The 57,671-nt window shown below is 35.1% G+C and carries 43 protein-coding genes and 2 tRNA genes (1 of these 45 running past the window's edge); 27 read left to right on the forward strand and 18 right to left on the reverse strand.

The genetic code is table 11. The annotated features are described in order from the left end of the window. Positions 1–340 precede the first annotated feature (340 nt). The 5 genes from CG11_RS00925 to CG11_RS00945 form a co-directional block, all read right to left on the reverse strand. Positions 341–1,327 carry a hypothetical protein gene (locus tag CG11_RS00925; RefSeq protein ID WP_052592191.1) on the reverse strand — a complete coding sequence of 329 codons (987 nt, stop codon included), beginning with the start codon at positions 1,325–1,327 and terminating at the stop codon, positions 341–343. Positions 1,328–1,330: 3 nt separating this feature from the next. Next, on the reverse strand, positions 1,331–1,828 hold the full coding sequence (locus CG11_RS00930; protein WP_052592193.1) for a dihydrofolate reductase: 498 nt from the start codon (positions 1,826–1,828) through the stop codon (positions 1,331–1,333). Positions 1,829–2,877: 1,049 nt separating this feature from the next. Beyond that, positions 2,878–4,515 (reverse strand): sodium:alanine symporter family protein, encoded by a 1,638-nt coding sequence (locus CG11_RS00935; protein WP_052592357.1) that lies wholly within the window; start codon positions 4,513–4,515, stop codon positions 2,878–2,880. A 203-nt stretch (positions 4,516–4,718) separates the two neighbouring features. Continuing rightward, positions 4,719–6,032, reverse strand: a complete 1,314-nt coding sequence (locus CG11_RS00940; protein WP_052592196.1) for a cellulase family glycosylhydrolase — start codon at positions 6,030–6,032, stop codon at positions 4,719–4,721. A 445-nt stretch (positions 6,033–6,477) separates the two neighbouring features. Then, positions 6,478–7,413 (reverse strand): T9SS type A sorting domain-containing protein, encoded by a 936-nt coding sequence (locus CG11_RS00945; protein ID WP_052592197.1) that lies wholly within the window; start codon positions 7,411–7,413, stop codon positions 6,478–6,480. 363 nt (positions 7,414–7,776) lie between these two features. Between CG11_RS00945 and hemW the strand changes: the two genes are divergently transcribed. The 3 genes from hemW (at position 7,777) to CG11_RS00960 (ending at position 13,016) form a co-directional block, all read left to right on the forward strand. Next, complete coding sequence (gene hemW, locus CG11_RS00950; protein ID WP_052592199.1) at positions 7,777–8,901, forward strand: radical SAM family heme chaperone HemW; 1,125 nt, start codon at positions 7,777–7,779, stop codon at positions 8,899–8,901. A gap of 964 nt (positions 8,902–9,865) precedes the next feature. Further along, a complete protein-coding gene (locus tag CG11_RS00955) occupies positions 9,866–11,380 on the forward strand; it encodes a hypothetical protein (protein ID WP_052592201.1) in 1,515 nt (504 codons plus the stop codon). Further along, entirely contained in the window at positions 11,361–13,016 is a 1,656-nt protein-coding gene (locus CG11_RS00960; protein ID WP_052592203.1) for a WG repeat-containing protein, read from the forward strand. Before CG11_RS00955 ends, CG11_RS00960 begins: the two co-directional genes overlap by 20 nt. A gap of 15 nt (positions 13,017–13,031) precedes the next feature. On the opposite strand, the gene CG11_RS00965 is transcribed toward CG11_RS00960, so the two are convergent. The 5 genes from CG11_RS00965 to CG11_RS00985 all read right to left on the reverse strand — a co-directional run bounded on the left by CG11_RS00965 (position 13,032) and on the right by CG11_RS00985 (position 18,387). Beyond that, the gene (locus tag CG11_RS00965) at positions 13,032–14,432 is read right to left on the reverse strand and encodes an RtcB family protein (RefSeq protein WP_052592206.1); all 1,401 of its coding nucleotides are present in this window, start codon (positions 14,430–14,432) and stop codon (positions 13,032–13,034) included. A gap of 167 nt (positions 14,433–14,599) precedes the next feature. After that, entirely contained in the window at positions 14,600–15,124 is a 525-nt protein-coding gene (locus tag CG11_RS00970) for a hypothetical protein (protein WP_052592208.1), read from the reverse strand. After that, on the reverse strand, positions 15,114–15,650 hold the full coding sequence (locus tag CG11_RS00975) for a hypothetical protein (protein ID WP_052592210.1): 537 nt from the start codon (positions 15,648–15,650) through the stop codon (positions 15,114–15,116). The genes CG11_RS00970 and CG11_RS00975 overlap by 11 nt, the downstream gene beginning before the upstream one ends. Before the next feature lie 8 nt (positions 15,651–15,658). Continuing rightward, the gene (locus CG11_RS00980) at positions 15,659–17,416 is read right to left on the reverse strand and encodes a hypothetical protein (protein ID WP_052592212.1); all 1,758 of its coding nucleotides are present in this window, start codon (positions 17,414–17,416) and stop codon (positions 15,659–15,661) included. A gap of 53 nt (positions 17,417–17,469) precedes the next feature. Then, positions 17,470–18,387, reverse strand: coding sequence for a hypothetical protein (locus CG11_RS00985; RefSeq protein WP_052592213.1), 918 nt, complete (start codon positions 18,385–18,387; stop codon positions 17,470–17,472). Between the two features lie 341 nt (positions 18,388–18,728). Between CG11_RS00985 and CG11_RS00990 the strand changes: the two genes are divergently transcribed. From CG11_RS00990 to CG11_RS01000, 3 genes are all read left to right on the forward strand, one after another. Continuing rightward, positions 18,729–19,256: a DUF4258 domain-containing protein gene (locus CG11_RS00990; RefSeq protein WP_052592215.1), complete on the forward strand. Its 528-nt coding sequence runs from the start codon at positions 18,729–18,731 to the stop codon at positions 19,254–19,256. A gap of 9 nt (positions 19,257–19,265) precedes the next feature. Continuing rightward, complete coding sequence (locus CG11_RS00995; RefSeq protein ID WP_052592217.1) at positions 19,266–20,186, forward strand: mechanosensitive ion channel family protein; 921 nt, start codon at positions 19,266–19,268, stop codon at positions 20,184–20,186. Positions 20,187–20,813: 627 nt separating this feature from the next. Beyond that, the gene (locus CG11_RS01000; protein ID WP_052592219.1) at positions 20,814–21,875 is read left to right on the forward strand and encodes a M42 family metallopeptidase; all 1,062 of its coding nucleotides are present in this window, start codon (positions 20,814–20,816) and stop codon (positions 21,873–21,875) included. Between the two features lie 178 nt (positions 21,876–22,053). On the opposite strand, the gene CG11_RS01005 is transcribed toward CG11_RS01000, so the two are convergent. After that, positions 22,054–22,698 (reverse strand): alpha/beta hydrolase, encoded by a 645-nt coding sequence (locus CG11_RS01005; protein ID WP_052592221.1) that lies wholly within the window; start codon positions 22,696–22,698, stop codon positions 22,054–22,056. Between the two features lie 403 nt (positions 22,699–23,101). Here CG11_RS01005 and CG11_RS01010 point away from each other — a divergent pair, with 403 nt between their 5' ends. The 14 genes from CG11_RS01010 to CG11_RS01080 all read left to right on the forward strand — a co-directional run bounded on the left by CG11_RS01010 (position 23,102) and on the right by CG11_RS01080 (position 40,522). Continuing rightward, positions 23,102–25,762, forward strand: coding sequence for a hypothetical protein (locus CG11_RS01010; RefSeq protein ID WP_052592223.1), 2,661 nt, complete (start codon positions 23,102–23,104; stop codon positions 25,760–25,762). A 322-nt stretch (positions 25,763–26,084) separates the two neighbouring features. Continuing rightward, positions 26,085–27,515 (forward strand): MBOAT family protein, encoded by a 1,431-nt coding sequence (locus CG11_RS01020; protein ID WP_052592227.1) that lies wholly within the window; start codon positions 26,085–26,087, stop codon positions 27,513–27,515. Between the two features lie 6 nt (positions 27,516–27,521). After that, a complete protein-coding gene (locus tag CG11_RS01025) occupies positions 27,522–28,427 on the forward strand; it encodes a hypothetical protein (protein ID WP_052592229.1) in 906 nt (301 codons plus the stop codon). 323 nt (positions 28,428–28,750) lie between these two features. Next, complete coding sequence (locus CG11_RS01030; RefSeq protein WP_197043752.1) at positions 28,751–29,659, forward strand: bifunctional 2-polyprenyl-6-hydroxyphenol methylase/3-demethylubiquinol 3-O-methyltransferase UbiG; 909 nt, start codon at positions 28,751–28,753, stop codon at positions 29,657–29,659. Between the two features lie 231 nt (positions 29,660–29,890). Beyond that, positions 29,891–31,003, forward strand: coding sequence for a GDP-mannose 4,6-dehydratase (gmd, locus tag CG11_RS01035; RefSeq protein ID WP_052592233.1), 1,113 nt, complete (start codon positions 29,891–29,893; stop codon positions 31,001–31,003). Between the two features lie 97 nt (positions 31,004–31,100). Beyond that, positions 31,101–32,129 carry an N-acetylneuraminate synthase gene (gene neuB, locus CG11_RS01040; protein WP_052592235.1) on the forward strand — a complete coding sequence of 343 codons (1,029 nt, stop codon included), beginning with the start codon at positions 31,101–31,103 and terminating at the stop codon, positions 32,127–32,129. Further along, a complete protein-coding gene (locus CG11_RS01045; RefSeq protein ID WP_052592237.1) occupies positions 32,123–32,557 on the forward strand; it encodes a GNAT family N-acetyltransferase in 435 nt (144 codons plus the stop codon). Before neuB ends, CG11_RS01045 begins: the two co-directional genes overlap by 7 nt. Next, the gene (locus tag CG11_RS01050) at positions 32,558–33,409 is read left to right on the forward strand and encodes a sugar phosphate isomerase/epimerase (protein ID WP_052592238.1); all 852 of its coding nucleotides are present in this window, start codon (positions 32,558–32,560) and stop codon (positions 33,407–33,409) included. Next, a complete protein-coding gene (locus tag CG11_RS01055; RefSeq protein ID WP_052592240.1) occupies positions 33,399–34,847 on the forward strand; it encodes an aminotransferase class I/II-fold pyridoxal phosphate-dependent enzyme in 1,449 nt (482 codons plus the stop codon). The genes CG11_RS01050 and CG11_RS01055 overlap by 11 nt, the downstream gene beginning before the upstream one ends. 57 nt (positions 34,848–34,904) lie before the next feature. Further along, positions 34,905–35,588: an acylneuraminate cytidylyltransferase family protein gene (locus CG11_RS01060; RefSeq protein ID WP_052592242.1), complete on the forward strand. Its 684-nt coding sequence runs from the start codon at positions 34,905–34,907 to the stop codon at positions 35,586–35,588. 70 nt (positions 35,589–35,658) lie between these two features. Beyond that, positions 35,659–36,948 carry a hypothetical protein gene (locus CG11_RS01065; RefSeq protein WP_052592244.1) on the forward strand — a complete coding sequence of 430 codons (1,290 nt, stop codon included), beginning with the start codon at positions 35,659–35,661 and terminating at the stop codon, positions 36,946–36,948. A gap of 261 nt (positions 36,949–37,209) precedes the next feature. Next, positions 37,210–38,358, forward strand: coding sequence for a glycosyltransferase family 4 protein (locus CG11_RS01070; RefSeq protein WP_197043753.1), 1,149 nt, complete (start codon positions 37,210–37,212; stop codon positions 38,356–38,358). 93 nt (positions 38,359–38,451) lie between these two features. After that, positions 38,452–39,762 carry a DUF2851 family protein gene (locus tag CG11_RS01075; RefSeq protein WP_052592247.1) on the forward strand — a complete coding sequence of 437 codons (1,311 nt, stop codon included), beginning with the start codon at positions 38,452–38,454 and terminating at the stop codon, positions 39,760–39,762. 319 nt (positions 39,763–40,081) lie between these two features. After that, a complete protein-coding gene (locus CG11_RS01080) occupies positions 40,082–40,522 on the forward strand; it encodes a hypothetical protein (protein ID WP_156039615.1) in 441 nt (146 codons plus the stop codon). Between the two features lie 141 nt (positions 40,523–40,663). Here the strand turns inward: CG11_RS01080 and CG11_RS01085 are convergent. The 3 genes from CG11_RS01085 to CG11_RS01095 all read right to left on the reverse strand — a co-directional run bounded on the left by CG11_RS01085 (position 40,664) and on the right by CG11_RS01095 (position 41,495). Further along, a tRNA-Met gene (locus CG11_RS01085) sits at positions 40,664–40,735 on the reverse strand. A gap of 135 nt (positions 40,736–40,870) precedes the next feature. Further along, a tRNA-Met gene (locus CG11_RS01090) sits at positions 40,871–40,942 on the reverse strand. 112 nt (positions 40,943–41,054) lie between these two features. After that, positions 41,055–41,495, reverse strand: coding sequence for a hypothetical protein (locus tag CG11_RS01095; RefSeq protein WP_052592250.1), 441 nt, complete (start codon positions 41,493–41,495; stop codon positions 41,055–41,057). A 468-nt stretch (positions 41,496–41,963) separates the two neighbouring features. Here CG11_RS01095 and CG11_RS29030 point away from each other — a divergent pair, with 468 nt between their 5' ends. The 5 genes from CG11_RS29030 (at position 41,964) to CG11_RS01120 (ending at position 49,696) form a co-directional block, all read left to right on the forward strand. Beyond that, a complete protein-coding gene (locus tag CG11_RS29030) occupies positions 41,964–45,578 on the forward strand; it encodes a DUF4157 domain-containing protein (protein WP_063832980.1) in 3,615 nt (1,204 codons plus the stop codon). Positions 45,579–45,583: 5 nt separating this feature from the next. Then, the gene (locus tag CG11_RS01105; protein ID WP_052592253.1) at positions 45,584–46,432 is read left to right on the forward strand and encodes a hypothetical protein; all 849 of its coding nucleotides are present in this window, start codon (positions 45,584–45,586) and stop codon (positions 46,430–46,432) included. A gap of 77 nt (positions 46,433–46,509) precedes the next feature. Further along, positions 46,510–46,998 carry a hypothetical protein gene (locus CG11_RS01110; RefSeq protein ID WP_052592255.1) on the forward strand — a complete coding sequence of 163 codons (489 nt, stop codon included), beginning with the start codon at positions 46,510–46,512 and terminating at the stop codon, positions 46,996–46,998. Positions 46,999–47,079: 81 nt separating this feature from the next. Then, positions 47,080–47,802, forward strand: a complete 723-nt coding sequence (locus CG11_RS01115; protein ID WP_052592257.1) for a protein phosphatase 2C domain-containing protein — start codon at positions 47,080–47,082, stop codon at positions 47,800–47,802. Between the two features lie 40 nt (positions 47,803–47,842). Then, a complete protein-coding gene (locus tag CG11_RS01120; protein WP_052592259.1) occupies positions 47,843–49,696 on the forward strand; it encodes a hypothetical protein in 1,854 nt (617 codons plus the stop codon). 84 nt (positions 49,697–49,780) lie between these two features. Here the strand turns inward: CG11_RS01120 and mnmE are convergent, their stop codons facing one another. The 4 genes from mnmE to galE form a co-directional block, all read right to left on the reverse strand. Further along, positions 49,781–51,202: a tRNA uridine-5-carboxymethylaminomethyl(34) synthesis GTPase MnmE gene (mnmE, locus tag CG11_RS01125; protein WP_052592261.1), complete on the reverse strand. Its 1,422-nt coding sequence runs from the start codon at positions 51,200–51,202 to the stop codon at positions 49,781–49,783. A 169-nt stretch (positions 51,203–51,371) separates the two neighbouring features. Next, entirely contained in the window at positions 51,372–51,716 is a 345-nt protein-coding gene (locus CG11_RS01130; RefSeq protein ID WP_052592263.1) for a hypothetical protein, read from the reverse strand. A 6-nt stretch (positions 51,717–51,722) separates the two neighbouring features. Continuing rightward, a complete protein-coding gene (locus CG11_RS01135; protein ID WP_052592265.1) occupies positions 51,723–52,214 on the reverse strand; it encodes a hypothetical protein in 492 nt (163 codons plus the stop codon). Positions 52,215–52,630: 416 nt separating this feature from the next. Beyond that, on the reverse strand, positions 52,631–53,662 hold the full coding sequence (gene galE / locus CG11_RS01140; protein ID WP_052592267.1) for a UDP-glucose 4-epimerase GalE: 1,032 nt from the start codon (positions 53,660–53,662) through the stop codon (positions 52,631–52,633). Between the two features lie 843 nt (positions 53,663–54,505). On the opposite strand from galE, the gene CG11_RS01145 reads away from it, so the two are divergent. Continuing rightward, positions 54,506–55,573, forward strand: a complete 1,068-nt coding sequence (locus CG11_RS01145) for a glycosyltransferase (protein WP_052592269.1) — start codon at positions 54,506–54,508, stop codon at positions 55,571–55,573. A 283-nt stretch (positions 55,574–55,856) separates the two neighbouring features. After that, positions 55,857–57,671: the 5' end (the start) of a T9SS type A sorting domain-containing protein gene (locus CG11_RS01150; RefSeq protein WP_052592271.1), read on the forward strand. The gene runs 3,408 nt beyond the window's last position; 1,815 of the gene's 5,223 nt are visible here — the first part of the coding sequence; its start codon is at positions 55,857–55,859; its stop codon lies off the right edge, out of view.

The following is a 57,671-nucleotide window of genomic DNA, read 5'->3' on the forward strand; positions in this document are numbered from 1 at the left end:
TACCTTTTTCACACTACTTTCTTGTATTTATACTTTTTTTTCACTTTTTTGTTTACAGTTTTAATGTACGATAATGTCTAATAGCTAGGAACTTAAAGAAGCTGTTTGGACAACCGTTCAAGCAGCTTTTTTATAAGATCGTACCGACTTCTACCAGCCCTTTGAGCAATTGCCCTTTTTGCCTTTTCCAAAAACGAATATCTGCAACAATAGAGCGAATACCAATGCGTTGCAGACCTGTGTTATTCTTATCCCAATAATCGTAATATACTTGCGTGCTATTGATACAAAGTGCTCGTATGTCTTTTGTCTTTATAGCTAGTTGGTCACAAACAATGAATTACAAGGCTTTCCACTGTTTTACTTTTACTCGTTTGACAATTAAATCAATCACTTCCAAAATAAGCTCGTTGGTCAATTCGGTACTTTTATTAGCTTGCGGTTGTAAAAAAACTTCTAAGATACTTTCTGTTACCAAAGTAATCATAGGCTGGTTATCAGCAGCACTTAGGTCCGTAATTAATTGATCAACAACACCAAAAACAATTTGGCTGGTTGCTGTATTTAACGTTTCTTGTATTTGAGCACCAACGATGGGTATTCGTTTGATTTGTTGTACTTCGGGATTGTTGATAACCGTATTTTCAACCGTCTTGACCACATATTTTTCTAATAGTTTTTGATATTGAGGATACTTTGCACGAATTCCTTCTTGTAGTGTTTGCCCAATGAGTTCCGCAATTTCTTTTTGGCGGGGTTGCAGTACTTGGCTCAAAATAGCTTCATTGAGCGGTTGTCCTCGATTGATTTCGCTTTTCGTTTGACTAAGTACCTTAATAACGACTCGATCTGATATTTCTTCAATAGCAATATTATAATAATAGGTCAATGTTGTAAACAGCGCATAATTATTCAAGTCGATGACTTGCCAACGATGTAGACGATATGTCAAGCCAATAATTCTAAATAAACGCAAAATACGGAAGGAACTGGTCGGGAAACAACCTAAGACATCATACCAATGAATGAATGGATAAAAGAACCACTTAGCATAGACTTTTTGTTGTATGGCTATTAGCCAACGAACAGAAAATTCGACAATAAAAATGCTGACAATGATACCATCATAAAAGTAAAAATCTTCATGAATAGATTCATAAAAAGGTAGAATAGGGTCTACTATTTTTTTGACCATATTGGTATTATACAAAGCGTCAAACATCAACCACGCTAAATCAAATACAGTTAGACCCAACATCAGCAAGTCGGTCATAACTGACAGCCAATTTAAAGGACTTTTGATATTTTGAAAGCGTGGCAACATCATTTTTTATTCTTTGCGTTCTAATACACGGAAGGTGTAATCATAGGGATTTTTAGCATCTTTAGGATGGCTTATGCTACTGATTTCTTTCCAATGTTGGTCATTGATTTCAGGGAAAAAAACATCGGCATCTTCTACTTCAATGTCAATTTCCGTTAAATAAAGTTTTGTTGATAAAGGCAGACCTCTACGGTAAATTTCTCCTCCACCAATGATAAAAGCTTCCTCTGCTTCCCGTTCTTGTGCTACCGCCAAAGCAGCACCAATGGAATGCACTAGAATACAACCCTCGATATAAAATTCAGGATTGCGACTGACAATAATATTGGTTCTATTGGGGAGTGGCTTCCCGATTGATTCAAAGCACTTTCGTCCCATAATAATAGGATGCCCTGTCGTTACTTTTTTAAAGTATTTAAGGTCGGCAGGAAGGTACCAAGGAATATCATTTCCTCGACCGATTTCTCGATTGTTGCCCATTCCTACAATAGTTGATACTCTCATAGATTTAATCCCTTTTGTTGTAGAACGTTTTGTAAACTACTGCTTAAATACATAACCACGTACTATAAATGATATTTTCTTTTGTTTGATGCAATAGCTTTGTGGTAAACAGTATTTTATAAACGGTTTTTTTTTGTTTTTGTTGGTAACAATAAAAAATATATAAGCTTGTTTGTCAATAATAAGGAAACTTTGCTTGTTAGCCAACTCTCCTTTGAAGTAAATTAATTCTATAAATAAGGACTTTTAAAATAGTGGCTTGCTAATTGGTTATTCTATAGTAAAAGCCAATACATTCTATTAGAATTAATTAGCACTTATATTTAATCAGTAGATGACGATTAAGATTTTTTGAAACTGATAACTTTTTTTGATAAACAGTATTAACTAATAAGAGCAACACTCATCTCACTTTTGGGTGAACGTTGCTTGCTTCTAGTAAATGGTAGTTAACTACCCCAAATTATGCTTATTTATACAATAAAAAACACCTTTAATATATTGAAGTAAAAGCCAATTTAAAAAATTGTTGTAACACAAAAAAGAAATGAAATTGAATTATGGTTGTCAATAATGCTTAGAAGTATAAACAAGTTTTTCTGTACTTTTACTTAGTTAACATAGCGTACGGATGTTAAAGGCAAAGCTGAGTGAAAAAGCTATAGAAAGCAGGATAGAAAATAAGTACTTGGATACAGCAATAAAGAAAAAGAGTTTCTTAGAAGAATAAAAAAGGCTAACGTGTTTCTACAAACTCGATTCTAAAAAAGGACTTATTGAGCAGATACTTTTTTACAAGAGTGAAGTTGCTTACCAAAACTCATTAAGTAAAATTTGGAAGAGGGGACAAAATTTAGAGAGGAATATTACGACTCTATGGTGATGGATGTTGTTAAGGTAAAGTGTCTTTAAGAAGTAATCCACTTTTTGTAGATCCTAAATTTTAGCAACAACTTTTCAAGGGGGTGTTGGTGTAAGTGAGAAGCAAAAAATTAGGCGACCTGATATTATCAGGTCGCCTTTTTATAGTTTCTATCTAATTTATAGTATTAATCTGGTTTTTGGTAGGTTTTGGTGTATGCTATATATTTAGCAACTTCTTCTTTTACAACAGGAGCCAAAATTAATAGTCCAATAACATTAGGGAATACCATAGCAAAAATCATGGCATCTGAAAAACCAATAACAGAGTCTAAACTAGCAGCGGCACCAATAACAACAAAAGTACAGAATAGTAATTTATAAATAATATCTGCTCTTTTGCTTTTCCCAAATAAAAACTTCCATGCTTGTAGTCCGTAATAAGACCAAGATAGCATCGTTGAAAATGCAAATAATACAACCGCAACGGTTAGTATGTACTCGGCACCAGGCAATGAAGATGAGAACGCAGCAGAAGTGGCACTAACGCCATCCGCTTTTTGACCATAAACCATAAACTGCCCCTCAATATTGGTAATAATTAATACTAAAGCAGTCATTGTACAAATAATAACAGTATCAATAAACGGCTCTAATAGAGCAACCATGCCTTCTGATGCTGGATGAGATGTACGAACAGCAGAGTGAGCAATAGCGGCAGAACCAACTCCTGCTTCGTTAGAGAATGCTGCACGTTGAAAGCCTTGAATCAAAACTCCAATAATACCTCCGGCAATAGCAGTGGGAGCAAAAGCACCTTCTAAGATCAATCCAAAAGCAGTAGGAATTAAGCCAATATTCATAAATAGCACAATAAGAGCTGCGCCAACATACAATACAGCCATAAAAGGAACGACCTTTTCGGTTACTTGACCTATTCTTTTGATTCCTCCAATAATTACAATACCCACCAAAAAGGCGACAATCAATCCAAAAATTGTTTTAGCACTCATAGGAATAGCCGAAGCATCTCCATAAATAACATTTAAAAACTGAATAGCAGCTTGATTGGCTTGGAACATATTTCCACCACCAAAAGAACCACCAATACACATAATGGCAAAGAAAACAGCAAATACTTTACCCAAAGCACCTAGACCTTTTTCTTCTAAACCTTTCTTCAAGTAATACATTGGTCCCCCATGTACCGTTCCGTCTTGATCAATTTCTCTGTATTTGACCCCTAATGTACATTCTGCAAATTTAGAAGACATCCCTAAGATACCTGCCAAGATCATCCAAAAGGTAGCTCCAGGTCCGCCAACACTCAATGCAACAGCTACACTAGCAATATTACCTAGTCCTACGGTTGCCGAAAGTGCTGCTGTTAAAGCTTGAAAAGGCGTTACTTCACCATCTGCACTTTCATCTCGAATGGTATCGGGCATATCATCAATAATATCTTGTCGAACATTATCATTAGGGACAATTACTTCTGTAGTAGCATCAGGGTTATAATAATCACCACGAACTGTTCGAATGGCTAGAGGCAAATGTTTGATATTAGGAAAACCAAAGTAGATTGTAAAAAACAAAGCACCAAGGATTAGAACGATTAAAACGATTGGAATTCCTACGTTATTGCCTAGAGGAATAGAGAAGAAAATGATACTCTGTACAAGGTTAGAGAAAGGCGTAAATGCCTCATCGATTTGTTGGTCAATGCCTTTAGCGGCGGGTTCTTGGCAAAATGCAAGGATAGGAGTTAGGATAGCAAGAAGGGATAGAATGAATCGTTGTTTTATGAAGCTAATCTTTGATTTCATTGGTATGATGTCTGTTTTTTTTAGCATTATTAATTTAGTATTATTGTAATGTTATTGCACAATATACTAAAAATGTCAGGGAATCTCCAAAAGAGACTGTAGGTATGTACATTGCCCTTAAGGTTTTAGAACGCTTAAAGGTACTCTATAGGCACCTAAAACAACAAACGCTTTCTTGGATTAAGAAAGCGTTTGTCTAATAATTATAGTTGAAACTTATCGTTAAAACTCTTGATTAGTTCGTGGGTCGTTGTATCCGTATTGTAAACAGAATACCAACCTTGATATTCATGAGGTGGGTCCCCAATTAAATCGTCTCCAGCTTCATAAACAGACCTAGGCACACGAGGGCGACCTTCTCCTCCCCAAGCCCAGAAATTAATTCCTTGATAAGGACTACCTTCATTGATGTTTTTTTCTAAATACTCAAACATAAACTTAAAATAAGAATCTCGTTGTTGAACCGTAGAACTAGCATCATAACTCTCTGCATCTCTAGCAATTCCAAATTCTTCCAAAACCACAGGCATATTCATTTCTTTGGCAATTTCTATATGCTTATCTAAATAAGCAATGGCTTTCTTTTGAGCAGTTTCTAAAGTAGGAACCTTGTGAGGATCATACCACCCCCAGTTTTGTATCCAAATATGCGCTGTTAAATAATCAATTCCCATAGAATGGTTTTTGATGAAGTTTTTGCGACGGTTTCCAAATAAAGATTCTGACATGATGCCTTCGCTTCCTGTCGAAATCAAATGATTGGGATCCATTTTGCGAATGAACTTTGTCGTTTGACGAATCCAGTTTCTATAAGCACTAATTTTGACACCACATTTAGGTTCATTGGCCAATTGCCAAGCCATTATTGTTGGGTCATCCTTATAAGGTTTGCCCGTCACGGTGTTGGTACGTTCTACGATTTTTTTGACGTGAGCCTTAAACCAATTTTTAGCACGTGTATTGGAATAAAAACGGAAAGTATAATCCATATAAATACCCCAAGAAACGCCTCCGTCTAAAGAAGGATATGGAATGGGGGAATTGTCTAACCATGATAAATACTGTGCAAATCCACCCGACCAATGCCAGAAATTGCCCAAGACGAGAACACCATAAATATTACGTTTTTCCATTTCTGCTAACAGAAAATCCAAGCCTTCAAGAATATCTTCGTTGTATTCAAAAGGTTTGATCATCAAAGGAGGTTGAACACGATATTTTTCTTCTCCAGGACCTTCCGAACCAACCATAATACGCAGATTATTGCAACCAATTTCTTGCAATTTATCCAATTCTTTGATCAAGCGTTCTCTTTTGGAAGGAACACCTAAGTGCATCCCGTACCAAAAATTAGTTCCAATAAAACGATAAGGCTTACCATCTATTTTGAATTCTGTTCCATCTACAGATACAAACCCTTTAGGAGGGGTGGGATTGGCAAGAGGGATATTCGCTTCTGATTTTGGAAAGAACGATGAAAAAAAAGCAGCCATTAGAATAATTGATAATTGTTTCATATAGTTATTTGATATTTTTAATCCTAGTCGATAATTCAGCCAATTGATCACTAAAGACCAGCCAAAATTAGAGGATGAATTTTATAATAACAATTTAAGAAGTTTATTTTGTAATTTATAAGATTAGATGGTGTAGCGAATGAAAGGCATATAAATAAGCATCCTTTGTAGCTTGCAAAGCTATTTATAGATAGTTGTACCCTCCGATTCATTCGTGAACCTGTTTGTTACCAAAACAGCAATTATACCAAAAAAAAGAGCAATAGGGGAATTTAACAGTTGTTAAGATAGAGAGGGAGAAAAAGAGCGGCATAAAAAAAGCCCATTTAGCATAGCTAAATAGGCTTATCATAGGTTAAGAGTGGGTTGAAAAATGAGGGTATGGGAGGTTTAGTAGGGTAGAATATTTTTTATAATAGTCAGCAGTTGCCTAAATTAGGTGAACTTATTTGATCAATACTTTTTGAGCTGTGGTTGTGCCAGCAACAGTGTGCTGTAAAAAATAAGCACCTGTACTCAATTCGCTAACATCAATGGTTTTGGAAGTACCTTGCATACGTCCAGTCCAAATTACTTGTCCATTTATATTAAATAGAGTCAACTGTGCTTCTTGCGCTTCTGTTTGTTGAATGTTTAAGATATCGGTTGCAGGGGTAGGAAAAACAGACCAATCAAAACTTTCAACAACTTCTACTAATGTTTTGGTCGCCTTTTTTGCTGGTTTTTCTGTTGTTTCGTTTTGGGTAGCAACAATTGCTGGTTCTATTTTTTCGATAGCATCAGAAATAGCTTCAACGGGTAAAGAAAGTTCTGTAACCAATAGAGGTGCAACAACAGGTGCTTCTTTTTGTTCTTTTAAAGGATTGATTTGAATGTCAAAACAATTGAAATGATTCCAAGCGGTTTCCATACCTCTACCTTCAATTAAATCGACCTCAGAAACACTTTCAGGCAAACGCTCAAAATGTACTTCACACTCAAAGTAAGTAGTTTCTTTTTTAGAATCAGCATTCATATATACAGTTTCGGCAACCTCTTTATATTTTAATCGATTGTTTCGGCGAACGTTATAGACACCAATAAGGTCATATTCTTTGTCATTGATTTTGTCTTTTAAAAACCATGGATGAGCGCCCTCGGGAGAATATAGCCAAATAGAAGTATAAGAACTTGCTTTGTAACGGAAGTGAAAAATGGTACGATCTTTTTGATATTCTACTTTATCAAGTATGCATTGGTCATTGAACTGTTCGTAAGTAGGCTTGTTGTCTGTTCGGTTAGCTTCTAGAGTTGGAGCTTGTGAAACGTGTTGAGCATTCGTGTTGAGGGCAAGTAATAAAAATAAAAAACTGCTCAGAGAAAAAAGTAAATGCTTTTTCATAATAATGGTGGTTTAGATGGATCAATAGTTAGCAGCGTAGCTAACTACTAATGAATAGGATATATTATATTCTAATATCGAAGAAAAGAAGGGTAGGGTTCGTTTTCAATGATTTTAGGGTTGGGTATTAAGGTTACTATATGGTTAGATGCAAATGCTATGTATTTTGGTGTGTTTAATAATTGCAATCTTATTTAAAGTTCTGATAGACAGTTGTAAATTCGATTGTTTGTATTGATTAATACGAGAATTCTAAAAAAGTTACACCTAGTGGAGAAGTTTTTGAAAAAAAATTAACCAAAAGACGCTTTGCACAAAAAAAGCTATCTTTGCAATTAATTTTTAACTAGAACAGCAACACTCTTGGCAGGTATTTATATTCATATTCCATTTTGCAAGCAAGCATGTCACTATTGCAATTTTCACTTCTCGACTTCTTTAAAGCAAAAAGATATCTTGTTAGAAGCTATTCATAAAGAATTAAAAGCGCGAAAAGAAGAATTGGCAGGTCAAACGGTCGAAACAGTTTACTGGGGAGGGGGGACCCCTTCTCTGTTATCGACCGCCGAAATTTCTGAAATGTGGGATGTTATTACCAAAAACTACACCCTAAAGGATGATTTAGAGCTTACTTTGGAAGCCAATCCAGATGACTTGACACCTGCTTATCTGAATGCATTAATCAAAACCCCGATTAATCGTTTTAGCATTGGCATACAATCTTTTTTTGACGAAGATTTGGCGTTTATGAATCGGGCGCACAATGCAAGCCATGCCTATACTTGTATTCAGGCAGCTCAAGATGCAGGTTTTGATAACTTGACAATCGATCTAATTTATGGCACTCCAACGACTAGTCATGAGCGATGGAAAGCAAATCTAAACAAGGCTTTTGAGCTATCAATCCCTCATATTTCTTGTTATGCATTGACGGTAGAACCTAAAACTGCCTTAGCACATTTTGTAAAAACAGGAAAGGCTGCCAATATAGATGACGATCATACGGCAGAACAATTTGAAATTTTACTAAGTGAAATGGAAAGGAATGGATATGAACAATACGAAATTTCTAACTTCTGCTTGCCCAATAAATATGCAAAACATAATTCAAATTATTGGACAGGAAAACATTACTTAGGCATTGGTCCTGCCGCTCATTCATTTAATGGCAGGACTCGACGTTGGAATATTGCTAATAATGCACAATATATTAATGCATTAAAAAATGATACCACTTACTGGGAAACCGAAGTATTGACAGCAGAAAATCAGTTCAATGAGTATATTATGACGGCTCTAAGAACAAAATGGGGGGTGTCTGCTCGTCATTTGGAGGGATGGGGAGGCAATACAAGAACTTGGTTTGAGAAAGAAGCAATGATTTTTGTGCGCCAAGGATTAATGACAAAACGAGGTGAGGTTTATACCTTAACCGCCAAAGGAAAGATTGTCTCAGATTCGATTATTGCTGACTTGTTTTTGGATTAAGTATGTGATGCTGTCCTTGTTTTGATGCCAAGAGTGGGAGAGATCTTTTTTTGTTAAAATAGACAATAATAAGTAATCGTTCATAAAAATTTATAGGCAAAAAGAATTACATTTTTGACTATATTTTTTTCTGCCCACTTACTTAGCAACCAAAACTTTTATATAGATAAAAGTATACATTTTGTGTCTGCTGCTCCAAACAAGTTTCAAACTATTTATTAGATGTTTTATAATATGCGAATATTCATTGGATAATACTCCGATGATACTACGTAGTAATGCATTGAATTAACAGAAATATGGAAAAAATACTTTTATTTCTAATGTTTTTTTTGTTTATTTACTAGAACGTCTAACTCAATGTAATAAATTGGGGGTATTCCAAAACCATTTTGTTGAGAAGGATTTCTATTAACCCTTTAGTAATTTACTTCGTCAAAATTTAAAACTCACTAAAAATGGCTTGATTACATCCATAGATGGATAGAACAAGTTACAAGTAAAGTGCTCATGAACCTAAGATGCCTTAATCTAAATATTCCCCTATTTAAGATTGGTCTTACAAGCAGTGCAGCTCATTAAGCAAATGATATTTTAAAATAAGTAAACAGAAAAAGCATAGCTAAAGAATAGCCTTATTTTTTAGCGTTAATCAGCTGATCGAAGAGAAAAAAGGACAAGCTCTGTAGCTGATATAATTTTTTCTGAAGGATTACTTACTACCAACTCTGATAAATGCAATGGTTGGTGGAATGAATAGATAAAGCTGCCTGTTCATGATTACTGTATTAATAATAGTAGTAGTTCGTTGACTACTTTGCGAGCGCTTTGTTACTCCCTATAGTCGTGAGTTCGCTGCGCTCGGTTCGCTTTTAGTTCGCTGCGCTGCGACTGCGTGGTTTCAACGAACTATTGTAATAGAGTATTAGAAGATAAACCACGAAGTACTAAAACAACGTAATACATGAAAAAAGAATTAGAAGCTTTTGTAGTAGAATGCCAAACCTACATCAAAGAATTTCAGAAAAAAGCAAATTACACCCAACAGCAGAAAGATTATTTTGATGTCATTCAGAGCTTGATAAAAACATTGACCAAACATCAAAAAAAGCAAAAATTTGATCGGCAATTTGTAGAAGTTACAATTCCAGCTTATGAAGAAGGATTAACATTTTCTATTTCAGGACCAGAATCGACAGGTTATCATCAGCATCCCTGTGATGAAGTAGAATTTAAAAAAGGCATATATTCAAGAATATTATTACTAAACAATGCCTCCTCAGGGGAATATAGCGTTACAATTCACAACAATCATTTTAAAATGCTTGGGAAAAAGTCTTTTGTGAAAAAAGCAGGAACGCAAGTAGTTTTGAGAATTAGAGCCGAAAACTTATCTAAAAAATACGAAGAAGTTCATTTGGATATGAATGTGTATATGAAAGAAGTACATTCTTTGACCATTATTTCTTCTTCTAATAAAGAGGTGAAACGGATGGATAACCTCAACTTGTTAAAGGGAAAGTCTGTCAATTTTAAATTGGATCGATCAAATCCATCGGATACCTATAAGGTCGTTGTGAAAGGGCTTTCTTATGATGATAAGTTGTTGACTAAGGTTGATTTTGGACAAATTACAGAAGGCAAGTTCTTAACTATTACGGTTGCCAATCTTAATGCTCCCGCTCCCTCATCCAAAAATCATTACGATTTTAAAGTCAATGCAGAATTTGAGGTCAAAACAATTAGTATTGTCGAAAAGGGAAATTCTAAAAATGAAATTGCTTCAGCTTCTTATTTGGCATTAAAAAGCGACACAAATCTCTTGAATCATTCTACCGAGGGACCAATAGAAGGCGTCTTTTATTTATTGGAAGTGCAAGGAGTTGATGATAAGGATGTCATCTATTTTGACATTCCTTCCTTGACCTCTTCTAGTAAGGTAAATGTAAATGTGGCTATTGTAGCTGATCTCGTAAAAAAGTTGGATTGGGATAAAGATGTGAAAGAAGTAATTGAAAAGTTATACAATGATGAATGGATTTCACATGGGAGAAAGTACTTTAATAGAAAAGCTAAAGCTTATTTAAACAGCAATGGTAGTTCTAGCTTTGGTGATATGCTTAATTTAGGTTTGGCTGGAACGCTATTATATAGCGGAATGGCTCCATTTTCTGCCTTTACATTGATTTCTTTAAACATTCTTAAAAAGGCGCTGAATGATGCAGTCCGAGCAGAGAAAGAAATGCAATTAAATAGAATAGAAGATTCTGTTGACAAAATATTTGATGCTCAGATGAGAGATTTTAGAGAAGGTAAATCTATAAAAGTTGTTAGCGAAATTAAGAAAGGTTTGTACAAAAAGTATGGCGGTATTTTTATGACAACGGCTGAAATTAGGGATTGTATTAAATCAAATAATACACAAATTATACATTCTAGTAAAATCGAAAAGACAATAGATGACTGTTTTAAAAAGTAATCAAAAAATAGGGCGTTTGGGGCTTTTACTTTTTTGTTGTATTCTATTGGGGTGCAAAAATAAAAAAGAGAAGGTCTCAATGCCAATCTATACTGGTTTTGAATCAATCAAACAGGTACAAGATATTTTCATTTTTAAAAAAGATGATAAGTATGGTTTGGCAAACGCTTCTTCTAAAGTGGTCGTTCTTGAACCAGTGTATAGTGCCATGGAGGTTTTGATTACAGAAGAAAAACACCCGACTCAAGGTTTGGAGTTGCCAATTACCTTAGTTAAGTGCCAAAAAGAGGGGAAGTGGGCAGTAGGCACTTTGGGAGGGGATTTATTGTTTGACTATGATGCTATTTTGTTAGAAAAGAAAAATACAATCCCTTGTCAAAAAGGGGGCAAATGGGGAACATTGTCTTTTTGGGGGGCGACAATGCTTCCTTGTATTTATGACAGTTTAGATGTTTTGGAAAATGGAGTGGGGGTGCAATCCAATGGAAAATGGGGCGTTGTCAACTTTCAAAATGAACAAGTACTGCCAACAAAGTATGATAAGGTTTGGACATTAGATACAGCTACTTACATGGTACTTCATGGAGGTCGTTATCAGTTGATGAAAAAAGACAGTGTTTTTTCTGAATTCAAAGGGAGAGATTTATTGATTTTGAACGAAAATTTATTTGTTTTTGAGACAGAAGGAGGAGTAACTAAATTAATGAATCGTGAGGGAGATACTATTTTGACCAATAAAGGAGATTTGGACTTTAAACAACTGGCAGATAATAATACCTTAATAAAGATCAATAACAAGTGGGGAGGGCTATCTGCTAACGGGACAAAATGGATTCTGCCAATCTATGATTCTATTCAAACTATAAATAATACTTACTTTGGATTGAAAGATGGGGAATGGGGATTTATTATCAACGATTCTTTTGTTGTTGATCATTATGGTTTTATGGAAAATGAAATGAAAGCCGCTAAGATTCCTGATAGTCTATTCGTGGTGCCAAATGGTTTACTGTCCGTTAATGCCAATAGTGATAATAGATGGGGAGGATATCGTTCAAAGGTTGGTTTACTAGATTTAGTTTCGTATGATTGGGCGTTTCCTCCCTTATTGGAAGCAGTTCAAGCATTCCAAGAAGAAAAAGTCTATGCATTGGTTTATAACTATACCGCTAAGATTGACAACCAAGAGGGAATTTTAAGACCTGCTTTAAGTTCTGCTCCTTATTATTATCATTTTATCCCTAAAGAGTATCACGTTTCTAACCCCATACTGGCATCAACGAGTTGTTTGGGACTTCAAGAGAATGCTAAGTTCTTTTTGCTTGATAAGCATGGGAAAAAACTATCCGAACCGATATACAATGGGGTTGGGTTTAGTATAAACGATAAAGGGTATATGGCTTTGCTGAAGGGCGATAAGTGGGGATGTATGGATGCTAAAGGAAATGAGATTTTAGGTTTTGAATATGAAAAGATACAGATCCTACCAAATGGTATAATCGAATGTATAACAGCAAATAATCAGGTGAAATATTGGTACGAAGGCAAAGAGTTGCCTTCTTTGGTTGGAGATTATTTTGCAACAATAGGAATAGAAAAAACTAGAACAGCGCAAAGACATGTATCAAAATTCTAAAAATGATGTTATGTTTTATTTTCCTGAATCCATGCGAACGATTTTAGGATAAAATGGAGCAACAATATCTACTAGTTCTTGTTGTGCTTGCATGACTGTATGAATGTCTTTGTAAGCGAAAGGGGCTTCATCTAATCTCGCACCAATTAATTCTACTTGGTTGCTTTTTAAAACTTCTCGGAGCATTTTTTTAGTGAAGGACTCTTTGGCTTTTCGTCTAGAAAAAGCGCGACCAGCACCATGAGAAGCCGAGTTGATGGATTGCGGATTGCCTAACCCTCGAACAATAAAAGCAGGAGCAGTCATAGAGCCAGGAATAATACCCCAAGCGCCTTTGTGTGCGGGGGTAGCTCCTTTCCGATGTACAAAAACCGCAGAGCCATCTGCTAGTTGTTCCTTCCAGGCAAAGTTATGATGGTTTTCAATTTGATGCAATTGTTTGATACCTAATGCTTTTTGAATGCGACGATGAATATGATGGTGGCATGCAGAAGCATAGTCACCAGCCAGATTCATGGCAATCCAATACTCTTGTCCTTCTTGTTCATTCATATGCAACCATGATAAATGAGCCGTAGACTTAGGCAAATTGCGTTTTTTCATAGCAATATTGGTATAAGTATTGGCTATTTTAGCACCCAAACCTCTTGAACCTGAATGGCTCAACAAGGCTAGATAGTTGCCAATTGGCAAATTCAAGTCATTATTCGCTTCCTTAATTTCAACCCAACCAAATTCCACAAAATGATTGCCCCCACCAGAAGAACCAATTTGTTGATAAGCTTTGTCAATTAAAGAACGCAACAAACCGATTTCTTTAAATTCAGATCGATCAAAAATAGCATCGTTTCTCTTGTTGTCATCAAACGTAGTTTTACCAAATCTAGAATTGTCTTGAATAATTCTTTTTAACTGAGAGGTATTGTCCTTGATATAACTCCCTTGAGCATCAAAGATACTCAAACACATTCGACAACCAATATCAACCCCAACTCCGTAAGGAATAATAGCATCTTTAGTAGCCAAAACGCCACCAATAGGCAATCCATAACCATAATGCGCATCTGGCATTAAAGCACCATCGGCTGTAATAGGAAGGCTCATGGCTTGTTTCATTTGCTCTTTGGCACTCTCGTCGATTCCATTAGCACCATAAATAGTAAAAGGCTTATCAGAAAAAGCATAGTTTTCGACTTTTGCTTGTTCGTCCAATAGCTTGATGGCTACAGGTCCTAAGACAGTATGTTGCGTATAATCCTTGGGTTGCTGTGCGACTTGTTGAAGCAACTCCAATTTTTCTTTTTTGGAAGTATGCTTATAACCTTTGCCAACAAGTAACATTGCCAAACTTCTAATAGCAGTATCTTGGTAACCTATAGCTACTAAATCTTTTCCTCTAAGTTTTTCTTTTTTCATAACCTGTAATTCCTTGACAATATCGTGTTGGTTAAAACAACTACCACACTATAAATGCCATAACTATCTTTATATAAGATAGAATGGTTTTAAAATAGAAGTGTACGTTTTGCATTGATTATCTAAACTCTATCTTGCTGTACTAAGTTCCAAAAAGTCAATTTATTTTAAGGATTGGCAATAGGCGGAGGGAGATGCACACCTTGTTGTTCTAGAAAAGTGTGGACTTCTACTAATATTCGAGCAGCTTCTTTGGGGAATTCAATAGTAATTGGGACAGGTTCAGTTACTCGATTATTGTACAGATGAAAGACCAAAAAATCATTGTTAGTAGATAAATGAACTTTATTAATGGCCCTTATGGGATGTGTAATTTGGGTATAACCTAGATGATAAAATTTATAAGTAAGTTCTTGGTCGGTTAGAGATAAAAAACAGTCTGTTCCGATGGGGACACTAAGTATTGTTTTGTATAGAAGATAACAGAAGGGAAGATTAGCATAGAAAGCACCATGAAGAAAATATTTCAATGAAATCAATTTAAGACTAAAATAGAGTGCAATCCAAATTACAGTTAATAAAAAAAAGCCCAATGTCAGAAGCCAACCTGTACGCTTATTGGTACAGACGATACTAAAAGAACTATCGTCCTGATATGTTTCGATGTCTGAATTCCAGTGTCTAGTCTTCATGCTTGAGTTTGGATGCGTTGGTTGTTTGTTTCTTATTATAAGGAATATTATAAAATTGGGGGATGGAGCCAGTATACATATAGGCAGGGAGTATTAATACTTGGTTGATCTTGTCTAAATGAGGTACCTTATGTTCTTCAGAAAAAAAGATTTTTTGTATAGGAGATTCCCATCTTATTACGTTGAGCGGTTTGCGTTTCTGCTTGGGATAAAAAGTAATTTGACGAAGTTCCAATTTAATTTGTCGATACCCTATGATATACTCTTTAATAAAAAGACCGATAAAAAGAAAAAATCCACAGGTTAGCCAAAAGTGCAAAACATAGGGTGTGATGTAAATGTTTATCCAAATTAGTTTATCTAGAAATGCTACAGAGGAATATATTTCTTTTATTAAGAGTATTGATATACATGATGTTATGTACATTCCGAATCCTAGAGCTCCCATATAAAATGGAAATGCATCCCAGATTGGGCGATACGATAGAGTAATAATAGTATGTGGTTGCCAATTCTCTGTGCTCATAAATACACTTAGCTTTTCATATACCGATCAAATCGCTTGAACCACTGCCCAAACGTACTTTTCTCCATACTACTTCCAAAGGCAATAAAATAATCTTCCCAAGTATTGGCATCAATGCTGTTGAACCAAACTACAAAGTCATAAATAAAAGTTCCAACTTCAATAACCGTCAAGATCGCATTGACACCAGGCATTAACCGAGCCAAAGGCTTCGCATATTTTAGTGCTTTGGTCAACTTGCTAACTGGACCGGCTACTTTTTTATAGACCTTTTCGGCTGTTTCATTCAATAAATCAGCGGCCTTATTTTTAATAGATTTATCCTTCCAATTATGATCTTCTAGTAGTTCATACGCCTCTTGCGCCGTATTTTGGAATTCACCAGCTGCTTTTTTTAGTCGGTCTAAATCCTTTTTGTCAACCGCATCTGCTAATTGATCTGCCTTTTTTACTAAATCTTTATTTTTTTCTTGAATTTGACGAAGTCTCTTATTGTCTTTTTCCAAGGAAGGCTTGTCCACATCATCAGGTGTGGGGGACGTTTTTTTACCATCTACTTTAGGCTTAGCTTTAGGAGGATTGATGGTAACATTAAAGCCAATGCTAATACTAATATTACAGGCTGCAAAATCAACACCAGGGAAATTAAAGTCACTACCAAGACTATCCATTAATTTGACACAATTGATAGCTCCTTGAAAGCGGATCGAAATAGGATTAAATTTGGAACGATTTTTTATTTTTTGAACCGTACCAGTTTTCTTTTCATTTCCATTTTCATCTATTGTTACATCACTCTCTGATAGACCTGGGGTAAAGCTATATTTGGCAACATCTGTTTTTAACGTTAATAATACAAACCCCAAATCCAAGGTAAGCCCTTTGCTAAATAATGTAGTAGAACCAGCGCCCATAGATGGCATTTTGGAGCGAAGCATTTTGAGGTTGATACTGCTTTTTAGAACCTGTTCAAAATCAACAATAAAACCATTTAGAAATTTTTCTTGATTGGTAATTGTAATAGGATCAATTAAGGCAAGTTTGCCACTAATCTGACCTTTTCCTCCAGTAAAATTAACGTATTTTCCATTAAAATGATCTGGAATTAAGGGAAATTCATAAACATCTATTTTGAGTTGGCTAGGAGCTGTTTTGATATCATTAGCTGAATCAAGCCATGATTTTTTGCCTTTGAAAATTTTATCAAAAGAAACGTGTAAATTATTGGCCTTAGTACTCCAACCATTAGCAGAAAGGACTTTTATTTCTTTTAACAAAGCCTCTTTCGCAGAATTTTGATAAGCGGTTGCTAAAAGGTTGAGATCATATTTTCCCTTTCCAAATATTTTTTCCCATTCCCCCTGCATTCTACTATTAACAGTAACAGCAGAAACATTATCTACATTCGCCACATAGTATTTGTCAAAAACTTGAAGGACGTCCCATAACTTTTTACGGCTTAACCCATCGGCTACATAATTCTTAGCAACAACATCTGTCAATGCTTGACGAATATCAGCACTACAAGCAGAAGTATCAATAAGTTGGAATAAATCATCGGCAGAATTAACAGGAACCGTATAGTCAGCCACCATTTCTTCTCCAAAACCAGCAGCATCTGCTTTTTGTTTGAGTTGAGTCGTGATGGTTTCTAATTGAGCCAGTTGAATTGCTTCTCCTTCCGATAAGGTATGGCCACTATTTTTGATTTTATGAATGCTGGCAAGCATTTCTTGATAAATAGCAATAATTTTATACTTATTCATGGTAACCTAATTTAGGGATTACTTTTGACAATTTATGTTACAATAGACTTAGATTACAACAAAGAATCTAAATATTTTAATGCTTTTTCTGCTTGTATTTTTAGCGAATTTAATTTCTCAAACTCTTTATCTAGTACGTGCAGTGATTTTTTGAGATCATCTGTTTGTTCTTGAGACGAGTCAGTATTATCTATCTCAATATCTACAACATTACTAGCCATCAAAGCTTGTTTGATTTTAGCTGCAATGCGTTTGAGTTTTGGATATTCTGAACGAACGGTTTGAATATCTTTTTGATACAGTGTTTGCGTTTTTTCATTTACTTCATCAAACTTATTCAAAAAACTTGCGGCACTTTTTAGGCAAACTTTGGCAATTTTAAAATGTTGATTGGTGTAAGCACTATCCAAGGTTTCTTTATGACTAACCAAGGGCAAAACACGATCTTGCAAAACTTTTCTGGATTTAAGATAATTGTTTTTTACCAACTTGATGGCTTGCGTATTATTTTCTGTATCGGCTAATTTTAACAACTCCGTTTCACCAACATTAACCTGATCTAAAGCGGCATCTAAAAAAGGAAGCTTTTTGTCGTGAAAATGTGGTGTTATAGCTGCTTTTGCCCACAACTTTTTACCTGCTTTAGAGATTCGGTCAGGCTTCCCTTTTCCTGCATTAATTGCAATGTGCATTTTGGTACCACTGTCCGTTGTTTCAAAAAAACATTTCCCTTTGGCAAAGCCAACTTGAGCTTTATTCTTTTTAAAAAAGTTTGCCAAATCTCCCACAAAAGCTCCCATTAAAATAAGAGCCGATTCTTTGCCATCAGCAAATTTGTGGTTGCCACAAATAACAGCGTCCAATTCACCGAGTTTTGCAGCCCGCAAAATTTCTTTTTTTAGAAACTTAGCATAAGTTTCAAAATCCATCTCTAGAATTTCATGAATTTTCTTTTTGTGTTTGAATGGCATGGTTACTGTTTCAGAATTTTAAATTAATTTTAGCTAGAAAAACAAACAGCAATAATACAAAAAAATACCCAAAAAAGCAAGGGTTTTTCTTAATAGCCTTATTTAATTTATAGAGAATTGTATTATTCTATAGCGAGATAGTAGTTCCATAAAAAACAAAAGGATTAGGGATTTTTGGTTGGAAAAACAAAAAATCAAGGAAGTACTTGTTATCTTTGATAAGTAATACCTTGGGAGATGCTTGGGCAAAAATAATTGGCGTTTTTTATAACATTGTTTTGTAGCACGTAGTAGCAGCGCCATTAACTACAAACGAAACATACTAATTATCAATAATGACAATGAAAAAATATCTGTTGCATCCTTATTTTAGAATAATATTGGTGGCAACTATCGTACTACTTTTGTTGAACAGTTGTGAATATGGACTGGAGCAAGGTAATGTGGCTCAAAATCCTACGGTCACAGCGAACAAAAATACTGCACCTGAAACAGCTGATGATCATGGAACCAATGGCGCATCAAGAAATGAGTCGATCGAAGAACCTTCCGTTCCTGTTGCGCCCAAAGAATTTACCGAAAGAGATTTGAAGTTTAAAGGAAAGCCAATTGTTATTACACGACACGCTCGTTGCCGAATGGGATGCCGAGAAATTGATGCTTTTGAAATTCAAGAAGTGATTGATCAAGATCATATTAATTATAAAAAGACAAGACCAGCGCAGCCTGGAAAATGCCCATCTATTGCTTATGAGGGGACAACTAGAGATCAGCAACATGTGCGTGTTATTGTTGGGGATTGTGAGCGTGATCCTATTATTATCACTGTAATTGACTTGGGAAATAAATACAATTGTACTTGTGATTAAGCTTAAAAAATGGATACGATAATAGAATGGTTTCATCGATTTTCTGATGGACTAACAGAAACAGAAAGCAAAGCTTTAACAACTTTTGTGTTGGTGATTCTTTTGTGGGTAATACAACGAATTGTGACACGCTCTATTATGAAACTACAGAGCGATTTAGCGGTTCGTTATACTTGGCGAAAGAGTGCAACGTATGGTATTTATGTAATTGGAATTATTGGTATTGCCTTAGTTTGGGCGAATCACTTTGGTGATTTTGCTACTTATTTGGGGTTGCTATCCGCAGGTCTAGCAATTGCTTTTCAAGACCCTATTGTCAACATGGCAGGATGGTATTTTATCTTGGTACAAAAGCCATTTAAGGTAGGAGATCGGATTCAAGTCGAGAATCAAATTGGTGATGTTGTAGACATCAACTTGTTTCAGTTTTCGATTGTAGAAGTTGGCAATTGGGTAGGAGACGAGCAAAGTACAGGTCGGATTATACACATTCCTAATTCTAAAATTTTTAAAGCTCCTTTGGCAAATTACAATGAGGGGTTGGATTACATTTGGAATGAAATTCAGGTTTTGGTGACATTCGAAAGCAATTGGAGAAAGTGCAAAGAGGTATTGCAGGAAACATTGAACGAACACGCACCTAAGGTCAGTGAGCATGCTAGAAAAGAACTACAGTCAGCTTCTGGACAGTATTTGATTTATTATCATAAGGTAACACCAATTGTTTATACAAGTGTCGAAGCTAGTGGTGTTTTGTTAACAATGCGTTATTTGTGCGAGCCCAAACGACGACGAAATACGACAAGCTATTTGTGGGAAAAAATCTTAGATCAATTTAACGATCCAGCCAATGTTGATATGGATTTCGCTTATCCTACTCGACGAGCAGTTACGACTGGAGATGGTGTAAAAGCAGCTACAGGCGATTGATGTTACTAAAATGATTGAAAATTGAAACAGAAACCTGTGATTTTTGAAACGTTTAGAATCGTTAGTTTTAACAAAATAAAAACAAAAGAGATGAATTATAATTCTTTGGAGCGTCGTTTTTTTGTTTAATTTGTTTTTCTTAAAAAGAATCTTTTTGTTTGAATAATAAACCTACTTTTATTCTTCTCGACTCTTAAATGATTGCCCAACAGTTCTTGTATTAAAAATGACTATTTTGCTCGCTCTCAATCTTATAAAACAATAGATAATCATTATTGGTAATCATAGGTTTTTCATTTCTTATATCGTGTGCCTTTGATACACTGCGATAGCCAACAAAATTAGGATGTTTTTATACGTAATAATGCTTTTGTGTTTTTTATTTAGAAACTAAAAAGACCTTCTTTGATGTTGACTAATTAGTGTTATTGCTATTGGGATTAGCTGTATAGAACCTAATAATAACCTAGCTGGAATGTACGTTAAACTAGGTGTAAAATTATTTTGTGATACAGTTGTTTTGTGTTGATTTAGATTTGTAAAATATCAAAAAAACAATGCTATAGGATAGTGAGAGAAGTAAACGTAGACTACAATCTACAAATTACCAAATAAATATAAAATAAAATGATTGATATTGCTTTATTAAGCGAATTTTGTAAAATCCCTGCTGCACCTGGCTTTGAGCAGCGATTGCGAGCTGTAATAATGGAAATGATTGCTCCTTTAGTGGATGAGGTGTCTACCGACGCAATGGGAAATGTATATGCAGTGAAAAAGGGAACGAAGAAGGGGAAAGATGCCAAAAAGGTAATGATTGGAGCGCATATGGATGAAATTGGCTTCATTGTAACGCATATAGAAGAAGGTGGGTTCATTCGTTTTCACACCTTAGGAGGGTTTGATCCCAAAACTTTGACCGCTCAACGTGTTATTATCCACGGAAAGAAAGACATTGTAGGTTGTATGGGGTGTAAACCTATTCACTTGTTAAGTGCTGCTGAACGAGGTAAGCCATTGGGAATTAAAGATTATTTCATTGATACAGGAATGACACAAGAAGAAGTGGAGTTGTTGGTTAGTGTTGGTGATCCAATTACTAGAGAGCGAGAGTTGATAGAAATGGGAAATTGTGTTAATTCAAAATCTTTGGACAATCGTTTGGCTGTTTATATGCTTTACGAAACTTTGAGAGAATTAAAAGATACTCCTGTCCCATACGATGTATACGGCGTATTTACGGTACAAGAAGAAGTAGGAATTAGGGGGGCTAATGTTGCTGCTCAACAGGTTAATCCTGATTTTGGATTTGGAATTGATGTAACGATTGCTTTTGATGTGCCTGGTTCACAAGCACATGAACGCATTACTTCTTTGGGTAAGGGCTGTGCTATTAAAATCATGGATAGCTCGACAATTTGCGACTATAGAATGGTTAATTTTATGAAGCAAACGGCTGATAATTACAAAATTCAATGGCAACCTGAAGTGTTAACAGGAGGAGGAACCGATACGGCTGGTATTCAACGTAGAGGAATTAATGGCGCCATCGCAGGATGTGTTTCTATTCCTTGTCGGAATGTGCATCAAGTTATTGAAATGGCGGATAAAAGCGATATTCGAAATGGTATTGATTTGCTTAAAAAATGCCTCCTAGAAATGGATCAATACGATTGGAGTTTTAGATAAACTATTTCCGTCATTGTTTAGGCGCTAAAAATAATGTAGCAGTATTTTGCTGCCTTTTTGAAAATATAAGATATTAGGTTGGTTGTTAGTTGTTCTATGTTTGTAAATTACAAATAAAGATACTAATAACCAACCTACTGTTTTTTTAGAGGGTGATTTGACTTGAATGGCTGCGACTTTACAATTTTGCTACCAACTCATGTAAGACAGTTCGATCTATGACGTGTTTGCCTTCGAACCAAATCATTTCAAATTGAATGCCTTGTTGTTGAGTAAACATATCATGCATCTGAATTTTTTCGGCACTTAAATACTCGTCTTCCTTTCCATAGACAACATACAGCTTCTTTTGCGCCAAGTAATCTTTCATAGGCAAATAGCTTAAATCCGTAGGAAAGGCAGCACCCCACAAAATAAGATTATGAAAGAAAGGTCGATTGCGTTCTATCCAACGCACGACAGTTGCCCCTCCTTGCGAAAAGCCCAGAATGTTAATCTCTACGTTTTCAGGAAGTTGGTTTTTGTATTTGTAATAAAGATGTTCTATATAATTACAATAATCCTCAATTTCAGACAAACGATCTGCTTTGGTCATCCAAGAAGCTCCTACGCTGCCCTTCTTTTCGTTCCAATAAAAGCGAGAAAATCCTTCGGGGGCAACGATAAAACAATCGTCTCCTAATTGATTGAATTTATGAATGATTTGGCTGGCCAACTGACCATAACCATGACAGACAATAAAAAACTTCTTCGTAGAGGAAGAAGGAGTTCCTAAGGTGTAATAATGAGCGGTTTTAGGAAATTTGATTTGGTGTGATTGCATAACAAAAGAGTTTTTTGACTTTTACACGAAAAAACTATATTTTGGGTGGAATTAGAAATAATTATAAAATTATTTTTTTGAACAATAGTTCGTTGAAAAACTTTATTAGTTTGATAATCAATTAGTCGTGAATTTGTTGCGTTTTGTGTTAAAGGCTTAATTATCAAACTAATATAAACGTGTTTTTTTATCTTTTTGGTGAAAAAGTAAAAAATCAACGAACTACTATTTGAATACATTGCTTTAAAAAATTATTGCTTTGTAAGTCATGGAATTATGCTTGTTTCGTTTTTGTGCTTTATTGGACAAAAGAACCAATACAACTAATTTTAGAGCTTACAACTTGTGATGGAAGGAGAGCAATAAAAATCAACAGTACACTTTCAATATTACAACCTATCTAATGGCTAAAAATAACAATACTAAAAAAGCAAAGGAATCCAATGGAGGTTCTTCAACAAATACAAATAGCTTGTTAGCTCGATTTGGAAAGCATCTTATAGCCTATTTTGTTTTGATTGCAGCAACAATGTTGTATTTAAAACCAGTGGCTTTTGATGGTATGTCTTTGCAACAACATGATAACGTTCAGGCAGTGTATCAACAGAAAGAAATTAACGATTATCAAGAAACGCAAGGCTCTGTTATTCGGTGGACGAACCATATGTTTGGTGGGATGCCAACGGCTATGATGAAAAGCAATAATTATAATTATGCTGGAACTTATGTGGGCAAAGTGATTACTGTGTTTACGCAAAAAAGCGAACTTAGGACGCTTTTTCTAATTATGATTTGCGGATACATAGGTCTTGTGCTAGTGGGCGTCAATTGGGTCTTGAGTCTGTGTTTGTCTATTATGCTAGGCTTTTTTACAGCCAATACGTTATATATTGCCGCAGGACATACTGGAAAAATGGATGTTTTGGCCATTACCCCAGTTATTGTAGGAGCATTTATTTGTGCTTACCGTAAAAATATGTTGTTAGGAACAACCTTTTTTACAATAGGCATCAGTTATAGCATTATGAGAAATCACGTGCAAATGACTTACTACACCTATTTCGCACTAGGAATTATAGGGCTTTTGTTTTTAATTGACGCTATCAAAAAACAACAAATTCCTCATTTTGGTAAGTTTGCTTTAAGTATGCTTGTGGGAACTTTGTTGGGAGTCGCCTCCAACTTAGGAAGCTTATGGGCTATTTATGAATATGGTCAAGCTTCTACACGAGGAAAGTCAGAGCTGACTGTAAAGAAAGAGGCACCTGTTGCTGATCCAAGAAATAAAGCAGAAAAACCAAATGCATCGAGCGGTTTGCCTTACGATTATGTCTTTGGATTGAGTATGGAAAAAATGGAAGTTGCTAGTTTGATGTTTCCAAATTTCCACGGTGGAACACAAGGAAAATCATTTTATTCTGACCCAAAATCAGAGACTTATGCTGCCTTTAACAATCCTGCCATACAACAAGAGTTAATAGCTGCTGCTAGAAAGAATGGCATCAAGGATCCCAATCAATTTATGAATCAATTGATCAATCAGTATACTCGACAATATCGAGGAAGTCAAACTATGAGTGGCGGTCCTATCTATTATGGTGTGGTCACTTGCCTATTGCTTTTCTTAGCTTTATTACTATTACAAGGCGCAGTGAAATGGGCTTTTGTGGGCACATTTGCATTTTTTATCCTGTTAGCATGGGGAAAACATTTTGCTGCTTTTAATGATTTGATGTATTACTATTTCCCATTGTACTCTAAGTTTAGAGATACCAAGATGACACTTTTAGTTGCTCAGCCTATCGTAATTTTGGCAATAGGGTTAGGTTTGATGAAATTAGTGCGTTTTAATGCAGAAGAATATGCTAATACTTGGTCAGCTAAAGTGTTGCCAAAGATAAAGCAAACCGTATCTAAAGAAGGTTATGTTTTGTTAGCTGGTTTGATTGGTTTGGGGATTTGTGTATTGGCTTATCTATATCTAAGTATGGGAGCAATATCAGCACCTACCGATGCTGGTTTGGCAATGATTAGCCCTAAGTTGGTTGCTGCATTAGAAGCTGACCGAGCAGCATTGGCAAAAGCAGATGTTTTGAGAGCAATTGGGTTTATTTTGGTAACAACAGGCATTTTATACGCTTATGCGAAAGAAAAATTATCTATAGAAATTGCTGGAATTGTAGTCGCCTTAGTTGCTGTTATAGACTTAGGAATGATAAATTCTGATTATTTGAATGAGAATAGTTATACGGCAAAAAATTATCAAGTAGCCAGTAAAGAACAAGTACTTCAAAAATCAGATCGTGATATCTTAAAAGATAAGTCCATTTATAAGGTGGTCGATTATTCTAGAGGAGCGCCTAGTCAGACGGCGGCTACTTCAGGGATTCATAAAAGTTTAGGAGGGTATTCTGCGGCTAAGCCTTTGTTGTATCAAGAATTTTGGAATTATTATCAATTGGATAATGGAAATGTTGCCCTAAAACAACACAGCAATTTGATGAACATGATGAATGTGAAATACATCATTGTGAGTCCTGACCGATTTATGGATAATCCAACTGCTTTAGGAAATGTTTGGTTTGTACAAAATATTCAACAAGTCAAAAATGCCGATGCAGAATTAGCTGCTTTGGATGATCTAAATCCTACATTGAATGCTGTTGTACAAGAAAAATATGCAGATTATGTAAAGGGTTTAGAAACCGATTATCAAGCAGGAGATAAGATTAGCTTAAAATCATATCATCCTGATACAATGGTGTATCAGTCCGAAACTGCTAAAGATCGATTTGCTGTTTTCTCTGAAATGTATTATCCCAAAGGTTGGAATGTGTATATAGATGGGGAAAAAGTGGCTCCTTTCATCAAGACAAACTATATCCTTAGAGGGCTAAAAATTCCAGCAGGTAAGCATGAAATCAAAATGATTTATGAGCCCCAATCTGTATTGCTAGGAGCTACTATTGGAACCATTGCTTCTGTTGTCATTTTATTGTTGCTTTTAGCAACGGTAATAAAAGTTGTAATAGCTAAGAAAACAGAATCGCCAACAGCAGCATAGGTATCAAAATTAAGTAGGAAAATTTGTATAACTATTAAAGGTTATGCATGTAAAACTTATAAGGGAATAGTTGTTGAAGGAAGCTTGTCTTTTATTAACGATTATCATGAAACGTAGTTCCTGTAATAATAAAGTTGTCTGGTTCGCTATAGCCTTCAGCCCTTTATTGGCATCATCGAAGTACAGTATCTTCGAAGGTGCTCGTTTTCGCTTTTTTGATAAGAGAATAAATTTAAACAGCTTGCTTCTCATCAAATCCATTTGTGATAATCGTTCTTTTTGAGCAATGCTTTTTGAGTGAAATGAGAAAAAATAAATATATATGCTGTTTAATTCCATAGATTTTGCACTATTCTTGCCAACCGTTTTTGCATTGTATTGGTCGATTAAGAATGTGAGAATACAAAATGGGTTGATAGTCCTTGCAAGCTATTTTTTTTATGGATGGTGGGATTGGCGGTTTCTTTCCTTAATACTTTTTAGTTCATTAGTAGATTACTCGATTGGCATACAACTAAAAGAAGAAGCTTCTGAATGGAAGCGAAAGCTCTATTTGTGGCTTAGTATAGGTGTCAATTTGGGCTTTTTGGGCTTTTTTAAATATTATAACTTTTTCCTAGACAATTTTGTAACCGCTTTTTCTTTTTTTGGCAAGACTCTAGCTGTTGATCGGCTTGATATTATTTTGCCTGTAGGAATTAGTTTCTATACCTTTCAGACGCTAAGTTATTCTATAGACGTTTATAAAAGAAAACTAGAACCAACTAAAGATTTTATTGCATTTACTGCGTTTGTCAGCTTTTTTCCTCAGTTAGTGGCTGGCCCAATCGAAAGAGCTACCAAACTTTTGCCACAGTTTTATCAACCTCGTCAGTTTGAGTATGATAAAGCTGTAGATGGTTTGCGTCAAATTTTGTGGGGTTTTTTTAAGAAAGTAGTTATTGCCGATAGTTGTGCGGTGACAGCTAATTTAATATTCAATAATTCTGGCGACTATTCAGGAAGTACCTTGGCTTTAGGAGCTATTTTGTTTACCTTTCAAATTTATGGTGATTTTTCTGGCTATTCGGATATTGCCATAGGAACAGCTCGGTTGTTTGGTTTTGATTTAATGAAAAATTTTGCCTTCCCATATTTTTCTAGAGATATAGCAGAGTTTTGGCGGCGTTGGCATATTTCTCTGTCTACATGGTTTCGAGATTATCTTTATATCCCCTTGGGGGGCAGTCGAGGAGGAACAGCGATGAAGGTTAGAAATACGTTTATTATTTTTTTAGTGAGTGGGTTTTGGCATGGCGCTAATTGGACATATATTGTTTGGGGATTGCTCAATGCAATTTATTTCTTACCATTATTACTAACCAATAACAATAGAAATAATCTTGAGATGGTTGCTCAAGGGAGATGGTTGCCATCGGCAAAAGAGGTTTTAGGAATGTTGACTACCTTTGCTTTAACTGTATTAGCGTGGATTTTCTTTAGAGCATCTAGTATTGAACATGCTTTTAGTTATATCGCAGGTTTGTGTTCTGTCTCTTTGTTGACCATTCCTGAAGTCAAACCTATAACCACTATTGTTATGGTACTAATCTTTTTAGTCATAGAATGGGGAGGGAGAGAAGGTGCCTATGCATTAGAAAAATTAGGTTTGAAATGGCAAAGACCCCTGCGATTGTTGTTTTACTATGTATTAGGATTGACAGTCTTATTGTTCTCAGGACAACGACAGGAGTTTATTTATTTTCAATTCTAGACTAATATGAAACGATTTATTTTACAAACAACAGCTTTTATCCTATTGACGGGGTTTTCATTTGTATTTATTTTGTATCAAGCAGATGGGTACACCGATGCTTTTTATTTGAGATTTACGACCCCAAAACAATTTAATCTAATTGTAGGTACTTCAAGAGCTGCTCAAGGATTGCAACCCGCTATTTTTGATGAAATATTAGAGACAGATGCTCCGTTTTTTAACTATGCGTTTACTTTGGCTCAAAGCCCTTTTGGTCATGTATACTTAAATAGCATCAAAAAGAAATTAGATACTACCCAACGAAACGGTACTTTTATCATTACTGTAGACCCTTGGGCTATTAGTTCTGAAACAGAAAATCCTAATGATTCTGCTCATTTTAGAGAAATCAATTTGGCATTGGCAAATACTGTTAATGTAAATCAGAAGCCTAATTGGGGATATTTATACCATAATTTTGGAGGCAAGTATTATCAAATTCTGTCCTTTGGAAACTCTAAAATGTACTTGCATGAAGATGGTTGGTTAGAAATGAATTTGAGGACAGATGTAGCAGTTGTGCAAGAACGAACGTTAAATAAACTAAAAAGATACCGAGATAAAGTACTGCCTAAATATAAATTTTCTACTTTGAGGTTACAATACTTAATTAAAACCATTCAATATTTGAATCAGTATGGAAAGGTGTTTTTGGTGCGATTGCCTGTTTCTAAAGAGATGTTGGAGATTGAAAATGAGCTAATGCCTATGTTCGATTCTAAACTAAAAGAGGCTATCCTTCTGTCAGAAGATTATTTGGATTTCACTAAGGAAAAGACTAGTTTTACGTATACTGATGGCAATCATTTGCATAAAAAATCAGGTGCTGTTGTATCTCAAAAAATTGCTAATTGGATAAAAAATAGATGAGTTCTCAAACAATAAGTTGTAGGAGAATTACAAAAGAGATTGATGGGGTATGATTTTTTATGGGCAAGGTTATTTAAATTTTGATAAGTAAGTGGACATGAAAAATTATAGTTAAAAAATAACTTTATTTTTAGTGCTAATTGACAAGCGAAGTGACCACGTAGTAGAAGTATAGCCAGAACGTACGGCTTTACCTGGGGGCTACTTTGTAGTTTATAGAATTTTTTCTGGGCGATTACTTAATTAATGTAATGTGGTTTTGTTAAGTGATGCTAAAATCAAGCAATAGTAGCTGACTACGATTAAAATGTATGTATACTAAAATGGAAAGAAAAGAGTTTGAAAAAGTAAATTGTGTAGTATGTGGGACTTATAACGAGGATCAGTTGTGTACCCATGGGCAGTTTGGTCTAGATGCTAATGTTGTGATTTGTAAAAACTGTGGATTGAGTTACCTAAATCCTCGTTGGACAAAAGAAAAACTTTGGGACTTTTATGTCAATGATTATGACAAATATTATCGCCCCAATATGGATAAAACATTAATAGAAAATAGTCTTTACAAACCTGTTTTTAATCGATTAAAAGAAAGAGGGTATTTAGAAAATAAAATAGAAAATATACTAGACATAGGCAGTGGAGAAGGAGCTAACTTACAATATTTGTTAGGTAAATTTCCAGATGCTAACTTTTTCGCTATCGAACCTTCTCCTAATTGTCAAAAAAGTTTGAAAGCTATGGGAGTTGAGATTCTAGGAGAAGATATTGAACTTGAAGAGTTCAAAGAAGAACAGCATGGTACTTTCGATTTAATTTGTATGCGTCATGTACTAGAACATTTTCAAAATCCTATTGAAATTGTGCAAAAAATTAGCCGTTTGTTGAAAGATGATGGGGTGCTTTATATTGCTGTTCCTAATAGTTTAAATTTTGGTAAGCATCCAATAGTTGAACATTGTTTTAGAACAGTGCATACTTTTTACTTTAATATTCATACACTTTCGAATGTATTAAGTAAAGCCAATGTTGAAATTAGTACTATATATGAGGGCGACGCTTATAATGAAATGGAAATTATTGCTGTTGTCAAAAAAGGAGAACCTAAAGAGGTAACTTTATCACCTGAGCTTTACCATATACAGAAAAAATATTATGATAAAAAAATGAAAGAAGAAAAAGCATTGCTTTATCGACTTAAAAGGCGGATAATAAAAGTAATAAAGAATAAATAAGTTAAATGCCTAGTAGATCGTTGCGTTTTTTTTGTACTAATGAATGCTTGTAATATTTTGTCTGAAGTAATTAGAAAAGGAGGACTATAAGAAGGGTTTATTATTGACATAAAAAAACAATATAGAGTTATCATAGGAATGCTTTGCGACAAATGAAAATATTGGTCAGTGCATTTAGCAATATCGTTTTTAAGTGAATTCTAAAAAAAAACAAGCAGACAAACACATTTTATGAAAGTAGCATTAATTACTGGAGTAACGGGGCAGGATGGAGCCTATTTGAGCGAATTTTTATTAAAAAAGGGATACCAAGTGCACGGCATGAAGCGTCGATCGTCTCTTTTTAACACCGATAGAATTGATCATCTTTATCAAGACCCTCATATTGATAATCGCAATTTCTTTTTGCATTATGGGGATATGACAGATAGCACTAATATTACTCGTTTAATCAAAGAAATTCAACCAGACGAGATTTATAATTTAGCCGCAATGAGCCATGTACATGTTTCTTTTGAAACACCTGAGTATACAGGTAATGTTGATGGTTTAGGAACACTGAGAATTTTAGATGCCGTACGGTTGTTAGGCATGGAAAAGAAAGTTAGAATTTATCAAGCTTCAACTTCTGAATTGTATGGAAAAGTTCAAGAAGTACCACAATCAGAAACAACTCCTTTTTATCCTAGATCGCCTTATGCTGTTGCGAAAATGTATGCTTATTGGATTACCGTCAATTATAGAGAAGCTTATGGTATGTATGCCTGCAATGGCATTCTTTTCAACCATGAATCTCCCCTTCGTGGAGAGACATTTGTAACTAGAAAAATTACTAGAGCAACTTCTAAAATTGCCTTAGGGTTGCAAGATAAGCTTTACTTAGGAAATCTAGATGCTAAGAGAGATTGGGGACATGCCAAGGATTATGTACGCATGATGTGGATGATTCTACAAGCGGATGAAGCAGAAGATTGGGTAATAGCAACAGGCAAAACAACTACGGTAAGAGATTTTGTTCGCATGAGTTTCCAAGAGGTCGGGGTTGAGTTAGAATTTAAAGGAGAAGGTGTTGATGAGAAAGCTTATGTCAAATCCTGTAATGACCCTGATTATCAATTGGAAATAGGGAAAGAGGTGTTGGCAGTGGATCCTAAATATTTCCGACCAACAGAAGTTGATTTATTGATTGGTGATCCTACCAAAGCAAATGAAAAACTAGGATGGATTCCAGAGCATGATTTGCAGTCTTTGGTAAAAGATATGATGACGAGTGACCTTAAATTAATGCGTAAAGAACAATACCTAAAAGAGGGGGGCTATATCACCATGAATTATTTTGAGTAAGTCGTTTGCCGCTAATAACGCAGAACAAATCTATTCTGAAAATATTTCGTAAGGCACTAATTTTAAATGGATAGGAAAACCAAAAAACACCCAATTAATGATGATAAAAAATAATGGCAAAACGTATATTATTGCTGAAGTAGGTGTCAACCATAATGGAGATCCAGCTTTGGCTAAGAAATTAATAAAAGAGGCAAAAAATGCAGGTGCTGATTGTGTTAAATTTCAGACATTTAAAGCTTCTCAAATTGTTACTCGAACTTCTCCAAAAGCGAAGTACCAACTGGAAGTGACTGACAAGTCTGAAAGCCAATATGAGATGCTCAAAAAGCTAGAATTAGATTTTCAGGTTTACCAAGAGCTTATCCGTTATTGTGAAGAAGTAGACATTGATTTTTTGTCAACACCTTACAATATTGAAGATTTAGACTTTTTAGAAAAACTAGATGTAGGTGCTTACAAAATAGCTTCAGGGCAATTAACAGAACTGCCCTTCTTGAGGGCAGTAGCTAAAAAACAAAAAACAATGTTAGTTTCTACAGGGATGGCAACCTTGAGCAATGTTTTTGAAGCAGTAGAGGCAATTCGAGAAGAAGGTAATGAGGACATTATTGTGTTGCAATGTACAACCAATTACCCTTCAAAAATAGAAGATGCTAATATTTTAGCTATGACATCTATTCGAGATGCTTGTGGTGTCAGAGTAGGGTATTCTGATCATGTAACCAATAACTTTGCTTGCTTTGCTTCGGTAGCGTTGGGGGCAGAAGTAGTAGAAAAACATTTTACCTTAGATAAGAATATGGACGGTCCTGACCATTCTTGTTCTTTGACACCTTCGGAGTTTCGAGACTTAGTTGATGGTATTCGAAATATAGAATTGTCTTTGGGGAGCAAAGTTAAAAGACCTTCGAAGATAGAACTAGATAATAGTTTAGGAATGAAGCGAGGTATGGTTATTATTAAAGATATTAAAGAAGGTGAAGTATTGACCCCAGCTCACATTGGTTTTAAAAGACCTTTGCAAGGCATTCCTATTAATATGTTGGATGAAATTATAGGGAAAAAAGTCTCTAAGTCATTGTCATTAGATGAAACTATTGATTACAATTGCATTCTATGGTAGAAAAACTATCGATTAAAGAAATCAATAAATCAGACGGCTCAGTATTGCAAGAGTTTATTGATAGTGCTGGTAATTCGGCAAAAACATTTCGATACTTTGATAAGCGCTCAATTGATGTACTAGATAATCATCAATTGACTTTGCTTGCTTTTATTGGCAGCAAGCCCGTTGGGTATGGCCATTTAGATTATGAAGATGGGCGGACATGGTTGGGAATTGCCATGATAGAGGGGTATACAGGAAAAGGTTTTGGAAAACAAATCATGAATTATTTACTGAATTATGCAGATACACATCATTTGCCCGAAATCTACTTATCGGTAGATAAAGATAATATGGCAGCGGTATCCTTGTATAATCAATTGAATTTTGAACAAGTTAAAGAGCTCAATAATGCTGTTCTTATCATGAAAAGATTGAAACAATAAATGAATTCTAATATATATGTTAGCTCGTTAGCTTTTTTAGGACAACCTGTTGAAGCTGTTGTTAAGTGCTGTGAAAAAGAAACCATTAACTTGGAATTTAGTTCAGGAATGCCATATCGTCAAGACATGGAATTAATCTATAAAGCCTGTCGTTTTCCAAGAATGCCGCATAATTACTTTCCTGCACCCCAAATTCCCTTTGTTTTGAACTTGGCAAGTACAGATGAAACAATCAGGCGAATGTCTATAGAGCATTGTAAGAATGGCTTGCATTTGGCAAAATCGAGTTCATCTCCCTTCTTTGCTGCTCATGCAGGTTTTTGTGTGGATCCAAATCCAGCAGAATTAGGTCAGAAAATAAAAGTTCCAGCTAATTTAGATAAAAAGTTAAGTAAGCAGCATTTTCTGGATTCTGTGAACGAGTTATTGGTGCTTGCAGAGGAGTTAGATATAGATTTTCTCATAGAGAACAATGTAATTGCTCCATTTAACTATGATAATAAGGTGAATTTTCTGCTATGCACAGAATATGAGGAGATTAATTGGTTGTTTGAGATGATAGAACACGATCGATTGGGCTTGTTGTTAGATACCGCGCACCTAAAAGTAAGCTGTCAAACGCTTGGTTTGGATCTAAAGCAGGAGTTTCAGAAAATTAAGCCATTTATAAAAGCATTTCACCATAGTGATAATGATGGAACGAAAGATAATAATTTACCCTTGCCGAAAGATTATTGGTTTTTAGAATATTTTGATGAATTTAGAAATTATGTGCATGTTTTAGAAGTTAAGTCTTTAGAACTATTCGAAATTAAAGCACAAATAAAATTATTGACAGGAGATGGAAATTAAAGATTTAATCATCAATAAAAACTCTAATTTAAGAGAAGCCCTTCACCATTTAGATAATAAAGGCTCTGGAGTTTTATTCATCGTAGATGATAATGATACCAATAAGTTATTGGGTATATTAACCGATGGCGATGTTCGTCGATTTTTACTTTCAGAAGTGAATTTAGAGACAGCTGTGACCAATGTAATGAATGCTAATTTTGTATCCTTGCCTTCGAATGCTGATAATTCAAAAATTTTGGAATGTTTAAATAATAGAATTAAGATTATCCCATTATTGAATGACAGAGGAGAAGTCGTTGATTATGCTTCTCTGAATCGATTGCGACGCATTTCAATTGCCTCTCCATTATTGGAGGGAAACGAGTTGACTTATTTAACAGAGTGCATCAAAACGAACTGGATTTCTTCTCAAGGAAAATATGTTCGAAAATTTGAAGCTTTGTTTAAAGAATATCATGAAAATTATGAGGCCTTGGCGGTAAGTAATGGAACCGTAGCTTTGCACTTAGCTTTAGCCGCTTTGGATATAGGCAAAGGAGATGAGGTAATTGTGCCTAATATGACTTTTGCTGCTTCTATCAATGCAATTATTTATACCGGTGCCACGCCTGTATTGGCTGAAATTGAAGCGGATACTTTGAACATAGATGCTCGTAAAATTGAGGAGTTGATTACCGATAGAACCAAGGCTATTATGCCCGTTCATTTGTATGGGCAGGCTTGTGACATGAATGAAATTATGCGAATTGCAGAAAAGCATGACTTATTGGTAGTAGAGGACTGTGCAGAGGCCTTGGGCTCTACTTATGAGGGAAAGCCTCTAGGGGCATTTGGAGATGCGGCAACGTTTAGTTTTTATGGCAACAAAACCATTACAACTGGAGAAGGAGGGATGGTTTTGTTTAAGAACTTTGACATTGCAGATAAAGGAGCTGTTTTGCGTGATCATGGAATGAGTAAAGAAAAACGCTACTGGCACGATTATGTTGGGTTTAATTACCGATTAACAAACCTACAAGCAGCGATAGGAGTTGCTCAATTTGAGCGATTGGATGAGTTTGTTAATGCCAAAAAAACATTGGCTCAAAAATACAATGAAGTTCTTTCTAAGTATGATTTCTTCCAAACTCCTATTGAAAAAGAAAATGTTACGAACTCTTATTGGTTGTATACTTTCTTAATAAATGAAACAGCTCCTTTTACACGAAAAGATTTAATGGACTTTTTGAATGAAAAAGGAGTAGAAACAAGACCCATCTTTTTTCCTTTGAATGTAATGCCTCCATACGTTGAGTATGCTCAAAATAATACTTTTGATATTTCTGAACGTGTTTCTAAAGCTGGGATGAGTTTGCCTTCTGCTGTCAATTTATCTGCCTTAGAGGTTGATTATATTTGTGATTGTCTTAATGAGTTTGTTTCGATGTACTCATAAGTAAGGATGGAAGGAAGTAATCTTTGAATTATATAATACTAAGTAAATAAGAAATTAGTGAATAATGCAAAAATATTATATCTGATTCCTGCTAGAGGAGGTTCTAAGGGAGTACCTAATAAAAATATAAAGCACCTTGGAGGGAAACCTTTGATTTATTACTCTATAACAGAGGCACTAAAGATAGCTAAGAAAGAGGATATATGTGTATCTACGGATTCTATACCAATAAAACAAGTAGTGGAATCAATAGGGGTGGAAGTACCTTTTTTAAGACCAGATGAAATTGCGTCTGATACAGCGACAACAGAAAGTGTCATTTTACATGCCTTGGATTTTTATAAAAGCAGAGGAATCAATTATGAATTTGTTGTTTTGCTGCAACCTACCTCGCCGTTAAGAAAAGCGATTCATATAAAAGAGGCTATAAAATTGATAGACGAGGATACAAACTTGATCGTGTCTGTAAAAGAAACAGATTCTAATCCTTATTATGTCTTATTTCAAGAAAATGAAGAAGGGATCTTAGAAAAATCCAAAAAAGGGGTTTTTACACGTAGACAAGATTGCCCAACCGTTTATGAGTTGAATGGAGCAATTTACATTATAAGAGTAAGTGCCTTGCTTGAATTAGGATATCAAAATTTGAAAATGATTAAATATTTGATGCCTAAAAATGTTTCTATAGATATTGATGACGAGATTGATTTTGAAATAGCTGAAATTTTGTTGAATAGGTAGAGCCATTATTGGCAATGATTAAATTTTATGTTGACCAATCGAAAGAAATGTTAACCGTAACTCAAATTTAGTGAAAAATAAAAAACTAATTGATATTTATTATTCTATAACTCAATTGGGGTTTAATGGCTTCTTAGAAGTGGCACCTACTAATGTACGAGTTATTTTTTCTGCTAAAACACTGCCCAAAAGAATATTCAATATATTGGGACGGATTGTATTTTTACCAATTAAAGGAGTAATTTATTGGTTCAAATTTTCTCAAAAAAGAAATTATTCTAGGCTAGTAGGAAAACCTTGCTTATTGGTTATCAGCCAAAATAATAAAGATATACTAAGTGTTTTAAAAAAGAAAAATGATTCTTTTGTCTATCTAGCGTATGAAAGCTATTCGACAGAAAAAGAAGATATTGTTCCTTTGTTACATTGGTCAATATGGCTTCGATTATATAAGGCTCCTTGGGTTTTTTGGCACTTTTATAAATCTTATGGCAATAAAGCATGGGATTATGTTGATTATATATTTAAAAGTGTAGGACAATACGAGGCTTGTTTACAATTTCTAAAAAAATATAAGCCAGAATATATTGTATTTTCTAATGATCACACAACGTTTCCTCGGGCACTTCTTATGGCCGCTAAGACATTAGAAATACCAACTATTTACATTCAACATGCGAGCGTTACACCCTATTTCCCTCCTTTGGACTTTGATTTAAGTTTATTAGAAGGGCAAGCAACATTAGACCAATATCAATCGAATGGGCGTGTTAATGGCTTGGTGAAATTTATTGGGATGCCAAAATTTGATTCTTATATCAATTGCCGTAATACTAAGATTCGTGTACAAAACATAGGTGTTTGTTCCAATAAAATGGATGAGCAAGTAGTCGTAGAAACTTTTTTGAGAGAGCTTAGCAATACTTTTCCTACTATCACAATTACATTTAGACCGCATCCTGCTGATGATACAAGCTTTAATATACCTAACAAAGTTTTAAGATCTACGAAAGAAGAAAATGCATTTGACTTTCTAAAAAAACAAGATTTGATTATAGCAGGAAATACGTCCATTCATTTAGAAGCCGTACTGTTAAACGTTGTTAGTATTTATTATGAGTTTATCCCTTTTGAGGAGGATATACGAGATATGTATCGTTATTGCAAAAATGGATTGGCTAGTCATGCCTTAGATTATGAACACCTTTTGGAACTAATAAAAAAAGAAATAGAAGCCAAAGATACGGAGGTCTACAAAAAAGCGGCTTATTATAACGCTGTTTTAGGAACGGAAAATGAAGGAAAAAGCGGTGCATTGGCAATTCAGTATATTAATGAGTTCATGCAAGGCAGGAGTTAATTGCTATAAATTAACTGCTTAGTTAATATAATACTCTGTTGGTTTTTTAGTTTTTCTACGAACCCGTAGGCGCACGAAGTAAAAACGTAAAAAGCATCTTGCATTAGTTTAGCTTCGCTGCTACTTCGTGGTACCGTGCGAGGGCTTCGCCGTTGATTATCACTCTTTTAGTACAAAGATTGGCTAAGGTGTATCTTGCTGATAATCAAATTAGTACGATTTTTTAACGGAGTAATGTTAATAATGTTAATAGACAACCAAATGAAAATACTATTTATAACGCATTATACACAATATTACGGAGCAAACCGGTCTTTAGTTAATATGATAGAAGGGTTTGCAAAGTTGGATTATTCTATAAAAGTAATTGTACCAGGAATTGGTGAAATTACCAATGTTTTGGAACAAATTAATTGTGCATACGAAGTAGTAGCTTTTTACCCTTTTGTTTATAGGGAGGGTAGACCTAGTTTTTTTCGTAGAAAAAAAAGAGCTCAAAAGAATAAACAAGCTTTGATACAAATGAGGCATATTGCCAAAGAATTTCAAGCGCAGTGTATCTATAGTAATAGTTCTGTCTTTGATATTGGTTTTAAGTTGGCAAAAACAGAAGAATTGCCACATGTATGGCACATTCGAGAAATGGCAGAATTACATTATAATTATAAATTCTATCCTAATAAAGCAGCTTTTGTAACAGCTTTGAAAAAAACAGATTTAGTTGTTGCTATATCAAAGGCAATAGGACAAAGAGTTTTAGAAGAAAATGGTATTGTTGATTACAATATAGTCTATAATGCGGTTTTTTCAAGAGAACAGTTCAATGCTTTAGATACCGTCAAGAGCTCAAAGGATGATACCGTTATTTTTACAGTTGTTGGAATGTTACATCCATCTAAGCAACAAGCTAAAATTATTAAAGCGTTTGCAAAATTAATTAAAAAATTCCCGAATACTAAGCTTTTAGTGGTAGGTGATGGTCAGTATTTATATACATTATACCTTAAAATATTAGTACAATATTTAAACTTGAAAGATAGTGTGCAATTGCTAGGGTATCTTCCTAATCTAAAAGAAATTTATCGAGAAACAGATATTGTGATTACAGCTTCTTTATACGAAGGATTAGGGCGATCTACTATTGAGGGTATGGCTTATGAAAAACCAATTATCGGTGTGAGAAGTGGTGCGACCCCCGAATTAGTAGAGCATGGTAAGAGAGGTTTATTATTTGATAACAAAAAGGAAGGAGAGTTATTGGCAGCTATGGAAGATATGGTTCGATATCCTGAAAAACGAAAAAGGATGGGAAAAGCTGGTAGAACCTTTGTCGCCTCTAATTTTATGACCGATGATTATACTTATAAAATGCATGAAATTTTGAAAAAACTTGCGAAGCAAGATATCTAAGCCTTAATTTTATCATGTAAGAATTGAAACATTCCAAATAACTTTCCCGTTTCAGCTAATTCCAAATTATTTCACCAATAAAAACGAATTAGCATGACTACCCCAATCCCATTTTCAGAAGCTTTTTTACACTATATCTGGCAATTTAAATTGTTTGATTTTAAAGATCTTAAGACGGTTGATGGAGAGTCGATTGAATTAATTCGGGTAGGCAGACAAAACGATCATGCGGGACCTGATTTTAGTGATGCTCGTATTCGAATAGGAGGAACTTTATGGGCTGGAAGTGTAGAAATTCATAAAAAATCCTCCGATTGGTTGGTGCACCAGCATCAAAAAGACAAGGCTTATAAGAATACCATATTACATGTCGTTTATGAGCACGATCAGTCTATTTATAGAGCAGATGGCACCACAGTTCCTACGTTAATACTAAAAAATAAAATTCCCAATCAATACATAAAACGCTACTGGGCACTGAAGACCAATCAACAAAGCATACCTTGCGAACAGCAATTTTTTGAGGTCTCTATTCATTTAAAAAAAATGTGGTTGGATCGTTTGGTTGTCGAACGACTAGAAGATAAAACAGCAGAAATTATAACTTGTTTAGAACAAACGCAGTACAATTGGGAAGTCGTATTTTATCAATTCTTGGCTCGAAATTTTGGAATGAAGCAAAATACTAGTGCTTTTGAGGCATTGGCGCAATCACTGCCATTGATGGTGCTAGCGAAACATAAACAGGATCTGTTTCAATTAGAGGCTTTGCTATTCGGACAAGCAGGTTTTTTGTTTGAATTGAATGGGGAAGAGGTAGAAGACAAATATCTCCAGAAGCTAGAAAAAGAGTACCAGTACTTAGCGCATAAATACGAATTAATAGCTTTGAATGCTTCTAGTTGGAAATTTGGAAGAATGCGCCCTGCTAATTTTCCAACGATTCGTTTGGCTCAATTTGCGGTTCTGATTCATCAATCAAGCCACTTATTCTCCAAAATTTTAGCCACACAACATGTGGTAGACTGCAAAAAATTGTTTCATTTGGAACTGAATGGTTATTGGGATACCCATTATAGATTAGGAGAATCTTCTAGCCACCGTAAGAAAAGACTGGGCAGCAAAACAATCGATTTGATTTTAATAAATACCATTGCCCCTTTTCTTTTTGTTTATGGTGTTTATAAGGGCGAAGATAGATATAAAAAACGAGCATTGGAGTTGCTGCAATTGGTGAAGCCAGAAGTAAATATGGTTGTTGCACAATGGCAGAATTTGGGCATGAAGCCTCATTCAGCTTATGACACACAGGGGCTTATTCAGCTAAAAAATAAATACTGTCGAGCCAAGCGTTGTTTGTCGTGTGCCATAGGTCATAAAATATTGCAAAGATCTTCATCTTGACTTTATATATTTATAAAATTGCCACAAAAAGCTAATAGTCCTAACTAGAACTCTTGTTCAAAAGTTGGAAGGAGAATAGTTAAAATGCTGTGTTATATGTCTCGTCTAACTTTGAAGAAAATCAACTGTTTTCTAAACTTTTAGTTTAATTTTTAGGATATAAAATAAGGCGATTATTTATTTGTTGTGTAATTCAAAAATTGTATCTTGTTTAGATAATCAATTAATAAGAATTACTTTTTTTTCATTGGTTTTTAATTCTTATTTGTTGACCAATAGATTTAGAATTAACCAATTATCTCACAAAAAAAATCGCTCCATGATTGATTTAAAAGAAGTGTTAAAAGAATACGCAGAGACAAAAAAATACAAGCTAAAAGAACTAGATGACGGCAAGTTAGGAATTGATATAGCCATGAAGTTGCAAGATGGTAGTTTTAGATATCAGTTTGTATGGCTTTGGGTTGTTCCAGGTAGAGGAAAAGGGAAAGATTGTGTGTATTTTACCAGTAGGGCAGGAACATATACGCCGAATGTTAACTTATACCAGTTGATGAAAGAATCTGGATATGGCGTATATAGTACGGTTACAATTGTACCAGATAAAGATAAGGACGGGAATCCTTGTGAAACTGTAGTGGTGCAAGCTAGCCCTGTTCATGAGTTTTTGACGAAAGAGGAGTTTTTATACATTTTGTGGGAGGTGGCTGAAGTAGCAGATATCCTAGAAGAGCGACACTTTGGAGGAGATTTAAACTAAAAATAAATATAAAGATATTGTTTTGAAAAGCCTTTGCAGAATATAGTCTTGCAAAGGTTTTTTTATTGGTAGGGTTGAGCTTATAGAGGCAAGAAACAAAAAAGTCTCAAAACCAATTGTAGTTTTGAGACTTTAAAATAGTTGCAGAGGTAGGACTCGAACCTACGACCTACGGGTTATGAGCCCGCCGAGCTACCGCTGCTCCACTCTGCGTTTTGTGAGTACAAATGTATAACTTTTATTTTGTAAATGCAAATTTATGAATAAAAAAATATTAATTTTTAGTAAATAAAGAGCAAGAAACAAAAAAGTCTCAAAACCAATTGTAGTTTTGAGACTTTAAAATAGTTGCAGAGGTAGGACTCGAACCTACGACCTACGGGTTATGAGCCCGCCGAGCTACCGCTGCTCCACTCTGCGTTTTGTGAGTACAAATGTATAACTTTTATTTTGTAAATGCAAATTTATACATCGTTTTATTTGAGAAAATATAGCAGCTTGAATGTAGTTGCTTGAAAATTAGAGTCTTATTTTATTGGTGTGGAACGAAATTTTCTTGATTAGTATTTAACGTTTCAATATAATCAACTGTTTCGGGAATATGAATTTTGTAAGTAACGGCTTCTTGACATTCTTCTCCCTTGACCAAAAGTACTTTGTTGCTTTTTGGGGGAGACAATGTTAATATATTGGTTTGACCATCTACAATGACATCCAATTCATAACGACCACTTTTGATAAGATAATCAAGTAATGGCAGTGTTCCTGCATTAATTCGAATAGCTGTTTCAATAGAAATACGCGTTCCTTTTGTCTTTAACACTTGTATACGATTGCTAGGTGCATTGATCCTGATTTTGGTAACTCCTGTTGGTAAAATCGCTATTTGAGATGTCTTATTACTCGCCTGTCCACGCATTTCTGCAAAAAAACACAGAAAAAACAAAAGGGGAATGATGTTTAAAAGTTTCATTTTTTCTTTTTTATACCTAAATAGATTAGGGAAGTTTTTGCAAATAGATTAAGGACGTGCGGTATGATTACTTTAGTTATTTATGACTATAAATAGCAAATTGTTACCTCTAAATAAGAATAAAATAGAAGTATTTTGCATATAACATAGAACTGGCTGAATGTAAGGGGGGAGAGATGAGAAAAATTATTCCTTGCTCTTGTATTCGAAAAAAGATATTTCGCTTGAAGTAGCCTGTTTATAGGAGGTTGCTTTGTGATAGGGTAGAAATTATTAAATGAATGTTAAGGAAACTTGTTTTGTTGTAGAAAAAGGAAATATCCATAGTTTTTATAGAAAAAAAAGTCTATATTTAAGCTCGAATATCACCACATGACTTGATTCATATAAGACTTGTCCTTTTGTTGGGTGCTGTTCACTTGTAACCAATTGTTAGTCACATCATCACCCTATTAAAAACCTAAAATTATGGCTTTTGAAGAGGAACAAATAAAAGAACAACAATCTAGTCAAAATATCAACGATAGACAAGATACTTCAAATACCAATCCAACTGATACCAATCCCGTCAACAATAATCCACCGCCACCAGAGTTGAATAATAATGGAGAATCTGTTCGTGTTCACACAAAATTTATTCAAGTAGGGGAGTCTGAGATATTTACACCTAGTTCGCATGACGAGTTAGATGACTTAGTTTCTAAGTCTCTTATCACAGAAACTCAAAAAATGTTGTTTGTACTGAAATATGAAGCTTGGCACGGTGCCTTGCCCAAGACAAAAGATATTTCAAAAAACGACCCTCAAAAAGAAGAAGGAAACAAAGAGCAGTTAATTGACCTAAAGAGTCTTTTACATTCTTCAGAAAATACCGATCCTCAAGAAACTGAAGGCGAGCAGATTGACTTAGATTCTTTACGCAAGCACCAGTCTTCAAGCAAAGGTAATGTTCCTCAAGGATTAAAAAATAAAATAGAACAAGAATCTGGAGTCTTGTTGGATGATGTTATCATTCATTACAATTCTTTAGAACCTTTTAAGTTTCATGCGAATGCATTTACAAGAGGAAACGAAATTTTCTTAGCTCCAGGACAAGAAAAGTATTTAAGTGAGGAATTGTGGCATGTGGTACAGCAAAAACAAGGTTTGGTCAAGCCTACGGGGATGGAAAATGGTGAGCCAGTTAATAATGCTCCAGATTTAGAACGTTTGGCAAAAAGTGGTCAAGCTCCTATAGGGCTGAATAAAAAGGATGAAAAAGAACAGGAAGTTATCCAAAAGAATGATGATGAACTAACCTTTCTTGTCGTCGTAAAGGGAAAACTGAGCGGTAAAGAATGGATGATATTGATTGAAAATCAAATTTATGGTCAAGTAGTTAATTCTAGTTGGAAAATTAATGGCGTCAGTGTCGACCCAACGGCAACGATAGGAGAAGAGGGCAAAACGATCCGATATCATGTAACGGTTCCCGCCGCAGAATACCGACGCTATCGATCACAGAGTACAACAGGAGCTGGGGTTGAGGTAGATGACAAAGGAGCTGTTAAAGGAGCTTCTGATAGAAGCAAAGAATTGGAAGGACTTCCGAAAGGAACAAAAGATGCCTTAATAGAAGAAATTAACCGTAGATTTCAAGAGGCTTCGGGCAAGGCTAAGAAAGAAGCTGGTGATGAGGCTTTGTGGAATGTCTATAGGGATGAGGTATTGGCGCAACGAGAGAAAATTATGAACCTCTCTGAAAAAGCAAAACAACTCATTACAATAGGAGAAGACAATGGAGGCATCGTTTTAAGTCCTAAGGATTATCCCAAAGCAATTGCCTTGATTCAAAAAATAGAGGGCTTAAATGATGCTTTGGTTGCCGAATATGCTAGCCGAGTGACGGGCAAAGCGACTTCTATAGAGCAAATGCAAAAAAGTTTGGATGTATTTGTTAAAGAGCAAGAGGAGCGAGGTCAAAACAAAAAGAAACGGACGGATATTGAGAATGAGCTATTTGCTACCGAAGGAATTTTTAGTGATATGCAAACTTTTGAATCGCTCTCTATCGCAGGGGCAATGGGAGGTGGTGCACAAGCTTCTTTGACGTTCTATAATAAAGCTAATGATGCTGCTAAAAAGCATGGGTTTAAGGATCTAACCGATTATGAAAATAAAACAAAGGAATATTTAGCTTCTTTTCAGCAAGAAGCAGTAGCTACAGGAGTTGGTCTATTGCAACAATATGAGCACTTTTTGTATAAAGAAGAGCAACGCTACTTATCAACAGTAGATGCTAAGAAGTTGGGGGATCAGGTGGCTCAAAGTGGTGCCAAAAAGAAATATGCAGAGTCTGATAAAAATGCCTCTTATGCTTCTATGGCTAGTATGGCAATGGGGACAACTACGAGGTCTAGTGAGCAAGTAGAGAAAAATATTCAAGGTTATAGAGATAAATCCAAACAACAAAAAGCGGAAGCAACGGCTACCATGGAAGGGTTTGGGAAAGACCATCCCTTACTCAAAGATCCGGCTTTTGATCTAAAAAAACTAAGCCAACAATCTCCTGAGGAGACCAAGGCATTTTTGTTGGCTTATATACAAAAGCAAAGAGAAAATATTGCCAATACAAAAGCCAAAATGCAAGAGGACAAGGAATTTGTCTTTACCTTGGATAACTTGATGAAGAAAATGTACGAGCAAGAGGGCATTTCTAAAGGCTCTATTCAAGATAAGGTAATTCAAGATCATATTGGAGATATTAAACTCAAAGATGCTTTAATTAGTATTGGTATTGCCTTGCTGGCAATTAGTTTGGGCTTGGTTAGTGGCGGTGGTGGTACCGTTGGTGTTATGGCAGCAGTTGGTGGGGTTGGTTTGAGTGTTTATGATGTCACTAGAGAATTTGGTAAATATGCCGATGAAAAAGCAGCGCACGATGTTGGTTTGATGTCTAAAGATCCTAGTTTTGCTTGGGTAATCTTGGCTATGGTAGGAGTAGGATTGGATTTTGCAGCAGTTGCCAAGCTGCTCAAGCCTCTGAAAGCACCTGTTGAAGGGTTTAACGAATTGGCAAAAACGGATCCCGCCAAGGCTTTGTCTGAGTTAGAAGCAAAATTAGCCAAAATAGATGGGATAGATGATAAGTTAAAGGCTAATATTTTGAAGCGGGCAGAGCATAAGAGTGAGTTTTGGAAAAAGATTCGCTCTACCAATATGGCTCAAATGCAACTAGTCCCTGGATCTAAAGAATTGCTAGATTTGGCTGTTTATGCTGTGAAAAGTGGCATTACTCGAGTAGAAGATTTCTTTAATTTGTTGAAAAAAAATGGCTTAAAGAAAAGTCTTGGCGATCTAACACCAGACGAAACAAAGGCTTTGAGAGAAGCGTTGGAGTCTGCTGTGACCAAAAATCAATTGGTGGAATCTCTACCTTCTATGCACTATTTTGACGATTTGGAAAATATGACCTTGCCTTCTGCTTTGGGAGAAGGACAGGACAAAATAACGTATGCTCTGGGCACGGATCGTGTTATTAGTGTGTTGAAAGAAACAGACCCAAGTGTTATTATTAAAGAAATCCAGTATATGGAAACTTTAAAAGGTTATAATATGCCAATCGGAGAAATTCTAGGAATTACATCGGTTAATGGAAAACCTGCTATGGTGATGAAACGTTATGCTGGTTCTTGGAAACCAACTGCTTTTGGTACACAAGATAGCCATTTGCTTAATTTAGAAAGTATAAAGAGCCTTGAAGAAATCAAACGCATTATAACTAAAGAGGAGCTCTTTATAGATGATCTACAGTTTTTAATACAGAAAGATGGTCGATTGGTTGTAGCAGATCCTTTAGGAGTGAAAGCAAGTTCTGAAACCCCTAGTATTCAAATTGTTAATACAGCAATAGAAGACGCTATGACAAATATTATCACGTCCAATATTAGTAAAAATGTTAACTATACCTCCGATGATTTATTCAACTTACTAGGCAATACGGTCTCTCGAGAATCTTTTGACGAATTCTTAGAAATGGCTGCACATCCTAGAGTTGGTTTTCTGTCAAAATCTGGATCTCATTACACTTTAAAACCTGAATAACAATAATGAAAGTAGAAAAATACTTTGCCCAACTTAAGTTATCAAATAGAATAAAATTATTTCAGTTTTTGATAGGGGCGAAAATTACAAATATTCAAAGGCACTTTAAATCTAAAACTGCTTTTGAAGAAAGTCGCACTCAATTTGCTAAATACAATGTATCGAAGGATTTTTTTGCCAATTATAACGATGCGCCTATTTCTATTGTTTTAAATAATAAGCTTACAATTACATTTTCGTATTTTTCTTATACAAGAGATGTAATTGCTCGTGTCAATAATAACGGAGTCTTTCATCTTGGATTGGAAGGTTTGTTTATCAGCGACTATGCATTGTCTTTAACAGAAAGCGAGCAGCACTTAGCAGACTGTTTAGAGGTGCCCATAGTAGGGCTTAAGTTAATAAAGAAAGAAAATGCAGATGTGGGACTTCAAATTGATTTTAAGAACCAATCATCCTTAATTTTGGGCAATCAAGGTAAGGCTGGAATTCAACTAGGAGGGGACGACGAATTGAATGGATTAGGATATGAAATAGTGGGTGTTAGTGACTTAGGATATGAGGGGTTATTGTGTGAGAATTTGATTGAATATGATTTAGATAAGAAGGGCAAAATATATGTCGGAGCATTAAATAATTCTATTGCTACCTTAAAAAATATAGATTATTTGAAGCAAATAAAAGAAGCTCTAAGGCAAGATGGAGTTGATATTCTAGATGTGCAACTTTTGGTTAATCAGGAAAATGAAATTAAGTTACTAGAGCCTTATGATATAAACCGCAATGGCGATACACAGGTAACAGAAAAAGTACTGGACGCCATTATTACAAAAATACAACACCGAAAAAACTAAGTACGTTACCAAGAGATCCTATTTTAGGCATCAAAATATACCATTTAATCAAGGCCTAAATCGTTAATTATCCATTAGTGAGTTTGTTCCGAAATTATAAAGAGTATAAAAGTATATTTTTTCAAAATGATGTTACAGAGTTATCCAAAGAACATCAGGAAAAAAGATTTGTTAGAGCCTATTTTGATGCATCTTTGGATACAAAGGTGACAGAAAGTTGGTCGAATAGAAAGGTGATAAAAGTATTTTATCATGAAATTAACCATATAAAACAGGTTCATTCTTTTCATAAAGCACATTATGCGACCTTACCTTTTAGTTTGTTTCAAATCAAAAATAGCCATACATTTTTTGTGGAAAATTATAAAAATTTTGAATTTCAATCCTTAGAAATTTTTAGATTTGATGCGTTTGGTCGAGAAATAGAAGCCTTGCTTTTTCTTAAAGATTTTAGTTTGTCTCAATACAATGAGTCTATTTATGAAAATGATGACGATGAATTGCCCATAAAGGAAAAGTTATTCTATCCTAATATCTGGAAAATTCATGAAGAAGATATGGACTAATTAAACCCCAAAGGGCTCCATAGAATAGTTGTTGGAGGACAACAACTACACAAGAAAATAACATTACAAGACATAAAAACGATGCGCTATATAGATTCATTCAACATTACAGACGCTCATATCATTGGTAAAAGCCATCAACGATTGTTATACAACAATCAAGATGCTTTTAGTTGGGGAAGTAATGCTTCTCTGACAGTAGGAGTCGTTTGCGACGGCTGTGGCTCTCGACCGAATAGTGAAGTAGGGGCAAAATTAGGAGCTAGATTTATTACCAATTATCTACTTAAAAATGCTTCGAATCCAAGTTTTGAAATAAGTCAACTACAGACCGCATTGGAAGCCTTTATGCTTAGAATAGCCCAACAACTAGCCGATGATTCGCAAGATGATTGGAAAGAAGTTCTTCGGGACTATTTTCTATTTACAATAGTAGGTTTTGTTGCGAATAGCGCAGGAGTTACCTTTTTTTCTATGGGAGATGGAGTTATTTTGCACGATACTACTTGGGTGGATTTGTCTACCAATAATAAGCCCAATTATTTATGTTATAACTTGTTGAAATCTCAATTAGGCTTACAGTTTAAGACGTTTTATCAAGCCAATCCTATTCAAAGAATATTAATTGCAACCGATGGTCTTCAGGATATATTGGAGTCATTGACAGCAAAAAAAGCTTTTGAGAATTGTCTCAATAGAAAGGACCTATTTGATAGCCCTATTGTTTTTAATCAATTGTTGATGACGGATTTTTTGGAATGGATTTATGATGATACTACTTTGATTTTTATGCAGCAGAAGTGACAATGATAAGGATGTTATTATCCTTCTTAATAGGTAAAATATGAAACAACTAATCACTATTATTAGTGTGTTTATAATACAAATAGGTTATAGTCAAGACTGTGTCTCAGATATTCCTTACGAACCTTGTTCTTGGGAGTTCAACGCTTGTTATTATAAGGAAAAAATGCCTTCTTATAAGCATCAAAAAGTAGTTGATATCAGCAACTTTTTATTTATAGAAGATTGTGCTGCTTGCTGCTCAACAGATTTTCAATTGGATACGATTGCGTCTAATTTTGTACAAGATTTGCCAGAAATTGAAGTGTTAAAATTGCCCTTAGTAAGCCAGTTTCCTAAACATGTCAATGCATTAAAAAGCTTAAAGAAGGTCGTTCAATATCCTTTTGAATCTTTAACATCTAACCAGTACTTTTATACCGAACTGCCTTCAATCCCTACTGCTTTGTGGAACACAAAAACATTAGAAGAGTTAACCATCTATACGACACAATTGCCAGTTGAAATTCAACAATTAAATCGTTTGCGATATTTAGAATTGCATCTTGAAAATCATCGTTCAAGCAAAGCCGTTTTACCTATTTCTACTACATGGAAGGGGCTAACAAACTTAGAAAAGGTTCGTCTATATGCAACGACTTTAAATACAAAAGATATCGAATCGCTATCTGGTTTGAGTGGCTTAACTTCTTTTGGTCTGTCAACGAATCATAAAGTAGATCATTTTGTTGATGCTTGTTTGGAGGCTTTGAGGTCGAATAGTTCAACACTTCAAGAATTATTTTTAACGACGAATACTTACCGATACCAGACATTTTATAGACCTCATTTGAGGGGGAAAACGCTCTCTATAGATGCAGAAAAGGAGTGGCACAATGAGGAAGAAAAATCTATACTAACAACCACAATTTTTCCTCAGTTAACCCAATTATCTTTAAAGGATTGTTCCCTATCCAATTTTGCTTTTAATAGCACCTATTTGCCCCAATTACAAATACTAGATTTGAGTTTGAATCGCTTGTCAAACATAAAGATAGAGGCGGGGGAGGCTGCTATTTTAAAACAGTTGAATTTGTCGTATAATTATTTGACGACCTTGCCAAATTCTATTGCAAAATTAATTCATTTAGAAGAACTTGATTTGAGAGGAAATCCAATACTAGGTTTGCCGAAAGGAATAGAAAAAATGCCTTCTTTAAAAAGAGTTTTAGTAGATGATAGAACGTCTTTATCTGCAATTATAGCTCTAAAAGAGCAATTGGGAGAAAAGTTGATAGAATCAAAAACTAAACTTTATGATAATCAAGGAACTGGCTGGATGAGTGATCATTTTTTAGAGCTTAAAAATTCGCTTAAAAGAGATTTTTCGAATCAAAAATGGGACAATAAACTACCATTAAAAGAATTTGAATGGGTGGAAAGTATTTCTTTAGCTAAGAATAATTTGGAGAAGATACCGCAGCAAGTTTTTATTAGTGAAAATTTGAAGTATTTAGATTTGAGTGATAACCAATTGAAAGGAAAATTGCCAGTAAAAGTTGCTCAACTGCGGGAATTAAAGGGGCTAGTATTGGCGAAAAATTATTTGCAAAAATTGCCTTGTTCAATAGAGAAAATAAAGCATTTGAAGCGTTTGGATTTATCGTTTAATTGCTTGATAAATTTGCCTACCACTATTGCAAAATTGAGCAATTTGGAATACCTTTCGTTAGTTCAAAATCCTATCCAAACACTTCCCAAAGAGATACAAAATTTGAAGCAAATAAAAGAAATTCGCATTAGTAGGGATCTACCTGATGGGCTAAAAAAACAACTTCAGCAGTGGTTTGGTAAAGAACGGGTGGTGGTGGTTACTGATGCTCCTGTTTTGATAGGAACTCCAGATATGGAATAGGTGTTATTGAAATTTGATGTTTCTCTAAAATAATGACCTCTCTAGGACTTTTTAACGTGTCTTACAGGAAGTATATGGTTGCTTTTACTTTCCGATACAAAAAGAAGAAAAAATATTCCCCAACAAATCATCCGTAGAGATTTCGCCAGTAATTTCACCCAAGTAATTTAAAGCGTGGCGAATGTCCATGGCTAAAAAATCGTTAGAAATGCCAATTCCCAATCCTTCCAAAACAGCATCCAAAGACTGTAGAGCAGATTGAAGCGCTTCGTAGTGGCGAGAATTAGAGACAATGCTACTATCCTGTTGCAATTGCCCAGAAGCGACCAAGTCAAAAAGCAATTGTTTGAGCTGGTCAATTTGCGTTTTGTCCTTGGCAGAAAGCGATAGAGTAGTGTATGGCGTCGTCAAATTTTGTGTAACTTTTTCTAGAGTATCGTTCTTTTCAAGAGAGGATGGAGCTTGATTTTGAGAATGCAAATCTGCTTTGTTGGCAACAACAATGATATTCATATCCGCTGTCGCCAATTTTTGAAGATCAGCTTGTGCCTCTAAAGGGCTTAATGTCGTTTGGTCGTAGACGTAAATTAGAATGGCAGATTTGGCAACCTGTTCCAACGTTTTTTCGACCCCAATAGCCTCTATTTGGTCGGTTGCTTCTCGAATGCCTGCGGTATCAATTAAGCGATATTGAACCCCTTGAATATTGAGTATTTCTTCGATGGTATCCCTTGTTGTTCCCGCAATGTCAGAAACAATGGCTCGTTCTTCATTGAGCAGAGCGTTTAGAAGCGTTGATTTTCCTGCATTGGGGCGACCAGCCAATACCGTATGGACGCCATGTTTGATGGCATTGCCCAATTGAAAGGAATCTAAAAGGCGCTTGATAATCCGAACAATTTGTTGAACGAGTTCTTGCAGTTTTTCTCTATTGGCAAATTCTACATCTTCCTCACCAAAATCCAATTCTAGTTCTATCATGGAGGCAAAATGAATTAATTCGCTTCGGAGCTCCTTAATTTGATCCGAAAAACCTCCCCGCATTTGAGACAAAGCCAATTGGTGTGCTGATTCAGATTCGGCAGCAATTAAATCAGCCACAGCTTCAGCTTGAGACAAGTCCATTTGACCATTCAAAAAAGCACGCAATGTAAATTCCCCTTCTCTAGCCATTCTAGCACCTTTGCGAATAAACAGTTCAATCAGTTGTTGCTGAATATAACGAGAACCATGACAAGAAACCTCTATAACATCCTCCTTTGTGTAAGAATGTGGGTTTTTAAAAACAGAAACTAAAGCTTGATCAATGATTTTATTTTGTTCATCGCGAATATATCCCAAATGAATCGTATGAGAATCAACTTGTTGTAAGTCTTTAGCTTGAAAGACTTCATTGGTAATTGAGATAGCTTGGTTGCCAGAAAGGCGGACAATTCCAATAGCGCCACTACCAGCAGGAGTAGCTAAGGCAACTATAGTGTCTTGGAGATCAATGAAGTTGTACAAAGTGAAGTGTATTATAAATAAAGAACAAGGTATCGATTTTTATAGCTATTGAATGGTCTTCTATACCTTGAATAAATGAAAAATAATTCAAGAACAAAGTTAAAACTAAAAACTTAAACTAGGAATGAATTGCTCTAAAAACAATGGAACGCCAATTTTGTACGAAGTACTATTCTTTCCATTCAATATAGGTAACCTTCAAGTTTTCAATACGAATTTGAACCCAAGCCTGTTTGTTCGAGCCATCACTAGTCTGGTAAGCAACTTTTCTATAGACTGTTTCATTGTTTTGGTAGCCTAGGTTTTGGTATAAATTATCCCCTTGATGGTCATAATACTCGTCTTCAAAGGGACCCGAATTATTGGGTCTATCTACGCCGACCAATAAACCATTTTTTTTGTCCAGGAAATCATTGATTACAGCATGAATAAGTTTATTTTTTTGACCATTTCTATACAACGAAAAAGTCCCTAGTATAGCAATCAAGCCCAGTACAAAAAATCCTACTTCCATTCTTATTTAAATCGGTTTAATACTTTTTATAATTTTGTCTAGCACCTTATTATTTTTTTGTAAGGTTTGCTCATGTCCCATCCCCAAGACCAATAATACATTTTGTGGACTATCTACAATAAACACTCCTAATTGGACTGGACTACCATTAATGCTACCTTCTAATTCAGATACAACTCCCATCATCCCATTTAACTCTATAATTTCGGGTTCTGTCGTAATATTAGGCTGTGTCAATTGAGTCTGAATAATTGCTTCCAACTCAATTAGGGCTTCTTCTATTTGATCAGCTTCCATGATAGAAAACGTAATTGATAGAGAACCATCATCATTTTGCAATGTTGCTACTTTATCTTCCTCGTCTATTTGCCACTCATTGGGATACCAAAATTCGACTTGAGCAGCTTGATAAGTGTATAAATTGCGTTTGATTTGAGCCTGCAAACCAGTATTCATTAGTATAAAACTAAACAAAAAGATACAAAAAAAAGTTTTCATTGGTATTTTTGTGGTGGACTAAATTTTAAGATATTATCATAACAATGATTGAACGGAATGTATGAGAAGCGAACTATGCTGCTTTTTTTCTTCATCAAAAAAGCAAAACAGAGGTTACGCGTCTTTTGATGATAGGTTAGATAAAGGAAAAAAGGCTATAGCAAACCAATTGTTTTATTCTTAATAAGAATTACATTCGTGATAATCATTAATACATAGCCAATAACACAAATTTTATTCCTATCGTTTTAGTAAGTCGATATTTTATTGAAGGATGATTGTTTGTAGTAATTGCACTGTTAGCTATTGTCTTTAAGTATTCAACCTTATTGATCAATCAATAAGGTTGAATTTAGCCATAATGGGAAAGCAAGTGCTTGCCAGCTAGAATGAAATGGTGGAAAGTAATAAAAGAGCTATTGTTTTACAAAAGTAGATCCATTTTGAAACCATTGCCAAGCAGTAGACAGGATGTCGTCAACATTATATTTTGGCGTCCAGCCCAACAGTTTGTTTGCTTTTGAGTAGTCAGAATAGATGGCCGAAACGTCACCTGCTCTACGAGGACCAATTTTGTAATCTAATTTTTGCCCAGTCGCTTTGTCAAAGGCGGTAATTAATTCTAAGACAGAAATACCTTTCCCTATGCCTACATTAAAGGCTTCACAATTAGCATTATTTTTATTGTTAAGCAAATATTGTAAGGATTTTGTATGCGCATTACCAACATCCATAACATGGATATAGTCTCGGATGCAGCTACCATCTCTAGTGTCGTGATCATTGCCTGTAACCGTAAACTGATCTCTAGCTCCTGTTAATGCTTCCATCAAAATTGGAACAACATTGTAGGCTCCCGCTTGAGGAATTTCTCCCATCAAACCACTAGGATGGGCACCCGCAGGGTTGAAATAACGCAATAAGATGCTATTAATGTTAGGATTGGCAACAGAAAAATCTTCAATAATTCTCTCCGCCATTTGTTTGGTACTAGCATAAGGACTTTCTGCTCTTGACATAGGAGTGTCTTCCGTTACAGGTAGAACAGAGGTGTTGCCATAAATAGAACAAGAAGAAGAGAATATAAAGTTAGGAATCTGATACTGATGAATGCAAGTTAATACATTGAGCAAACTGTTTAGGTTGTTCTGATAGTATTTTAATGGTTCTTGAACCGATTCAGGCACACTTTTGTATGCTGCAAAATGTATGATGCCGACAATATCTTGATGTGATTCGAAGACCGTTTTAATGGCTTCTAAATTGCAAAGGTCAACAGCATAGTTAGGAATCGTTTTACCTGTAATTTGGGCAACAACATCCAAAATTTCAGGATTAGATCGGACATTGTTGTCGATAGAAATTACATCAAAACCATTTTCTACTAAATCAATAATGGTGTGACTACCAATATAACCACACCCACCAGTTACCAATATTTTAGACATTTCTAAAAGGTATCAATTTTCTTGTAAACAAAAAATTTAAGTAATTACTAAACAGGACACAGTGTATTCAATACATGCAAATACTATATAGTATTGCTAGTTCGTTGATTTTTACCAAAAAGATAAAAAAGTACATTCGTAAATTAAAACAAACTAAAGTAGGGAATGTGCTGCGAACCTGTAAGAACCTAAATTATATTTTAATAATGGATTACTTGTCGTGTTACTTACTTACTAATTTCTAGTGAAAAGTTACTAGGACATCCTTGCTGGGTTCTACAACTGCTCATACCTACTACCATGGCGATTGCTAATAAAACCACAACTATTTTCTTTGCAGCTAATTTCATACTTGAACTATTTTATTTATTGTGTTAATTGATTTGTCTGGGAATGGTTTTAACGAAGTGTTGGAGATGGGCTACCAATGAGGACAACCGCAACCAGCTTTACAGCCTGTCATTCCAACAACAAGCACCAAGGCAACAAATAGAACTAAAAGCTTTTTTGTATTTTTCATAGTCTTTACAATTTTATACACTTAGCTGCATGAAATAACATTTTGAACAACTAAGTTAAATTTTTTTTATTAAAAAGGCAGGTTTTGTGGTGTAGAATCCAAATGATTGCTGTAAAATTACACAGTTGTAATGATGAGTTAATCTAGTTATGATAAGTAGTTACTCTTTATTGCGAAGCTGTTGTGTCTTGTTATTTGTTATCAATGATTGTGTCTGCCCTAACAAGCACCCAATGCTAAATGTTCGTAATATTACCAACAAAAAGTATCCCACTTTGTCCTCTACACGAAGTGCTATTGAACTATTATTATAATTAAATCTTTTGGAAACATCTAAAAATATACTTGTTGCTGTTTTGAATTGGGGATTAGGACATGCCACTCGTTGCATTCCAATTATTGATGAATTAGAACAACAAGGCGCCAATGTTGTTTTAGCTTCTGATGGAGAAGCATTGATCCTTCTTCGTCAGCAATATCCCCATTTGAATACGATTGAATTACCTACTTACGGTATTCACTACAAGGGGAGCAATATGTTTTTAAACATCTTACCTCAGGTACCCAAAATTCTAAGAGCAATACGTTTAGAACGTAGAAAGTTGAATTCTATTATCAAGGAATATAAAATTACGACAATTATTTCTGATAATCGCTATGGAATGTATCACCATAAAATTCAGTCTATTTTTATAACACATCAACTTAATATTCAGGTTCCCAATCGATATATAGAAGCGTTTGTAGCAAAGTGCAATCATTTTTTCATTCAAAAATTTAATGCTTGTTGGGTGCCAGATTATGAATTAGAACCTAATATAGCAGGGGATTTAGCACACAAAACTAGTTTAAAAAATATCGCTTATTTGGGACCATTGTCTAGATTGTCTAAGATGTCAAAACGCCCTGCCCGTCAAGATGTAATTGTTGTTTTATCAGGTCCCGAACCACAACGCACGTATTTGGAAGAGAAAGTTATAAAACAAGCCACTCAATTGCCATATCAGTTTTTGATTGTTGGAGGAAAACCCAAATCAGTAGAGGAAAAACAATTGGCTGTTAATATTCGATGGCAATCTTTTTTAGATTCGGATGCCTTACAAATTGCAATTGAAGAGAGTAGAATAGTTATTGCTCGTTCAGGTTATAGTACCATCATGGATCTATTGACCTTAGGTTGCTCAAAAGTTCTATTAATTCCAACACCAGGACAGACAGAGCAAGAATATTTGGCAAGAAGATTAGCCCAAAAAGGATTTTTTATAACTCAACAACAAGCCAATTTAGATTTGAAACAAAGCATTGATTCTTTGGCGAAAAAGGAATCTAAACCTTTTATCAAATATACACCAAAACAATTGGGAAATATAATTTCAAGCTATATAAAATAGAGCAATTTTAATATGTTTTTAGACTTGTGATAGAAACATTTTTTTATTGTAAAAAAAATATTAAAGCCTTGTGTTCAAGGGATTTCTACTCTATCTTGTGCCCGAAAAATAGAACAGATTCAACAAGGTAAATTTGTTTTGGCAAGAATGGTTGTTTTTTGGCAAGAACTACACTTCATCTGTTTGAACTTTCGCATAAATTTGCACCTCATTAATCAATTAATAGAGCTAACACGTTTGTCAATCAGACGTCTTTTAATTATTTTTTACAATCCCCCTTTGTATGAAAAAGTTATTTACACTTCTTTTTTGTTTGTACACCACCATTAATCTTTTTGCACAACCTGGACATGATTATTACTGGGTCGGAACTAGTTCCAATACAGTGCAAGGTAGTGGAGAATGGACCGATTTGAACTCATGGAGACTCGACAGTTTAACAGGAGCAATTCCATCGCAAGTCCCTATTTCTAATAATAGTGTGTATTTCATGGCAGATGCTTTTCCAACGACATTAACTGGATCAGATTCTGTTGTAATAACAGTAAGCAACAATGCCAACTGTGGTACATTTTATTGGGATACAAATATCCCAACATTGGCTAAGAAAATTGCCTTTCAGACCAATACTTTAGGAGTGACAGGTCCTTCAAGTATCAATCTAGACGTATATGGAATTTTTCAGTTGCCATCTACAGAGAAATTAGATTTTGATTTCAACGGTTCTTTGCGTTTTCGTTCTCATGATAAATTAGCAACAATCCAAACCAATGGGCACAAATTACTGGTAAAACAAGTGGTATTTGAAGGAAGTGATACCACAGAATTTCGATTGTTAAGTTTTTTGTACATAGATGATCCCAAAGAATACCACTACAGTCGACGATTAGATATAGACGGAGGGTTTTGCTACTTTTATAGGGGGTATTTAAATTTTAATGGACAAGATGCGATATTAGATCGCTTTGATGCTTATCGTACTAGTTTTTCAGCGCGACAATTGAATATAGCAGGTTCCCACATTCAACTAATTGGTCATGCAGATTATGTATGGATATGTAATTTTAATACAGCAGGAACCAATTATAGTTTCTTTGATGCAACAGGATCGCATATTTTGGTCAAAGACCCACAAGAATTAGCCTATGCACAACAACTTTGGTTGGGTGATGTGAATTATGATACCATAACAACAGATGTTCGTTACTATACTTATTTAAGACGTAGCAGTCCAACCATTCAGCATTTATTTTTGCATAATGACAATTATTTTTATGACAACTTAAATGCAACTATTGAAAATCTTTATCTATATGGTGGACATTTTTATCGTTTTAATCATCGCTCACCTAAAATTACAGTAGAAAATGTTTTTGTAGATTCAGATTGCGACGATTTTGCAGTGATAATGAGTTGGCAAGGCACACCTGGGAAAATTATCAAAAAAACACCAGGGAAAACATTGGTATTGGATAAAGTAATCCTAAATGGAATAGAGGGAGATGTGAGTAATGGTCAAAGTTATGTTGCTAATAATAGTATTGATGGGGGAGGGAATACGAATTGGACAATTAATAGCCCCACGGCTAGAAGAATGCGTTTTCAATATAGCAATGCAACCGCCTCAACGCATTATTGGCACAACATTTTGAACTGGCAAGAGTGGAATGGGACAACTTGGGTTGCATCAGGATGTCTACCAACACCAGCCGATGATGTGTATTTTGATGGCACTTCTTTCCCTGTATCAGGCAATCATAGGATGAGAATTGATTCGATGGCTTATTGCCACGATATGCGTTGGTTGTCAGGAATAGACCATCGAATTCAGATGTATCCGCAGTTATATACCAATCAAACGACACAAGCACTAAATATATTTGGAACGCTTGAGCTAGATGAAGATATGAGTGTGCGTTGTATTGGTCGTAATTTCAATTTGTGGGGGGCTGATCCAGATAGTATTATTACAAAAGGAGTCTATGTATACCCTACATTACAATTACAACCTTATGCCAATTATCATGTTGTAGATACCTTGGCAGCTCGATTGTTGCAAGGCTTGGTTAATTCTTACATTCATGCCGACAACATTACC

Source organism: Aureispira sp. CCB-QB1 (genome assembly GCF_000724545.1).
Lineage (GTDB): Bacteria > Bacteroidota > Bacteroidia > Chitinophagales > Saprospiraceae > Aureispira.

Coding starts and splice junctions, on each gene's coding strand:
- CG11_RS00925 (WP_052592191.1), bottom strand. CDS start 1,327: ATGATGTTGCCACGCTTTCAAAATATCAAAAGTCCTTTAAATTGGCTG.
- CG11_RS00930 (WP_052592193.1), bottom strand. CDS start 1,828: ATGAGAGTATCAACTATTGTAGGAATGGGCAACAATCGAGAAATCGGT.
- CG11_RS00935 (WP_052592357.1), bottom strand. CDS start 4,515: ATGAAATCAAAGATTAGCTTCATAAAACAACGATTCATTCTATCCCTT.
- CG11_RS00940 (WP_052592196.1), bottom strand. CDS start 6,032: ATGAAACAATTATCAATTATTCTAATGGCTGCTTTTTTTTCATCGTTC.
- CG11_RS00945 (WP_052592197.1), bottom strand. CDS start 7,413: ATGAAAAAGCATTTACTTTTTTCTCTGAGCAGTTTTTTATTTTTATTA.
- CG11_RS00955 (WP_052592201.1), top strand. CDS start 9,866: ATGAAAAAAGAATTAGAAGCTTTTGTAGTAGAATGCCAAACCTACATC.
- CG11_RS00960 (WP_052592203.1), top strand. CDS start 11,361: ATGACTGTTTTAAAAAGTAATCAAAAAATAGGGCGTTTGGGGCTTTTA.
- CG11_RS00965 (WP_052592206.1), bottom strand. CDS start 14,432: ATGAAAAAAGAAAAACTTAGAGGAAAAGATTTAGTAGCTATAGGTTAC.
- CG11_RS00970 (WP_052592208.1), bottom strand. CDS start 15,124: ATGAAGACTAGACACTGGAATTCAGACATCGAAACATATCAGGACGAT.
- CG11_RS00975 (WP_052592210.1), bottom strand. CDS start 15,650: ATGAGCACAGAGAATTGGCAACCACATACTATTATTACTCTATCGTAT.
- CG11_RS00980 (WP_052592212.1), bottom strand. CDS start 17,416: ATGAATAAGTATAAAATTATTGCTATTTATCAAGAAATGCTTGCCAGC.
- CG11_RS00985 (WP_052592213.1), bottom strand. CDS start 18,387: ATGCCATTCAAACACAAAAAGAAAATTCATGAAATTCTAGAGATGGAT.
- CG11_RS00990 (WP_052592215.1), top strand. CDS start 18,729: ATGAAAAAATATCTGTTGCATCCTTATTTTAGAATAATATTGGTGGCA.
- CG11_RS00995 (WP_052592217.1), top strand. CDS start 19,266: ATGGATACGATAATAGAATGGTTTCATCGATTTTCTGATGGACTAACA.
- CG11_RS01000 (WP_052592219.1), top strand. CDS start 20,814: ATGATTGATATTGCTTTATTAAGCGAATTTTGTAAAATCCCTGCTGCA.
- CG11_RS01005 (WP_052592221.1), bottom strand. CDS start 22,698: ATGCAATCACACCAAATCAAATTTCCTAAAACCGCTCATTATTACACC.
- CG11_RS01010 (WP_052592223.1), top strand. CDS start 23,102: ATGGCTAAAAATAACAATACTAAAAAAGCAAAGGAATCCAATGGAGGT.
- CG11_RS01020 (WP_052592227.1), top strand. CDS start 26,085: ATGCTGTTTAATTCCATAGATTTTGCACTATTCTTGCCAACCGTTTTT.
- CG11_RS01025 (WP_052592229.1), top strand. CDS start 27,522: ATGAAACGATTTATTTTACAAACAACAGCTTTTATCCTATTGACGGGG.
- CG11_RS01030 (WP_197043752.1), top strand. CDS start 28,751: ATGGAAAGAAAAGAGTTTGAAAAAGTAAATTGTGTAGTATGTGGGACT.
- gmd (WP_052592233.1), top strand. CDS start 29,891: ATGAAAGTAGCATTAATTACTGGAGTAACGGGGCAGGATGGAGCCTAT.
- neuB (WP_052592235.1), top strand. CDS start 31,101: ATGATGATAAAAAATAATGGCAAAACGTATATTATTGCTGAAGTAGGT.
- CG11_RS01045 (WP_052592237.1), top strand. CDS start 32,123: ATGGTAGAAAAACTATCGATTAAAGAAATCAATAAATCAGACGGCTCA.
- CG11_RS01050 (WP_052592238.1), top strand. CDS start 32,558: ATGAATTCTAATATATATGTTAGCTCGTTAGCTTTTTTAGGACAACCT.
- CG11_RS01055 (WP_052592240.1), top strand. CDS start 33,399: ATGGAAATTAAAGATTTAATCATCAATAAAAACTCTAATTTAAGAGAA.
- CG11_RS01070 (WP_197043753.1), top strand. CDS start 37,210: ATGAAAATACTATTTATAACGCATTATACACAATATTACGGAGCAAAC.
- CG11_RS01075 (WP_052592247.1), top strand. CDS start 38,452: ATGACTACCCCAATCCCATTTTCAGAAGCTTTTTTACACTATATCTGG.
- CG11_RS01080 (WP_156039615.1), top strand. CDS start 40,082: ATGATTGATTTAAAAGAAGTGTTAAAAGAATACGCAGAGACAAAAAAA.
- CG11_RS01095 (WP_052592250.1), bottom strand. CDS start 41,495: ATGAAACTTTTAAACATCATTCCCCTTTTGTTTTTTCTGTGTTTTTTT.
- CG11_RS29030 (WP_063832980.1), top strand. CDS start 41,964: ATGGCTTTTGAAGAGGAACAAATAAAAGAACAACAATCTAGTCAAAAT.
- CG11_RS01105 (WP_052592253.1), top strand. CDS start 45,584: ATGAAAGTAGAAAAATACTTTGCCCAACTTAAGTTATCAAATAGAATA.
- CG11_RS01115 (WP_052592257.1), top strand. CDS start 47,080: ATGCGCTATATAGATTCATTCAACATTACAGACGCTCATATCATTGGT.
- CG11_RS01120 (WP_052592259.1), top strand. CDS start 47,843: ATGAAACAACTAATCACTATTATTAGTGTGTTTATAATACAAATAGGT.
- CG11_RS01130 (WP_052592263.1), bottom strand. CDS start 51,716: ATGGAAGTAGGATTTTTTGTACTGGGCTTGATTGCTATACTAGGGACT.
- CG11_RS01135 (WP_052592265.1), bottom strand. CDS start 52,214: ATGAAAACTTTTTTTTGTATCTTTTTGTTTAGTTTTATACTAATGAAT.
- galE (WP_052592267.1), bottom strand. CDS start 53,662: ATGTCTAAAATATTGGTAACTGGTGGGTGTGGTTATATTGGTAGTCAC.